Annotated in this window: 46 protein-coding genes and 2 pseudogenes; 14 read left to right on the top strand and 34 right to left on the bottom strand. The window is 66.5% G+C overall.

The genetic code is table 11. The features are described from left to right. The 8 genes from FM051_RS10080 to FM051_RS10045 all read right to left on the bottom strand — a co-directional run. A partial coding sequence (locus FM051_RS10080; RefSeq protein WP_202918767.1) for a hypothetical protein occupies window positions 1–296 on the bottom strand: 296 nt, incomplete at its 3' end. Between the two features lie 56 nt (window positions 297–352). Next, window positions 353–709 carry a hypothetical protein gene (locus FM051_RS10075; RefSeq protein ID WP_158842667.1) on the bottom strand — a complete coding sequence of 119 codons (357 nt, stop codon included), beginning with the start codon at window positions 707–709 and terminating at the stop codon, window positions 353–355. 104 nt (window positions 710–813) lie between these two features. Continuing rightward, window positions 814–1,593 carry a hypothetical protein gene (locus tag FM051_RS10070; RefSeq protein WP_158842666.1) on the bottom strand — a complete coding sequence of 260 codons (780 nt, stop codon included), beginning with the start codon at window positions 1,591–1,593 and terminating at the stop codon, window positions 814–816. Then, the gene (locus FM051_RS10065; protein WP_158842665.1) at window positions 1,593–1,865 is read right to left on the bottom strand and encodes a hypothetical protein; all 273 of its coding nucleotides are present in this window, start codon (window positions 1,863–1,865) and stop codon (window positions 1,593–1,595) included. Before FM051_RS10065 ends, FM051_RS10070 begins: the two co-directional genes overlap by 1 nt. Further along, window positions 1,865–2,230 (bottom strand): hypothetical protein, encoded by a 366-nt coding sequence (locus FM051_RS10060; RefSeq protein WP_158842664.1) that lies wholly within the window; start codon window positions 2,228–2,230, stop codon window positions 1,865–1,867. The genes FM051_RS10065 and FM051_RS10060 overlap by 1 nt, the downstream gene beginning before the upstream one ends. Continuing rightward, window positions 2,230–2,643: an RRQRL motif-containing zinc-binding protein gene (locus tag FM051_RS10055; RefSeq protein ID WP_158842663.1), complete on the bottom strand. Its 414-nt coding sequence runs from the start codon at window positions 2,641–2,643 to the stop codon at window positions 2,230–2,232. The genes FM051_RS10060 and FM051_RS10055 overlap by 1 nt, the downstream gene beginning before the upstream one ends. Beyond that, complete coding sequence (locus FM051_RS10050) at window positions 2,643–3,059, bottom strand: hypothetical protein (RefSeq protein WP_158842662.1); 417 nt, start codon at window positions 3,057–3,059, stop codon at window positions 2,643–2,645. The genes FM051_RS10055 and FM051_RS10050 overlap by 1 nt, the downstream gene beginning before the upstream one ends. Further along, window positions 3,059–3,286, bottom strand: a complete 228-nt coding sequence (locus FM051_RS10045; RefSeq protein WP_238412272.1) for a helix-turn-helix transcriptional regulator — start codon at window positions 3,284–3,286, stop codon at window positions 3,059–3,061. The genes FM051_RS10050 and FM051_RS10045 overlap by 1 nt, the downstream gene beginning before the upstream one ends. 252 nt (window positions 3,287–3,538) lie before the next feature. On the opposite strand from FM051_RS10045, the gene FM051_RS10040 reads away from it, so the two are divergent. The 4 genes from FM051_RS10040 to FM051_RS10025 all read left to right on the top strand — a co-directional run bounded on the left by FM051_RS10040 (window position 3,539) and on the right by FM051_RS10025 (window position 7,740). Beyond that, complete coding sequence (locus FM051_RS10040; protein ID WP_158842661.1) at window positions 3,539–4,291, top strand: GntR family transcriptional regulator; 753 nt, start codon at window positions 3,539–3,541, stop codon at window positions 4,289–4,291. Beyond that, window positions 4,288–5,121, top strand: a complete 834-nt coding sequence (locus FM051_RS10035; RefSeq protein WP_158842660.1) for a phosphoribosylaminoimidazolesuccinocarboxamide synthase — start codon at window positions 4,288–4,290, stop codon at window positions 5,119–5,121. The genes FM051_RS10040 and FM051_RS10035 overlap by 4 nt, the downstream gene beginning before the upstream one ends. A gap of 4 nt (window positions 5,122–5,125) precedes the next feature. Continuing rightward, window positions 5,126–5,362 (top strand): hypothetical protein, encoded by a 237-nt coding sequence (locus FM051_RS10030; protein ID WP_158842659.1) that lies wholly within the window; start codon window positions 5,126–5,128, stop codon window positions 5,360–5,362. A 1,478-nt stretch (window positions 5,363–6,840) separates the two neighbouring features. Further along, on the top strand, window positions 6,841–7,740 hold the full coding sequence (locus FM051_RS10025; protein WP_158842658.1) for a hypothetical protein: 900 nt from the start codon (window positions 6,841–6,843) through the stop codon (window positions 7,738–7,740). Window positions 7,741–7,848: 108 nt separating this feature from the next. Here the strand turns inward: FM051_RS10025 and FM051_RS51615 are convergent, their stop codons facing one another. The 22 genes and pseudogenes from FM051_RS51615 to FM051_RS09920 all read right to left on the bottom strand — a co-directional run bounded on the left by FM051_RS51615 (window position 7,849) and on the right by FM051_RS09920 (window position 28,658). Continuing rightward, window positions 7,849–8,046 carry a hypothetical protein gene (locus FM051_RS51615; RefSeq protein WP_238412271.1) on the bottom strand — a complete coding sequence of 66 codons (198 nt, stop codon included), beginning with the start codon at window positions 8,044–8,046 and terminating at the stop codon, window positions 7,849–7,851. Window positions 8,047–8,196: 150 nt separating this feature from the next. Next, window positions 8,197–8,427 (bottom strand): annotated as a pseudogene (locus FM051_RS53955) (endonuclease domain-containing protein); the annotation flags it as partial. A gap of 1,217 nt (window positions 8,428–9,644) precedes the next feature. Beyond that, on the bottom strand, window positions 9,645–9,800 hold the full coding sequence (locus tag FM051_RS10015; protein ID WP_158842656.1) for a hypothetical protein: 156 nt from the start codon (window positions 9,798–9,800) through the stop codon (window positions 9,645–9,647). Window positions 9,801–12,008: 2,208 nt separating this feature from the next. Beyond that, entirely contained in the window at window positions 12,009–13,166 is a 1,158-nt protein-coding gene (locus FM051_RS10005; protein ID WP_158842654.1) for a site-specific integrase, read from the bottom strand. After that, complete coding sequence (locus tag FM051_RS10000) at window positions 13,150–13,380, bottom strand: helix-turn-helix domain-containing protein (protein ID WP_158842653.1); 231 nt, start codon at window positions 13,378–13,380, stop codon at window positions 13,150–13,152. The genes FM051_RS10005 and FM051_RS10000 overlap by 17 nt, the downstream gene beginning before the upstream one ends. Window positions 13,381–13,661: 281 nt before the next feature. Beyond that, window positions 13,662–15,350, bottom strand: a complete 1,689-nt coding sequence (locus tag FM051_RS09995) for a hypothetical protein (protein WP_202918766.1) — start codon at window positions 15,348–15,350, stop codon at window positions 13,662–13,664. Next, window positions 15,347–16,396, bottom strand: coding sequence for a bifunctional DNA primase/polymerase (locus FM051_RS09990; protein ID WP_158842652.1), 1,050 nt, complete (start codon window positions 16,394–16,396; stop codon window positions 15,347–15,349). The genes FM051_RS09995 and FM051_RS09990 overlap by 4 nt, the downstream gene beginning before the upstream one ends. Window positions 16,397–16,451: 55 nt before the next feature. Continuing rightward, on the bottom strand, window positions 16,452–17,993 hold the full coding sequence (locus tag FM051_RS09985) for a DNA cytosine methyltransferase (protein WP_158842651.1): 1,542 nt from the start codon (window positions 17,991–17,993) through the stop codon (window positions 16,452–16,454). Window positions 17,994–18,031: 38 nt separating this feature from the next. Beyond that, window positions 18,032–18,832, bottom strand: a complete 801-nt coding sequence (locus FM051_RS09980; RefSeq protein ID WP_158842650.1) for a hypothetical protein — start codon at window positions 18,830–18,832, stop codon at window positions 18,032–18,034. A 100-nt stretch (window positions 18,833–18,932) separates the two neighbouring features. Further along, window positions 18,933–19,700: a hypothetical protein gene (locus tag FM051_RS09975; RefSeq protein ID WP_158842649.1), complete on the bottom strand. Its 768-nt coding sequence runs from the start codon at window positions 19,698–19,700 to the stop codon at window positions 18,933–18,935. 68 nt (window positions 19,701–19,768) lie between these two features. Further along, a complete protein-coding gene (locus FM051_RS09970; RefSeq protein WP_158842648.1) occupies window positions 19,769–20,983 on the bottom strand; it encodes a hypothetical protein in 1,215 nt (404 codons plus the stop codon). Between the two features lie 57 nt (window positions 20,984–21,040). Then, complete coding sequence (locus tag FM051_RS50430; RefSeq protein ID WP_202918765.1) at window positions 21,041–21,202, bottom strand: hypothetical protein; 162 nt, start codon at window positions 21,200–21,202, stop codon at window positions 21,041–21,043. Between the two features lie 302 nt (window positions 21,203–21,504). Further along, entirely contained in the window at window positions 21,505–23,793 is a 2,289-nt protein-coding gene (locus FM051_RS09965; protein WP_158842647.1) for a P-loop NTPase family protein, read from the bottom strand. A gap of 4 nt (window positions 23,794–23,797) precedes the next feature. Continuing rightward, entirely contained in the window at window positions 23,798–24,913 is a 1,116-nt protein-coding gene (locus tag FM051_RS09960) for a hypothetical protein (protein ID WP_158842646.1), read from the bottom strand. Continuing rightward, on the bottom strand, window positions 24,910–25,182 hold the full coding sequence (locus FM051_RS09955; protein WP_158842645.1) for a hypothetical protein: 273 nt from the start codon (window positions 25,180–25,182) through the stop codon (window positions 24,910–24,912). Before FM051_RS09955 ends, FM051_RS09960 begins: the two co-directional genes overlap by 4 nt. Further along, entirely contained in the window at window positions 25,179–26,138 is a 960-nt protein-coding gene (locus FM051_RS09950) for a hypothetical protein (RefSeq protein ID WP_158842644.1), read from the bottom strand. The genes FM051_RS09955 and FM051_RS09950 overlap by 4 nt, the downstream gene beginning before the upstream one ends. Before the next feature lie 98 nt (window positions 26,139–26,236). Next, window positions 26,237–26,698 carry an NUDIX domain-containing protein gene (locus tag FM051_RS09945; RefSeq protein ID WP_238412269.1) on the bottom strand — a complete coding sequence of 154 codons (462 nt, stop codon included), beginning with the start codon at window positions 26,696–26,698 and terminating at the stop codon, window positions 26,237–26,239. Window positions 26,699–26,745: 47 nt separating this feature from the next. Then, the gene (locus tag FM051_RS09940; RefSeq protein WP_158842643.1) at window positions 26,746–27,144 is read right to left on the bottom strand and encodes an RRQRL motif-containing zinc-binding protein; all 399 of its coding nucleotides are present in this window, start codon (window positions 27,142–27,144) and stop codon (window positions 26,746–26,748) included. Then, entirely contained in the window at window positions 27,105–27,404 is a 300-nt protein-coding gene (locus tag FM051_RS09935; RefSeq protein ID WP_158842642.1) for a hypothetical protein, read from the bottom strand. The genes FM051_RS09940 and FM051_RS09935 overlap by 40 nt, the downstream gene beginning before the upstream one ends. After that, window positions 27,404–27,838: a hypothetical protein gene (locus tag FM051_RS09930; protein ID WP_158842641.1), complete on the bottom strand. Its 435-nt coding sequence runs from the start codon at window positions 27,836–27,838 to the stop codon at window positions 27,404–27,406. The genes FM051_RS09935 and FM051_RS09930 overlap by 1 nt, the downstream gene beginning before the upstream one ends. Beyond that, window positions 27,838–28,305 (bottom strand): Pycsar system effector family protein, encoded by a 468-nt coding sequence (locus tag FM051_RS09925; RefSeq protein ID WP_158842640.1) that lies wholly within the window; start codon window positions 28,303–28,305, stop codon window positions 27,838–27,840. The genes FM051_RS09930 and FM051_RS09925 overlap by 1 nt, the downstream gene beginning before the upstream one ends. Beyond that, a complete protein-coding gene (locus FM051_RS09920; protein WP_158842639.1) occupies window positions 28,305–28,658 on the bottom strand; it encodes a hypothetical protein in 354 nt (117 codons plus the stop codon). The genes FM051_RS09925 and FM051_RS09920 overlap by 1 nt, the downstream gene beginning before the upstream one ends. A gap of 119 nt (window positions 28,659–28,777) precedes the next feature. On the opposite strand from FM051_RS09920, the gene FM051_RS09915 reads away from it, so the two are divergent. The 4 genes from FM051_RS09915 to FM051_RS09900 all read left to right on the top strand — a co-directional run bounded on the left by FM051_RS09915 (window position 28,778) and on the right by FM051_RS09900 (window position 33,632). Continuing rightward, window positions 28,778–29,134, top strand: coding sequence for a GntR family transcriptional regulator (locus FM051_RS09915; protein ID WP_158842638.1), 357 nt, complete (start codon window positions 28,778–28,780; stop codon window positions 29,132–29,134). A gap of 402 nt (window positions 29,135–29,536) precedes the next feature. Continuing rightward, window positions 29,537–30,766, top strand: a complete 1,230-nt coding sequence (locus FM051_RS09910; RefSeq protein ID WP_158842637.1) for an NsdA family TPR-like regulatory protein — start codon at window positions 29,537–29,539, stop codon at window positions 30,764–30,766. 125 nt (window positions 30,767–30,891) lie between these two features. Beyond that, window positions 30,892–31,095 carry a hypothetical protein gene (locus FM051_RS09905; protein WP_158842636.1) on the top strand — a complete coding sequence of 68 codons (204 nt, stop codon included), beginning with the start codon at window positions 30,892–30,894 and terminating at the stop codon, window positions 31,093–31,095. Between the two features lie 623 nt (window positions 31,096–31,718). After that, on the top strand, window positions 31,719–33,632 hold the full coding sequence (locus FM051_RS09900; RefSeq protein WP_158842635.1) for a hypothetical protein: 1,914 nt from the start codon (window positions 31,719–31,721) through the stop codon (window positions 33,630–33,632). Between the two features lie 604 nt (window positions 33,633–34,236). Here the strand turns inward: FM051_RS09900 and FM051_RS09895 are convergent. Continuing rightward, window positions 34,237–35,019: a glycerophosphodiester phosphodiesterase gene (locus FM051_RS09895; RefSeq protein ID WP_158842634.1), complete on the bottom strand. Its 783-nt coding sequence runs from the start codon at window positions 35,017–35,019 to the stop codon at window positions 34,237–34,239. Window positions 35,020–35,144: 125 nt separating this feature from the next. Between FM051_RS09895 and FM051_RS09890 the strand changes: the two genes are divergently transcribed. Continuing rightward, window positions 35,145–36,746, top strand: coding sequence for a prenyltransferase/squalene oxidase repeat-containing protein (locus FM051_RS09890; RefSeq protein ID WP_158842633.1), 1,602 nt, complete (start codon window positions 35,145–35,147; stop codon window positions 36,744–36,746). 195 nt (window positions 36,747–36,941) lie between these two features. Here the strand turns inward: FM051_RS09890 and FM051_RS09885 are convergent, their stop codons facing one another. Next, entirely contained in the window at window positions 36,942–37,358 is a 417-nt protein-coding gene (locus tag FM051_RS09885) for a winged helix-turn-helix transcriptional regulator (RefSeq protein WP_158842632.1), read from the bottom strand. 130 nt (window positions 37,359–37,488) lie between these two features. Between FM051_RS09885 and FM051_RS09880 the strand changes: the two genes are divergently transcribed. Both FM051_RS09880 and FM051_RS09875 read left to right on the top strand, forming a co-directional pair. Further along, entirely contained in the window at window positions 37,489–38,253 is a 765-nt protein-coding gene (locus tag FM051_RS09880) for an alpha/beta fold hydrolase (RefSeq protein WP_158842631.1), read from the top strand. Between the two features lie 80 nt (window positions 38,254–38,333). Beyond that, on the top strand, window positions 38,334–39,701 hold the full coding sequence (locus tag FM051_RS09875) for an IS701 family transposase (RefSeq protein WP_420803582.1): 1,368 nt from the start codon (window positions 38,334–38,336) through the stop codon (window positions 39,699–39,701). A 1,363-nt stretch (window positions 39,702–41,064) separates the two neighbouring features. Here the strand turns inward: FM051_RS09875 and FM051_RS09870 are convergent. Together FM051_RS09870 and FM051_RS09865 are read right to left on the bottom strand one after the other, a co-directional pair. After that, window positions 41,065–42,234, bottom strand: coding sequence for a tyrosine-type recombinase/integrase (locus FM051_RS09870; RefSeq protein WP_158842630.1), 1,170 nt, complete (start codon window positions 42,232–42,234; stop codon window positions 41,065–41,067). A gap of 19 nt (window positions 42,235–42,253) precedes the next feature. Then, the gene (locus FM051_RS09865; RefSeq protein ID WP_233825253.1) at window positions 42,254–42,844 is read right to left on the bottom strand and encodes a hypothetical protein; all 591 of its coding nucleotides are present in this window, start codon (window positions 42,842–42,844) and stop codon (window positions 42,254–42,256) included. An 80-nt stretch (window positions 42,845–42,924) separates the two neighbouring features. On the opposite strand from FM051_RS09865, the gene FM051_RS53950 reads away from it, so the two are divergent. The 3 genes and pseudogenes from FM051_RS53950 to FM051_RS09850 form a co-directional block, all read left to right on the top strand. Continuing rightward, window positions 42,925–43,215, top strand: coding sequence for a helix-turn-helix domain-containing protein (locus tag FM051_RS53950; RefSeq protein WP_420803581.1), 291 nt, complete (start codon window positions 42,925–42,927; stop codon window positions 43,213–43,215). Between the two features lie 246 nt (window positions 43,216–43,461). Further along, the gene (locus tag FM051_RS09855) at window positions 43,462–44,382 is read left to right on the top strand and encodes an AAA family ATPase (protein ID WP_158842628.1); all 921 of its coding nucleotides are present in this window, start codon (window positions 43,462–43,464) and stop codon (window positions 44,380–44,382) included. A 79-nt stretch (window positions 44,383–44,461) separates the two neighbouring features. Next, a pseudogene (locus FM051_RS09850) lies at window positions 44,462–44,739 on the top strand (IS1634 family transposase); the annotation flags it as partial.

Genomic DNA, 44,739 nt, shown 5'->3' with positions numbered 1-44,739 from the left:
GTGGTGGCGGTGGCGTGCAGGCGGGTCACCATGCCGCGCGCGGCACTCGCCTTCCACGCCACCGCCGACAACCCGGTACCCAGCAACGTCAGTCCGGGGGTGACCCAGGGCAGCACCTCGGAGTCCGCGCACAGCAGGTGCGTACCGGCACCGGCTACCCACATCGCACCGACCGCCGCCCATTCCCCGGCGTAGGGGGCCACGCGGGACGCCCAGTACTTGCGAGGGACGTAGTACCCGAACTGCTTGTCCTGCTCGTGCTCGGTGACCGCGTGGCCCCCGCTGCGCTTGCCCATCTCGAACTCCTCTCGTGTGCGTACTGCTCGCGGTCACCCAGGCCGGTACGGGTGGGTCAGGCGTTGAAGTCGAACGCGCGGCCCTTGTCCTTGTGCCCGGCCGCGTCCAGCTCGACCACGTAGTGCTTGCGGAAGGACAGGTAGGTCTTGACCACCGACGTCTGCGCGACCAGCAGCGCGTCGGCGGCGTTGCGCATGTGCCGGGCCACCAGCACGGCCCGCACGCGGGAGTCCGTGCCGAGGAACTTCGGGTCCACCGACTTGACGTACTTCAGCGTCGCCGCCAGCTCCTCCGCGCTCACCATCAGCTCGTGGTGCATCGGACGGAGCACCTTGCGGACGTTGCCGCAGTAGTCGCGGATCTGGCTGGTGGAGAAGAACTCCGGCTCACCGAACGCCATCATCTCGGCCATTTCGGGTGTCCTTTCGGGACAGAGGGAATGGTGATGGTCTGCGCTTTCGGGCCGACCGGGCGACGACACCCACGGGGGAAGGGCGGGTGTCGCACCCTGGACGGTCAGACCGCGTCGACCAGCGACAGCGCCGGGACCGGCGTGTCCTCGTCGGGGCCGGCGGCCAGCAGCCCGACCTGTCCGAGCAACTTCCGGGCGCGGTCCACGCCGCACCCGAGTTCACGCGCGGCCCGGCGTACCGGCACGGTGCCGTCCTCGTCACGGGCGACGAGTTCGGGGTAGGACAGGATGGCCAGCAGTTCGTCATCCGGTCGCGGAGGCTTCGGCGCGGTACGGGTACCGGCCGCGACCGCCTTACGGGTCTGGGGTGGCGTACCGGTACGGACGGCGGTTGCACGTACCGGCGTCGGCTTGTCCGCCACCGGTTCGCGGTGTACCGGGGCCACGTCGGTACGGGTCGGCTGGACGGGCGCGGCCGGGGGAGCGGGTACCGGTGCCGGGGCGGGTGTGGGGTGCTCGTCCACCGACAGGGTCAGCAGGTGCGACAGCAACCCGGCCAGTACGACCGGCCCGGCACCGACCGCGATAGCCGCGGGGGTCGGCAGGTTGCCCACCGACAGCGCGTGCCAGGTGTTGAGCCCCAACTCCATACCGCCGGCCAACACCAGCACCAGCCACGCCCACACCCGCGCCGACCGGGAGTGCGCCACGGTCACCTCGTGCAGTGCCAGCAGCGTCGACAACGCGAACACCAGGGCCAACACCACGGCCATCGGCGTACCCAGCAGCGGCTGAACGGCTTGGACTTCACCGCCCACGGTCAACCCGAGAGCACCCGACATCACCGTGAACAACCCGGCCTTACGGACACCGATCTTCGCCATCACTTCCCCCTCTTCGAACGACGATCGCCGGGGGAGATGTGCACCGTGCCGCGGTCCAACGACCGCAGCAGGCCGCGCGCACCGGCCATGAACGCGGTGAACGCGCCCAGCAGGTACACACCCACCACGCCGAGCACGACCAGGAACCACCCGGAGCCGTCCGGGACCACGATCCACGCGACCGCCACGACCACCGCCGGCCAGAACAGCAGCCGCAGCAACGACCACGCCAGCACGAACGGCAGCAACGCCACCTTGATCACCCGGCTCATCACGCCACCGCCTGGAACGCGTCGGTACCGGGACGGAACTCGAACGTGGTGCAGCGGTTGCAGGTGACGTAGGAGTTGGTGCACCGGCCGTCCGACGTGCGCGGCACGAGCGGGTGCATCGACTTGCCCGCGATGCACGCACACCACGACACCTGGCCCCACTGGTGGCCTTCGACCTCGCAGACCTTGCGAGCGGTGCAGTACTGGCAGACCAGCCGTCCGCCCGACTGCACCGACCAGCCTTCGTCGGCGGCGTAGGCCAACGCGTCGTTCTCGGTGTCGAAGTGGGGTTCCCCGTATTCGCTCTCGGGGTTCTCGCGGCATTCGTCGCAGACGAGTGCGACGCAGGTCAGGGTCTTGAGCATCAGGCAGCCCTCATCTCGGGGTAGTCCTCGGTGGTGTCCGCCGCGAAGCAGTCACGGCATTGCTTGAGCGGCCCCACGACGCAGTGGTCCACGTAGGCCATGTGTGTGCGGCAGAACCGGCGGGCGCGCATCATCGCCTTGTGCGCTGTCCACCTCGCCGGGGTCATCGGCCGCACCACGGCGGCCAGATCGACCCGGTACAAGGCAGCCCACCGACGCCCGCGCTTCCACTTGATCTGCGCAACCGGCCCGTGTCCACCCGGCCGCAACCCTGCCGCCCGCAGCTGTCGACGCGTCGCCAGACCTCTTGGCGCGGCACCGAACCTGAACGTCGGCAACCCGTCCTCGTGACGGGCCAGCACATGCCGCCCATCCCAGAGCTGCACCACGTCCACGCGCGAACGGCGCGACATCACGCCACCCGCTCTACGGGTTCCACGGCGTCCAACGCGTCGAGCAGCCGTTGCGGGGAGATCTCCACCGGTCCCCCACGGGCGTCCACGACCAGACCGAGCACCTGGGCCAAGGTGATGAGCTGGGCCAAGTCCAAGTGGTCCCACACCTCGACACGGACCGCGTCCATACCGGGCGCCGACACGAGCGCGGTCGCCGTGATCCCGTAGTAGGTGCTGTGCGGGGTGATCACCACAGTGGTGCCCAGCGCCAACGCCCAGCGTGCGACCGCCCCCAACTCCGACCGGGCCGGGAGCTGAAACCGGATCTCGCCTGGCGAGTAGCCGCTGACACTGACGTCGATCACACGGGGCGCGTCGGGGTGCTCACGCAACACCCGGGCAGCCAGCTCCACCAATTCCGCCAGCGCGCTCATCACGCCACCTCCGGCAACGCCGTGGTGGACGCCAGCGCGGCCTGCTGACAGGACTTCTTGTACTCGGTGATCGCGTCGGCCTCAACGCGCAACGCACCCTTGCCGGTCCCGATCTTCAACGCCCGCAACGCACCGGACTCGATCGCCCGGTAGATCGTCGCGACGGAGACGTCGAGCATCTCCGCGACCGCCTTCACCCGGTACATCCGGGTACCGTCAACCTGCATCGTTGGCCTCCTGCGCCTCGATGTGAAGTGCCGCCCCGGTTGGGTGTTGGAGCACCCAACCGGGGCTTCTGGCTGTCTGTCGCGACTCCCGCAACCGCTGCGATCACTGCGACAACAGCAAGCTAGCAGGTGTACTAGCACGCAGTCAACATGGCGTTCTAGTACACCTGCGCTAGCCGTCCGACCTGCTGGTTTCAGGCTTGTTAGAGTGGGCGTACTAGAACGCTGGCGACATGCCGGAGGAGGGTTGAAGTGCCAACGGTCGAACGCCCTGAGCCGCCGTACTTGCAGGTGGCCCGTCACTTCCGTGATCAGATCAAGGCGGGCGAACTCAAAGACGGGGATGCCCTGCCGTCCACCCGTGAGATCGCCCGTACCTGGGGTCTGGCGCTCGCGACAGCCGCGAAGGCGTTGTCCACTCTTCGTTCGGAAGGGCTGACCCGCGCCGTGAGCGGCGTCGGTACGGTCGTGCAGACGAAGGGCGCACTTCACCACTCGGCACGCGATCGCAGCATCGCGATCCATCGGACAGGCAAGATCTACCCGCCTGGCCACTACGCCAAGATCCGCAGTGCGGCGTTGAGCCCCGCGCCCGCCCACGTGGCTGACGCGCTTGGCCTCGATGAGGGAGCGCCGGCCATCCGCCGTCAGCGGACCACCTACACGGCCGACGACACGCCGGTTTCCACCTCAGTGTCGTGGTTCGACGGAGGCATTGCCGCAGCTGCGCCATTGCTGCTCTCTACGGACCGGATCATCGAGGGCACGCCTAAGTACGTCGAAGCCCAAACCGGGCGTTTGGCTGTTGCTACGTATGTTCAGCATGCCGCTGGGTTCGCGACGGCGGATGAGGCTGTCGAACTGCGAGTGCCCGAAGGGTCAGCGATACTGATGAGCCGCAATCGGTTCATTGATAGTGATGGCGCTGTTCTGGAATACGGCGAATCGACAGCCTTGCCGGATCATTGGGTTTTCTACGAGTATACTCACGAGGATGCGGAATGAAGCATATCCACAGTGGTAAGGTTCGCGATCTGTACGAGCTTGACGGGGATATCCTTCTCGTCGCTTCTGACCGGGTTTCGGTCTACGACGTTTCGCTTCCTACGCCTGTACCTGATAAAGGTGCTCTTCTGACTCAACTGTCAGCCTGGTGGTTCGACAAGTTGGGTTCGATCGTTCCGAACCATGTCATCTCGACTGAGGACGTACCTGCCGAGTTCGCGCGGAGGGCGATCCGCTGCAAGCCGCTGAAGATGGTCCAGGTTGAGTGCATCGCACGCGGGTATCTTGCTGGTCTTGGACTACGCGAGTACCAAAGGGATGGGACAGTCTCCGGAGTGTCCCTACCGCCTGGCCTTGTCGAGGGCAGTCGACTCCCTGAGCCCATCTTCACACCGACGACCAAGATTTCTGATACTGGTCACGACGAGTTCATGACCTTTGATGAAGTTGCCAACGATGTCGGTCGTGAAACGGCTGAGCGTTTGCGGGACCTAACCATCGAGATCTATGCGAAGGGCGCAGAGCACGCCGCAACAACCGGCATCATCATTGCAGACACGAAGTTGGAGTTCGGCTTCGATTCTGATGGTGTGCTGACACTTGGCGATGAAGTCTTGACGTCTGACTCTTCACGCTTCTGGCCTGCTGACGATTGGGAGCCGGGGCGTCCGCAACACGCCTTTGACAAGCAGTTCGTGCGCGATTGGTCGCTTACCACCGGATGGGATAAGACGCCTCCGGGGCCGGAGATGCCGGAAAACATCGTGCAATCAACCCGTGAGCGGTACATCGAAGTATATGAGCGCATCACCGGCTTGAAGTGGAGCTGACATCATGGCTGAGAAGTGGGATCACTACAACGCGCGCAACCTCGTTGACGACGTGGTGCAGCTGCTTGAGCAGCGTGGCACTACGCCAGATAGGGAGCGCATGAAGTCCACGAAGCGGGAACAGTTGGAGGCTGCGCAAAAATTGCTCAGCAGTATCGGTATCGTGCCAACTCTAGCACCCGAGGATTCGCTCGATCTGGATGGGCACATGGACTACAACCGCCGAGTTCACGGCGACTGACCCAAGTCCTTTGGTCGTACTCGTCAGCGTGGTACGGCCGTATGGCTGTTTCTCTTCGTCTTCAATGTGGCACCCTGCCGGGGCTGTACGCGCCACGCTCTGTTTGAGGCCGCTCTGTCAGAGGCGTGGACCCGCCTTCCGCACCCACGCCCGCTGGCGTTCGGAAGCCATGCGCAACCCCGGCAGGCGCCGCAAAGAGAATGCACGGTGACCCGTCATTCCCAAATGCGCGGCTCGTGTTCATCCTTGCGAGGGAGGAGCCGGGTAACGCGCTGGGGCGGCTTTCCTGCGGACGGTGTAACTTTCCACCTACGCCCAGCACTGTCTACAAGGCGAATAGATAGAACTCGACACTTGACCCCTCTGGACGCGTCAAGTTGACATGCCTCTTTAGGTGCTGTGTGGCCAAAGTCTAGGGTGTTCGTTAGCTCCACGGTCTGCTCGGGAGGTACTGTTATGTGATCGTCGATTTGCAGGACCGTTCTCATTCCCGGAATCTGTTTCCAAATACCGCCGCCATGTTCGGCGAGTTCGCTATGCCTCGGCTCGTCCGGAGCCATCCAGGTCGTCTCATATTCGAACACAATGCGGACAATTTCAACCGGAAGGTCGGAAGAATTCCGGATGTACTTATGCGCTTTGCCGACTTGTACCCTACCTTGCTGAAATGGAAGTTTTTGCTCGTACTCGACCCGTGCCCATGCGCCAACCCGACTGACTTGTGCAACATCGCGCTCATTTCGATCACGGAGAAAAATGCGGAATGCGAGCAGCAGAGAGCCAGCTCCGAGCCAAGCCGGGACACTTCCCCAATCCACCACAGTCAGGAACATAGCAGGGCGACAGCCGTGAATCCGGCAACTCGCGACCAGGAGCGACAGCGGATCGCAGTGTGTCCGGTCACCCTCCAGCCAAGGCTGGGGTACGTGCCAGCAGCCGAGTCTGTAGGCAACCCAATGCTTGGCCGCGTTGTAGACGTGCGCTTGACGACCGATCAAGTGCGCACACCTACGCCTAGCGCTCACCCGACCCAGGGCCTGACGGATTTCGGCCGTCTTTCTCGCCGTCTACCGACCCCTGTCAGAGCCCGCCGCCATCAGCGCGCTTAGCGTCACGAACGCCCACTGTGGATCCGCTCAGGCTGCAGAGGCTCTAAGGTCAAGGGTGGCCGTAGGCCGTCGCGAAGCGATGTGAAGCACTCCTGGGATTGGAGGGGCGTCCGGACACACCGCGCCTTTGTCGTCTCCGGAGGTGTGCGCGGCCCATTCAGGCAGACATATCGACACATGATGTGCAACGATGCGGTAGTCGAGAGGATGGCAGTTATGCGAGTACGCGCGATTTTCAATCTTTACCTCGATTACGTGCTTCCGAGATTGACGGACAGTGTCGAGCCGCTAGGGGTCAATATCCAACACGAGACTTTTAAGGCGGCAGTCAAGCCAAGAGGAGTTAACGATAGAATATTTCCGGAGGACGTGGACCGCTCCCTGTCCGAGACGAGTGTGACGCTTACCTCTCTAGACGGTTCTGGCGCATCACTCGTTCGACACGTTCGAGACCTGGCTTTGGATCGCATAAATGTCCAACTCGACATAGATGTCGACATAAACCCCGACAATGCAGAAAGCCTTTCGCAGTTCTGGCTTCAGCGCGCGGTCCAAGTGGCAAACTTTTATCTCGAACACTATCGTACTGTTGCGCGTTCACCATTCGTGCGTAAGATTTCTCGACGTTGGCACCCCATCGAGAAGCGATTCGCGGTCAATGTGCCTCACACTGCGACCTGGTTCGATCTAGAGAACGGTTCGCCGCTCAAGGTTTTCAATGGCTTCAACGCGGTACTTTCCTCAGGTGCGATCTCATCACCGGAGACTGGATTCGTAGCAGTAGCTGCACTAAGGGACAGCATGGCTGGTGGGGTTGAACCGCCACTGAGTGTAGCTCTTCTCGTTGACGCGGAGGCCGCTGTACACGTACTCAGCCTTCGGGAGGCCACCCTTTATATGGCCACTGCGGCCGAGGTGGCTGTTAAAAGGTACGTCTCAGACAGAGGTGAGGATTCAAACCCGGACGTAAGGAGTGCGCTCAAGCGCGCTGGCGAAAGCTTCGCAAAGCGGCACCTTGATTTAGTTCCGGAAATTCTCGACGGCAATACATTTTCTGGAGAGAATCCAGCTATGTTCAGCCTGGTTGAGCAGATGTACCGTCAGCGGAATGACCTTATGCATGGCGGCGCGTTCGGTGGTGACATAGAGTCGATGTCTGAAGCGGATCGACAAGAGCTTGTCTGGTCCTGGCTTGTCGCGACGTGGTCAGCCGTTGATTGGATCGCCAGCCTTCTTGATTCTGGCGAAAGTTCCAGCGACGATAACTAGGCCACTGCATGCGTCCAGCCATAACATACGCACCTGTCGTCTATTGCAGCGACTGTGAGCCGCAGGCGAGGCGTCGCTGCGTGTGCGCACCTGGGGTCAACAACCCATCTATTTCGCGAGATAGATGACCGCCTTGCGCAGGATATCCTTCTCAGACTCCAGCTCCACCACCCGCTTGCGCAGTTCCCGCAGCTCTTGGCGCTCATCGGCCGACACACCGTCCGGCACCGGGGCAGCCTGCGCGTGCTCGGCGGTGCGCACGCAGTTGCGTAGGGTCTCGTAGTCGACTCCCAGCTCACGGGCCATCTGTCGCAACAGTAGGTCCGACGGGCGGGCCAACAGTCGGGAAGAAACTATGGGCTGGCTTCGGAAACTAGAAAAATAAGGAGCTTCTACGCCGAGTATCACCGCCGGTGGACGTTTTCGATATCCGACATACCGGCTTGCCTTTGTGTTCGTACGTCCTTCGGACCGGTTGCAGCCTGGACAGAGTAAACCGCGAACCAACCCGGTTGAATGGTCGTGATCGACTTGAAGCTCACCGATAGGCCGCAGCCCGGCTCTTGGTCCTCGCGCAGAGATGCTTCGACCGCAGATTGCACACCTCCTGTCTTGCCAGTACCACAACAGGCTCCTAATGTCCTCGAAGCGTTCTGCTTCCGGGCGGTCGAGACTGAAGTCGCACATGGAGGTCTTAAATCTCTCAACGAGGTAATCTACTTTCCAGGACTAGCAGGCCGGATCGATGAGTTGTCTTTTGGCTGCCACTCTATGCGACATGTCGAAAATTATAGCCAACCCAGAAAGGAGTGCTCACCGAACCCGGCGCTTAGAAGGCAGCATCTCCAAACTGCTTCCGCCACCTTCCGCGGGGTGGCGGCTCAACATCCCCACCGGCCGCGTCTCTTCGGCCCTACTTGCCCGGGTATCAAGTGAGTCCGTCGCGAGCGACCCTCACACTGCCAGCAATCAGTGGGTCAGCCCTCCCTCGCGTTCGGCCAGCATGGCGACCTTGCGCTGCGGTGCTGTCCGGCGGTAGTTGTAGCGGTCACTCGCCAACGACGTACCGATAGGTCTCGCAGAAGTTCCCGCATAGAGAAACCAACACCCTAACTACTGTAGTTGGAGGGGTGGCGGGGGACGGCGACGCCGACGGCTGTGAACGGGGCGGTGAGCAGGGCGTACTGCTCGGCGGAGAGCGTGGCGGGTTTCCGTACAGCCCTGGCTGCGATCACGCAGGCGGACTTGGCGTCCGAGTGGAGCCCCGCGCGGTACGCGTTGAGTTCCTCACTGCGCGGAAGCAGTGCCGACCTCACTGCGTGGTCGAGCTCGGAATTTTCCGATGCGGAGAGCCTGAGGGCACGGCTCGCTTCACGGCCGCCCTGCCGACGCAGGCCGACGGCGTGGGTCGAACGCGGCGGCGAGCGTCTCGGGCGGCAGCGCCGCGATGGTTGCTATGAACCGAGCCGTGGCGGCATCCACAACAAGCTCCTTCTTCAGTATGCAACAAAGGGAGTGCGACATGGATTCCATCACCTGGCACACGCTCTTTGGGGACCTCGGCACTGCTGGAACGCTCACGGTACGGGAGTTGCCCGACGGACTCGGGATCTGTGTGTGGCCGGCCAGCGTCCGGGGTGGAGGAAGCATCTTCGTGGGTGGAGGCGTCCAGCCCGGCCCGCGCTGTCGCCCGCACGTTCACCGCATTCGCCCAGGCGTGGAAGGAGTGCGAGAGCAGGTCAGGAGTGGATTCCCGATTCCTTTGCGGCTCTGCTTGACGGCGGCACTCTCTTCGGATCATGACCACCTGGAAGGGACCAGCCGAGCTCCTCGCTGAGGACGGACTCGAGTTCGACCTGCCAGACTCCTCCCAGACGCCGGCCGACGCCGCGCGTCGAGGCCCGCTACTCGGGCTCGGCCGCGACGATCCGGACGTCCTCAGCGATCGGGTCCTCCATGACCCTGGCCTGGTAGCGTTCGGCGCCGACAAGATCGAAGGTGCCGTACGACGCCATCGAGCTGCCCTCGTAGGTCCACTCCACGCGGTACCGCTCTGCCACCAGCTTCCCTCCCACTTGCTTCAGCCGCCGGAGCGCTGTCCGACCCGAACCGTACTCCGCCCGTCGTTTGCACCACACGACGTACGCTCGGCCGCAAATGCCACAACCGCCCACTTTCTTGCTATGTAGCGGCACCGGAGGAGGCCGCCTCGAAGGCGAGAAGAGTCTCTGAACACGAGACGGCCAACATGCCCTATGCCTGGGCAAGATCCATCACCGTACTTGTCAGGTCATCAAGTAGCGCGGCGCTCGTGGACCACGTGTGGACCAGAAACCCAGCAATGGCAGCAAGACCTGAGACGCTAGCTTGCGTGAGTCGACAGTGGAGACTGCGTTTTCCCAGCTAGAGGGCTACCCGGACGTCCTGGGGGTCAAGGGGTCGCAGGTTCAAATCCTGTCGTCCCGACGGCCGAAAGAGCCCGCTGATTCAGGTAAAACACCTGGTCAGCGGGCTCTTTGCTTTCGCTTGTGGATCTTGTCTTTGATCTTGTCGTCGTCTCACACGGTGGTGAGTGACTAACTGAGTGACTACGGCTTCGCTGCTGAGTTGGTTGCACTCGCTGTCTGTCGGGCTTCAGGTGATGGTTGACGGTTTGGCTTCACCTGATTCTTGACGTCGGACCTAGCCAGGTAAGTGGTGCTGTGCGCGCTTGTGGATGGCCACGAGGCTGGTGGTTCGGGCTGCGATGACCAGCAGGTGATGCTTGACCCAGGTGCACGGACTGCCGCGAGACCCGGTAACAGGCGGCGACCTCGGCGACAGGGACGCCTGCCAAGACCTCCATCACCGCGTGATAGCGCTGGCCGGCGAGCGAGCTCGCCGCATTGTCATCAGAGACCACGGCCACCATGGCAAGGAGCACCCGGCTTGGGACGAGCGCCGAGTGGCCGGTTCAGCGGAGCTGGGCACGGCGCTTGACTGTCGCACCTGTGGACTGATTGACGCCTGACAGCGCCAATCAGTCCACAGGCTTGCTATCGCCGGTTCGGGCGCGTAGCAGCCTACAAAAGCGTGACGGTCGGCCCGAGCCTTGGTCGAGCCGGGCCGCCATCAGGAATGCTAACTAGAACTTATCTGCGAGATGGGGCTAGATAGCGAAACCTGCGGTGTATAGACACTCGTTCACCGGAGGATCGGCCGTATTGAACGGGATTGCAGCCCCGGGCTTACTGGTTGACTCGAGATCTTTCTTGAGTTGGCTCACATCGTAGCCTTCCTGTACAACACCTAGGCTGCCAAGGCAGCGGATGGCAAGTTTATAAGGATTCCTTTCGCCATCTGGGGAGATTATTTGCATCCGGTAGGCCGCTTCTATCCGCATTATTGTGCCATTGGCGCATTTTTTCGATATTCTCGCGGTAACGCTCGGCGTTGCGCCCGAATTTGACGTTCTGCTGGTGACCCTTATGAGTCCGTTGGAGAGTTGTGAGTAATTTTCGTCAAGTCCCTCACTGCTCGCGCATTGCCTGTAGAGCTGAAAGGCGCCCTCGTAGTCTTGCCTTGTCACGCCCCCTCGAATGAGCGCATTTCTGAAGGTTTCCCGCTCAAAATCTGAAGTTGCCTGCTCGAAGTCTAACTCAAACTGCATGCGAAGAGCTGGCGGAAGATTAGGGGAGACTTCGGGCGGAGGTGCGCCCGAGCATCCGCATATAAAAGACAAAACGGCCAGCCAGTAGATAACAAAGCGCCTCGATCTCTGCGCTGCACTCAAAGCGTCACCTAAGTGCTACGTGATAGATTTCAGAACAGTGAACTAGTTTGCATATGCGGCTGCGTATGCGTTAGGAGCCCCGGGGTAGTGGAATGCCCGAGCCCAACGATAACCTTGTGACCAGCCCGTATCTTCGTATAGGTCACCATGGGCGGCAATGCAGCGGTTCTGGTTCTGTGCGCAACCCCAACTCTCCGCATCAGCTTGAGAACCGGTCTCCCGACTCGCACTGGCGTAGTACCAGCAACCGTCAGCCGCTTTTGCGGGCATTGCAAACGTGACGTTTGCCGTTAGAAGGATTAAGGTTGCAGATAACGTGAACAGTGTCCGATTCATCTTTTTCCAAAAGTATGACAATGAGATCATTTTGGCTCCAAGGTGTTACGTTTGCCGTACTTTGATAAAGGTACATCTAGGTCGTGACTTACTCAAGGATTAAAGCCCGCCGACCAATGGTCGTGTCTGGTCGGCGGGCTGTCGTGTCTGTTGTCGTGAGTCAGCTTGCTCTGGGGAAGATGCGGTCCATCGCGGTTGCGCCCTCGACCATCACGGGCACGATCTGGTGTCGGTACACCGCTTCGGTGACCGCAGTGCCGCTGTGGCCTACTAGGCGCGCGATGTCCTCCAGCCGCACACCGGATGCGGACAGCACCGACACGAAGCTGTGCCGCATCTCGCGCGGTGTCCAGTCCTTCGGGTTGAGCCCCGCGGCCTTGACCACGCGCCGGAACGCGCGCCGGACGTTGTGCGAGTCCAGCTCGGTGCCGACCTGCGAGGCGAACACCAGCCCGTGTTCCTGCCACCGCTTGCCCGCCAGCTCGCGCCGCGCGGCCTGGTGGACGCGGTGCGTCTTCAGCGCGTCCACGCACCGGGTCGGCATGGCCAGCGTGCGGCGCGATTTGCCGGTCTTGGTGTCGCCTCCCTGCCGAACCGACCTCCACACCGAGATGGACGGCAACACCACCGGATCACCGTCGGGTTCGCCCACCAGGTCCACGTGATCCCACGTCAGGGCACGCAGTTCCTCGGTGCGCGCGCCGATCAGCAGGGACAGCACCACGTAGGCGTACAGCGGCGAGCTTTCCGCGACGTTGAGCACCGCCTCCACCTGTTCGAGCGTCAGCGCCTTGGACGGGCGGCCCTGCTGTCCGGTGGGCACCTCGCACAGCTGCACCACGTTGCGCTTGACCTTGTCCCGCGCCTGCGCCATGCGCACCGACCGGTTCAGGATCGAGAACGCCAGGCGCACGGTTCGGGTGGACAGGGTCAACGCCAGTTCGGCCAACCACTCGTCCACCTCGTCGGCGGACAGCCTGCGCAGTTTCTGTGCCCCCAGGTTCGGGATGATGTGACCCTCGGCGATGTAGCGGTAGTTCTTGGCGGTTTCCGGATCACGGCCGCGCAACCCGTAGTCCAGCCATGCCGCGACGGCTTCCTTGACGGTGTAGCCGTGTGGCGCGATGGCCAACCCGTCGTCAAGGTCGCGCAGGATCTCCTTGAGCTTGTCCTTGGCTTCGGTCTTGGTCTTGCCGCTGGCCTTACGGACGATGCGCTTGCCCTTGGCGTTGAACCCGATCTGGGCGGTGGCGATCCACCGTTGGCGCTTCTCGTCCCAGTGCAGACCGCCGTCCCCGCGGCTACGCCGTTTCGTCATACCGCACCCCCGCTTCCTGTTCCAACAGCTTCACGTACGCCTTGATCGCCGATGCCGTAATGAAGGTGGCCCGTCCCTGCTTGACGAACTTGATCCGACCGGCGCGCATCTGCTCGTAGAAAACGCTCCGGCTCAGCGACAGAAGCGTCATTGCTTCAGTCACCTTGTACATGTATTTGGTCATTTCGGTGACGGTTCCGTCGGCGCTGCTCATCGAGCCTCCTTGGCTTTGTGGTCGCGTCGTTGTCCGCAGGTAGTGCTCACGGATGGCCGCCTTGGCGTGTGGGTGGGTGGTCTGGGGCGTCGGATGCGTGCGTGCTGGCGGGTGTGGGGTCGGGGTGTCAAACCCGCAAACCCGCCAACCGGCCCCTGTCGGGTCTGTGACCTGCGGTGATGCGTCGCGGGTTTAGGTGTCGGCCAAACCCGCACCAAAGCCGCAGGCGGGCCTGCCAAACCCGCAGGCGGGTCTGTGGGGCCGGTCTGAGGGCTGTGCTGCTACTGCCAGAGGTCGGCTTGGCCAGCCGGGTCCTGGTCGTCGGCCTGGTGGTCGTCGTCGGTGCGGGTTTCGACCCAGAAGACGCGGGCGTTTTTGTGGCTGTCCATCGCGGAGCGGATGACGTAGTCGCCGTGCCAGCGGCCGACGTGGCTGATGAGGTGGCGGCCGATGGATTTGGTGGAGGGAGTGCGACCCAGGTCGTCGGTGAGGAACGTTCCTTCCCACCGGTCCACGGGCTGGTTGTCGATGATCTCGATCTCGGCTTGTTGGCGTAGCTGTCGGCTGGTCATCGGGCGGTCGTGGTTGAGTTCGTGCCAGCGGGCAAGAAAGGCGACCCATTCGGCGTCCTCGTCGTCGGCTTCGCGCATCTCGGTGAGGTTGTCGAGAAAGCCGTCGATGCCGTGGTGGGCGAGCAGCCCGCCGGAGGCTCCGGCCCAGGCGGTGAACTGGCGCATGGTGTGCCCGGAACGGGGTGCCCCGGCATTGATCCAGTCCATGACCAGGACCAGCAGGTGCCGCAGCACGGTGACACGGTTGGCCGGGTTCTTGAGCCAGATATCCAGATGGGGGATGCCGAACGCGGTCTGGTCGCGCTGGTCGGGGTGCGGGTCGTTCGGGTCGAGACGGACCAGGACGGTGCGGGTGGCCATGTCCCCGCCCAACCGGATGTTGTTGCCGGTGGCCAACCACAGCCGGTTGTTGGTGGCGGTGAACCCGGCACCGGAGGAACCGAGCATCCGGGCGGACCACTGCGACCCGGTGAGCAATTGGGCGAGCACGGCGGAGGAGACGACGGTTCCTTCCGCGATGTTGTCCCACAGCATGATCGGCGAGGCGCTGTGCAGGGCGCTGGTGATGGATTTCTCCAGTTCGCTGTCGTCGCCCTTGCGCCACACGAGGTTCTTGCAGCCGTAGATGTAGCCGGGGATTTCGGCGAGCAGGGTTTTACCGCTGGACTGGGTGGTGGCGGAGATCAGCCCGAACGGGGTCAGGCACCCGAGGTAGGGACGCAGGATCGGGGCCAGCAGCAGGGCCAGGTGGTTGGCGCGGTCGGCGGGCGCGACGAACGGGAAGTCACACAGCAGCCGGTGGAGCAGGAAGTGTTTGGCGTCGGCGACTTCGGCGGCGGTGGGGTGGGTGGGGACGGGTGGCATGGGGGCGGTGGGGGCGTAGTAGAGACCGGTGGCGGGGTCGTAGCCGGTGGTCTGGATCAGGGTTCCGTCCGGGCGCAGCACGGGTGAGCCGACGACGCCGTTGAGCGGCCGGACGCCGGGCCAGTAGCGGGAGGACAGCACCGCGGACAGCGCGGTCTTGGTGGGGCTGGCCTCTACTTCCACCGTCTCTTCGGTTTGCTTGTCCTTCTTGAGCCGGTGGACGTAGGTGTGGTGGGCGAGCAGGAAGGCCAGTCCGGAGGCGGTGAGCGGGTCGGCCTGTACGGGCAGTGCCGTGGGCTGCTCGGCGGCCTGGTCGGCGGTGAGGGCGGGGCCGGAGACGCGGGAGAGGTGTACCAGTTGGCCGCCGGAGACGAACACGTCCGGCAACACGCCTTCCGCGACGGTCGTGGTGAGCACGCGGATCGTCTCGGCTTCGCCGCCGATCCGGATCGGCGGCCGGTCGGCGGGCGGGGTGTCCCCGGCGTCGGCGGGCGCGTCGATGGGCGTGTCGGTGGTCGCGGCGGCGGTGGTCATGTGGTGCTCCTGTGCTCTGGTGCGGGTCGGGGGTGGCGGAACCCGGACGCGATCGCGTAGCGGATCTCCCCGGCCGGGAGTGCGGCGTGTCCGGCGGCCTCGGTCAACGCGGTCTCGACCTGTGCGCGGTCGATCCACCCGGCCGCGACCATGCCCGCCAGCCGTGAGGTGGAGCGGAACAGCTTGCGGTTGCGGCCGGAGTCCGCGGGCATCTCGGCGAGTTCGGCGCACGCCGACCGCAACGCTCCCGCCGCGTAGCGGGCCTCCCGCTGGTCGTCGTGGGCGGTGATCGTGACCGGCGGTGCCGCCGATGCGGTGGGGGTGGCGTGTTTGTCGTGGCCGGTGCGGATCAGCTCCGCCGCGAGCCAGCCCGGTAACGGTGCGGGCGTGACGGTGGTCGAGGCGCGTTGGTAGGTGCCGGCGGCCGTGGTCGAGCCGGGCAGGATGACGTACCCGCCGTAGGCCTTGATGTCGATCTGCCACCCGAGTCCGGTGCGTACGGTGTCGTCGCCGTCACGGACGCGGCCGGTGCTGGACTTCCACCGCCCCGGCTGGGCCGCGTACAGCAGGTGCAGCCCGCCCGAGGGGGTGTCGGTGGCCAGGGTTGTGGCCACGGCGGCACCCCGCAGGCCAGCCAGCGTCGCGTAGGTGTCGATCCCGTCCACCGGCAGCGGGTCGCCCGCAGGCCACGGCACGCCGTTGAGCGGTTGGGCGGGCGGGGTGCCGCCGTGGGCGTCCAGGTCGACGCACAGCAGTCCGGAGACGCCCAGGTGCACCGCCCACACGCTCGTCCGCCACCGGCCGGCCCAGCGGGCCACCACGGCGGGGTCGCTGCTGGCCGCCCACACCCCGTGGCACAACGCACCCGCACCGCGGGCCAGGCAGGCGCACTGTGCCGCGGTGTGCCCGCCGCCGCCCCGGCAGTCCGGGCACCCGGCCAGGGGCCGTTTGGTGTCCGGGTGCAACGGCAGCACGTGCCACCCCAGGTGGGCCGCCACCCACCGGGCCACCCCGGCCGCGCGGTCGGCGGACGACTTCGTGGTCATGGTCGATCCCTCCAATCTGGACAGTGATCGGCAACGTGTGACAAACCTGCTGGTGTCAGGCGGCGTGTCCGAGGGACCGGGCTACGGCGTTGACCAGGAACTCGGCGGCGGGCGGGGTGACGCCGTTGCCGAGCTGCTTGACCCGCTCACGCTTGGTGCCGGTGACGATGTAGCCGGGGGTGAACGCCATCGCGGCCTGGATCTCCCGGACGGTGAGCATCCGGAACGTGCAGTCCTCCACCTGCGGCGGCGTGTCCGACCAGCCCACGAGGGACTGATGACCGGCCGTGGTCAGCGTCCGCATCGGCTCGGCGACCGGCGTGGACAGGTAGCCCTCGTCACCGCGGACGGTGTTGTGCCGCACCAACATGTGATGGTTGCCGCTGGCGGTGACGGTGGCCAGCGGCTCACGGACGTCACGGGCCGTGCTGCCGCCGCCGCGCAGTTCCGCGATGAACGCCAGCCCGTACCGGTCCAGCGTGGTCAGCGTCCCGATCGGCCGGTCGGCGGGGTGCGCCGTCCCGGCGGTGGAGTAGTACGGCACCACCAGCGCGGACTCGTGCCGCGTGGTCTGCGTCCGCAGCGGCACCGACACGGGCGCGGCGGCGTTGCCCGGCCGGCCCTCGACCGGCACGATCAACCCCTCGTTCTCCCGGGTCGTGCGAGCCCGGAACGGCATCGAGACCGGGTGGGCGTCCTCGTTCCACGTCCCGCCCGACGGGACCAGTTGCGGCACGCCGTACCGCGTCAAACCGGCCTTGATGCGCGCGAGCGTCTTGGCCGACAGCGGCTTGTCGCGGTCGCCGATGCGTTCACCCGGTGTGGCCCAGTCGATCGCGGACGCGGCGGGCAGCGCGTACGGCTCGACCGGCCGGCCGCAACCGGGCGTGGTGCACACGTAGACGTACTGCGCCCGGTAGCGGCCCCACCGCGCCAGCGGCCACGACTTCGACCGCGCCTTGAACGCCTGCCGGGTCTCCACCTGGCGGTCGCACGCCGTGCACCAGCCCGACGGGCGCACCGCGAGGTCCGGCGCGCGGTTGCCCTTGCGCCAGAACACCACGTACATCCTGTCCCTCGATTGCGGCGCCCGTGGCGCGGCGATCGCCGGCGCATGCATGCTGTTGAGGAACACGATGTCGTGGTCGTAGCCGTAGGAGTCCATCGCCATCAGCCACGCGCCGAACGGCTCCCAGTTCGCGGCGTCGACGACGTTCTCCACGATGATCGCGTCGTAGCGGTGCGCCTCGGCGAACCGAGGCACGTCCCACATCGTCGCCCGCGACCGCTCCGCGACGTGGTCCGGCACGGTCTCGCCGAACAGGTCCGGGCCGGACTGGCGACGCTTGCGGCCCTTGGCGACGCTGTGGTTGGTGCACTCCGGCGACGCCCACAGGATGTTCGTCCGCCGGTACCGGCGCGGCTCCACCTGGGAGATGTCGGCGCAGTCGTGCGCGCAGTCGGGGAAGTTCGCGGCGTGGGTCTCGATGGCGCGCGGCGAGTGGTTCGCCGCCATGACCAGTTCCACACCGGGGACGGCGGTGGCACCGAGACCGGAGCCACCGGCTCCGCAAAACAGGTCCGTGACGGTCAGCATGCTGCAACTCCTCTGTGGACGGGTGACGGGCGGGCGGGTCAGTCGTGGTCGCGGGGGTGGTCGTCGGCGCACGGCGGGCACAGCCAGTGCTGTCCTTCGTGGGGGTTGGTGTGTTCGCGCCACTGCTCCGTGCGGGCGTGGGTGACGAGTTCGGCGCGGGTGGTGTGGTGCAGGGGCCGGTCGTCGCCGATCTCGTCGTCCCAGTCGGTCAGCACCGCGGGTGGTCGGTCGGGGTTGCCGGGGGTGGTGCCGCGACCGCGTCCGCAGCCGGGTGCGGCGCACACCAGTTCCCACTCCGGGTGTTCGGCGCGGCGGACCACGGCGTCGTCGGGTACGGGTGTCCAGCCGTCGCGGGCGGCCTGGTCGGCGAACCGCACAACGTGGGTCCAGGTGTCGGCGATCCACGGCCCGTCCCCGGTGCTGGGGGTGGGGCTGTCGATCAGCCAGGGTGGCGCGACGCGTCGCCAGCTCGGCCGCGCCCACCACAGGGGCAGTCCGAGGTCCCGCGCCTCCCCGAGGTCGCACAGGGTCTCCACGGCGTGGCGGCGCAGAGTGGCATCGGCGCGGACCCGGTCGGCCGGCTGGGTCCAGTCCCCGCCGCTCCCGAGCAGGTGGGCCAGTTCGCGGGCGTAGGCCAGGGGCAGGCTGTAGGGGCCGATGTGTTTGCCGCTCGTGGTGTGCACCACGGTGTAGCCGCCGGACCAGCCGGTGTCGGTCACGCTCGGCACCAGGGCAAGGCCGGGGGCGGCGGGTTCGGCGGGCAGGGTCAGGGGGCGGTCGTGGACGGTGAGGGTGACGGTGTCCCACCCGGTGGGGGTGGTCGGTGTTGCGGTGGGCATGGCGTGGCTCCCGTGTGGACGGTGACGGGTGTGGGTGGTGGGCCGCGCCGGGAACGGAGGGTTGGTCACGTCCCCGGCGCGACCAGCCCTTAAGCGGGTGCTAGTCGAGTCGGATCACGGCGGCGGTGGCGTTGTCGCGGACTTCGTCGAGGTCGGCCAGGGGCACGGCCAGGGCGTTGTTGACCAGGGCTTCCGCCAGGGCCTGGGGGTCGTCGGTGTGGCGGCCGATCACGTCGGCGATGTCGAGGTTGTGCAGGGGCTTGTGGACGCCGTCGCTGGTGAGCAGTACGAGGGGTACGGCGGCGTCGCTGCTGCGTAGCGGGGTCCAGGCGATGGTGGAGACGGTGGCGTAGGCCAGTCCGTTCAGGACGTAGTCGTCCATGACGTCCATGGCGTCGGCGAACTGGGCCAGGTGCTTGCGGGCGGCGGTGGTAAGGCCGGGATTGGTGCGCATGTGGACGATGTGCGAGCGGACGGTTTGGGCCGCGGTCCAGCGGAACAGGCCCACGGTGGGCGACCAGGTCCAGACGGCGGCGTCGCCGACGTGGGCGACCTCGATGCGCCCGTCGGGTTCGACGCTGACGACGGCGGCGACGGCGTTGGGTGCGCCGGGGTAATCGGGCATGGTGTCGGCGGCGGCCATGATCCCGGCCTGTGCGCCGCGGTGGGCGGCGACGACGGCGGCGGTGTCGGCGGCCAGGCGCGCGGCGCGGCACACCTCCACGCTGCTGCCGATGCCGTCCACGACCGCCGCCCCGGTGCCGAGTGGGATGGCGGAGACGGCGACGGCGTCGGCGTTGCGGGTGCGTTCGCCGATGTCGGTGGCGGTGCCGACGGTGATCGTGCGCGGGGTGTTGTTGCTACTCAAGGGTTTCTCTCCTGAATGGTCGGCACGGCGGGTCACGTCCCCGCCGTGAGCAGCGAATGAGGGGCTGGTCAGACGCGGTAGCCGTTGATCCGGGCGATGCGGCCGTTGACCATGTCGATCTGCAACCCTCCGCCGGGTGCGGCGGGGATGTTGTGCTGCCGCATCAGGTCCCGTGCCTGTGCGGTGACGGCGTCGGCTTCGGCGGCGGCGCGTTGTGCCTGCGACATGGCGTGCCGGTGGGCCGATGCGGCCGTGTCGTCGTGCTGGTGGTGCGAGTGGTCGCGGTTGTCCTGCGTGTCGCTGCCGGTGTTGATGTTGGCCGTGCCCCGGACGTTGTAGGTCACGTCCCCGTCGTCACCAGCGCCGGAACCGCCGTGGTGTCGCCGGTCGCCGCCGAAGCTGAACCCGACCTGGGAGTCCACCCGGTCGTTCCCGCCGGCCACGTTGTAGGTGCTGCGGCCGGTCCCGTCGGTGCTGTTACGGGTGGTGTGCCGGTCGGGCGTGTCCTGGTGGGTGTTGCGTGCCTGGTCGGCGGCACGGTGTGCCCTGGCGACGGCGTCCCGGACGTGCTCGGGCAGGTCCGCCGGTTCGGTCACGTCCCTGTCGTCACCTGCGGTGAATCGGAAACTGGTTGATCCATGGGTGACGTCGTGTTGGCTGCCGACGTGTGCGCCGGTGTGGGCGATGTTGGTGTTGTGCAAGGTGAATCCCTCGTGCTGGCGGGCGTTCTTGTCCTTTGTGGATGACGCGGTCGTGGTGTCGTCGGTGGTCGGCGGAGGGGTCACGTCCCCGTCGTGACCTGCGGTGGTGGATCGGTCGGCGGCGTGGTCCTGACCCTCGTGGTGGTGGCCGGTGACGATGGTGCGGGAGCCGACGACCACGCCCGCCTGAATGTCCACGTATGCTCCGGGCCCGGCGATGTTGGTGCTGTGCAAGGTGAATCCACTTCCCCGGTTGCCGCTCGTGTCCGGTGTGGATGGTGCGGTCGTGGTGTCGTCCGGCGTGGTCTGCGGGGTCACGTCCCCGTCGTGACCTGCGGTGGTGGACGGGTCGGCGGCGTGGTCCTGGTCCTCGTGGTGGTGCTGGTTCACGGCGTTGTCCTTGGCTTGCCGGTGGGCGGTGCGGGCGGTGTCCAGGCGGTCGCGTGCGGCGTCGATCTCGGTCGGGTTGCCGATCTGCTTGGCTTCCCGCAGGGCGCGGCGGGCGCGGGAGACGGCTTGGCGGGTGTTCTGTGTGGACCGTCCGCCGGCGTTGGGGCAGCGGCGGCCCCCTGCTCTGCACATGTCACGTCCCCTTGCTGTGCTGGGGTTTCCGGCCGGTGGTGTGTCGCATGTGGCCGGTCACCGGCCGCGCCGGGCGGCGGCGCAGGCGGGGCAGATGGTGTAGCCGGACAGCGTCGGGAACCAGACGCGGTCGCTGTCGGGGATGGTCCGGCCGCACCGGGTCTTGACGCGGCCGTCCCACCACGAGCGGGTGCCGATGTGCGCGACGGGCTTGGCCATGACGAACCTCTTTCGTGACTGTGTGTGACGATGTGTGGGTGTGCGGGGGTGGCGCGCGGGCGGTGATGCGGGGTGCCGGCGCGGCGGTGTCGAACGTGGTGTGGGACCCGGTGCGGGGTGCCCGTCGGGGCTGTGGAGGCGGTTTCCGCTGGTGCCCGGGGCAGGGGTCCCAGGGTCCCGTAACGGCGGTTTGTGCTGGTGATCGTGCGGGACCCCCTCACGGGACCCCCGGCGGGACAAGTCCCGTGGATCGGGTGGGGTCCCGTGAGGGGTCCCGCGCGTGTCCGCGGGGCGCGAAGGGCCTACTCCGCGGTGTCGTCGTGGTCGTCGGGCAGCTCGCCGTTGTCACGGCGAGTGATGGCGGTCCGGACGTCGTCGGCCTTGATGACCTTGTTGCTGCTCTTGACGACGGGGATGTGCCAGCGGCGCAGTTCCTCCGCCAGGCGTTCGGCGTTCCAGGTCTCGTAGACGGCGGGGTTGTCCTCGATCAGGCGGGCCAGGACCACGGTGGTGCGGGTGCGGGCCTCGTCGCGCATGGCGTGTTCGATGTCGGCCAGGTGGTCGACGGGGGCGGCGGGTTCGGTGGTGTCGGTGGCGGGGTCGACGGTGCGGCCGTAGCGGGCCATGATCTTCATGGCGCGGTCGATGACGCCGTATGCCTCCTTGGTGGACACGTAGTGGGTGCGGGTGATGACGAACGCCTGACCTGCGGGGATGTCCTCGACTTCGCCGGTGGCCACGACGGTTCCGGCGTCGGCTCCGGCGCGCAGGTCCTGCGGGCGTGCCCCGCGGTCCACGGCGTCGGCCAGGATCATGCGGGCGGTGTTCTCGTTGGGCACGTGCAGCGCGCACCGCACGTGCGCGCCCTCACGGACACGGCCGGGAAGGGTGCGGTCGTCGGGTCGCTGGGTGGCCTGGTGCAGGTGGATGTTCACCGCGCGGGCCTGGTCGTGCAGGCGCTTGGCGGCCTTGACCGCGCGGGCGTCGGCCTTGGTGCCGCCGACGGGGTGCTCCGCGCCGTAGAGCACCTGGCACTCGTCGACGTAGCCGTAGATCGGGTGGAAGCCGGAGCCCTTGCGGCGGGAGATCTCGCGGGTGATCGGCCCGACGATGCCCTGGTCGGATTTGGCCTGGTAGCGGCGTTCCATCTCCTCCACCAGGGCTTCGAGCATCTCGCAGGTGGCTTCGGCGTCCTCCGGGGTGGAGCCTTCGATGTAGGTGGCGGCGCGGGGGATGAACATCTTCCAGTCCCCGTCGCCCTTGAGGTCGGCCACGTGCAACTCGACGGTCGGGTCCAGCGCCACGCCCAGCGCGGTCAACCGCATCACGGTGGACTTGCCCTGCTTGGACGTCGCGCCGGTCAGCCAGTGCTTCTGCAGCATGCCCACGCCGATCTGCTCCTGGCGCATGGTCACGCCGAACGGGAGCCGGTCGCGGAAGACGTCGAACTCGCCGTCGTCCAGCAGCGGCCACGGCGGGGCGGGCTTGTCCATCGTGCCCTTGTCCGCGATCCACAGGTCCAGCACGCGGGCGTCGGCGGCGGGGTCGCGCTGGGGCCACACCTCGTGCTTGTGCCGCCCGAGGTTGCCGGCCAGCAGCTCGGCCTTCCTGCTGTCGAGCAGTTCGGCCGCGATCACGCCCAGCGGGAGTTTGATCTGGGTGTAGGTGCCGCCGCCCTGCTCGCGCGGCTGGGTCAGGTACTCCAGCTGCCCGCCCTGCTTGAGGAACGCCGTCAGGGCGGTGACCTTGACGTGCGCGAGTGCCCTGGTGATCAGGTCCGGGGTGATCTCGGAGTCCATCTCCGCCCGCTCCTGCTCGCTGATCAGCCAGCGCGGCACCATCGCCGACCGGCGCCCTTCCCGCCACGCCGCGACCAACAGGGCCGGGGCCGCACCCCACACCAGCAGCTGCACCACGACGGTGGCCAGCACGCCGACCACGCCCGCGATGTCGCCCAACATGGCCCACCAGGTGCCCCAGTCCCACCCGCCGGGGGTGAGCTGGATGACCACGCCGCAGATCAGCAGCACACCGGCCAGCACCGTCACCGCGAACATCAACGCCTTCAGACCGGCCCACAGGGTGCCGGGCAGGGCACGCATCCGCTCCGCGCGCCCGTTCTTGAGCATGTTCAACCGCTCGGTCCACTCCGCCAGCGCGACGGAGTCCCCGGCGAGCTGGGCAAGCCGGACCTGCTCGCGCACGTGCCCGTAGGTCATGGCCTGCGCCGCGCGGCGGGTCCACGAGACGTGGCCCTGCGCCACCGTCCACCCCGCCCGTGCCGCGACCCGCGCGCCCTTGGCGGCCCTGCCCGCCGTCGGGTTGGCGCGCACCACGCGCACCAACTCCCCCGCCCGCTCCCGCACCGACTGTGCGGCAAGGCGGCGGTCCAGCTCCGCGGACTCCTCGTCGGTCAGCAGCTCCCCGACGACGGCGGCGTCCGGCTCCAGCCCGGTACCCGACGCCGCCGGGGCGGCCTCGGCTGGCCCGGCGGCGGCGCGCACGGCGTCGGCGTGGCGCACCGGCAGCGCGAACACCTTGGCGTCCTCCCGGTCGTCGTGCTCGTCGTGGTCGTGGGCGGTGGTGCTCATCGGGTCACCTCGTCTCGGGTCGGGTCTGTCGGGTGGGGTCGGTCAGGGCGTTGCGCAGTTCGCGGGCGTACTCGCTGCCGCAGCGCAGGTGCGCGCGGATGGCGCTGGCCGACGCGGTGGGCGGCAGGTCACCGGCCGCGATGGCGGCACGCAGTCGGGGCAGCAGCGCGGCGGCCCGCGCGGACAGTTCTGCCTGAACGATCGGGGTGTCAGGGGTGCCGGTGGCGATCACCGGGACCGGACCGGTCGGGCTGTCGGTGCCGCCGTCGGCGGGGTGCACCGACGGCGGACGGGCCGGGGTGGACCGGCCGGCGGGCGTGGTGTCGGCGCGGGTGCCGGCGGTGTGGTCCAGGCGCGCGAAGCCGTCCCAGATGATCGGCAGGACGGTGACCGCGCCGACCGCCACCAGAGGGCCGATGGCGTGAGCCAGCAGGGTCATCGGCGCGAAGTCCACGGCGACGACCGGCAGGTAGGGCCAGACGTTCAGCGTCAGCGTCACGCCGAGTGCGCCGAACTCCACGCGGGTCAGGTGCGGGTGGCGCAGGGCGCGGCCCCTGGTGGTCAGGAACGCCTTCGCCCCGACCACCACCAGCAGGACGGCGGAGATGACCGGCTCCACCGCCCACGCGCCCCACCACGCCGCGCCACGCCCGGTCATGCCCATGGTCAGGGTGTGGTGCACCCCGGTGGTGGACCACCCCAGCGCGCCGACCAACGCCACCAGGGCGACGACGGTGAGCACCAGGCGCACGCGCGCGGCCTGCCACGCCCGCGCCATCGGGTTCTGCCCCAGGGTGTGCAGACGCGCGGCCTCGTGCGAGCGCTTGAGCGCCTTGCGCACCCGCTTGGTGTCCACCAGCAGCGGCGCGGTGTCACCCTGCAACGCCAACAGCCTGTGTGCCTCGGCCACCTCGGCGGACAGCCGCTGCACCCGCCGGGTCTCCCCGGCCGCCGGGCCCTCGTCGTCGGCCGGGTCCTCGTCGTGGTCGACGGACGCGGGCACGGTCTGGTCGGGGATGGCGGGCGCGGCGGCGGCGACGTAACGCTCCAGCTCCGCCACGGCGGCGGCGAACGGGTCGGACTCGTCGGGACCGGGCAGGGGCAGGGTGGTCGTGCTCATCGGGTCACCTCCAGTCGGCGGGCGGAACGGGGGAACAGCAGTCCGGCGCGGTGGCCGGTGCGGGTTGCGGCGCGGCGGATCAGCACCGCCAGCACCAGGGCGGGCACACCGACCACCACCAGCACGGCGGTCGGGTCCTCGGTCTGGGTGATCACGACCCACTGCGCAAGGCCGATCAGCCCGGCGGTGGCCAGCAGCTTCCACAGCACGACCACCGCGACCAGGGCCAGCACGCCGACCAGCAGCAGCAAGGGAGTGGGGATGGTCATCGGGCACCCCCGCACAGCAACGGCGTGGCGGTGACCGTGGCCTGCCCCAGCACCATGCACCGCAGGTCGATGTCCTGCGGCACCACGGGCGGCTGCCCCAACAGGGCGGCACCGACCGCGACGAGGAACACCCGGTTGACCGCGTCGGAACCCTTCTTGAATCGGGGTGCCTGGTAGAGCAGGTAGGCGGCGTTCCACCACGCCGTCCAGTCCCCGTAGTCGGCGGTGGCCAACACGGTCATCGCCTCGGTGAAGAGCATCCGGCGCGCCCAGGCGTCGGCCGTGACCGCGTACAGCAGCTCACCACCGGTCTCCACCCGTGCGGTGCCCTGCCGCGCCGTGACCCGCTCCGCCAACTCCACGGCGACACGTCGGGCGGCAGCGCGGCGCACGAGCGCGTTGCCCCGCACGATGCCGCCACGGACCGGCAGCGCGACCCGGTTGAGCAACGTGTCGACGAAGGGCACTTCGACGTCGAACCGCCGCAGCGCGGCCTCCCCGTAGGCAGCCAGAATCCGGCTGGCCGGGGTCTCCTCACCGCCGACGAACGTCCGGGTGGTCGCGTCCCACCGCGACCCGCGTCGGAACCGGCCCACCACGCCCAACCGGTCGTAGTTCGGGCCGCCCTGCTCCAACGTCACCGCAAACCGCTCCGCCGACGGACGCCCGGCGGCGTCGTAACGGGCGTCCTCGGCAACGGCGGCCACCGCGCGCCGCCACCGCACCACGGCGTCGTAGGCGGTGGTCAACGTCGCCACGCGCCCGGCGATGGTCAGCCCTGCCAGGCCGGGGGCCACGTGGGCGTGGATCTGCCGCGCGGCGCGGGCCTGTTCGTCGGCAAACGCGCGCACCTGCGGTTCGTCGGCGGTGCCGCGCAACGCCAGGTGCGGCGTGGGGAAGTTCGCGGCGGTGAAGTCCGGGGTGGTCGTCTGGTGTTGCGGTGTCCTCTCGGACATGCTTGATCTCTCCTGACCCGCACCCACGGGTGCGGCGTTGGGGTGGACCGGACCGGCGGCGTTCTCTTGCCGGAGTGGGGCCGCCGGTCCGGGCGAAATCAGTGCACGAGGGTGATGCCGTTCTGCATGAGCAGGTCCACGGCGTCGGTGACGATCTGGTCGTGGTCGAACGCCAACGGCCCGAAGTCCTCGGCCAGCACGTCGGCAACCGGCCACCAGCGGGCCTGTCGGGCGTCGTCACCACCGACGGCGTCCGGCAGGTGGTCCAGCACCGCCGCGAACGCCACCGACACGACACGGCCGCGCGGGTCGCGGTTCGGGGCGTCGTAGATGCCCACCTGCTCGAACTGCTCCGGTTCACCGACGCCGGTCTCCTCGGCCAGCTCCCGCACGGCGGCGGTGGCGAAGGTCTCGTGCGGGTCGACGTAGCCACCGGGCAGCGCCCATCGACCCGCGAACGGGGCGTGACCGCGCTCGATCAGCAGCACCCGCCACGTCCCGGCGGTGTCCGGGGCGAACAGGACCATGTCGGTGGTGATGGAGGCGTTGTTGTCCTTCACAGCAGTGATCTCCTCAGAAGTGTTGGTGCGCAAGGGAAACAGAGTGGTCAGGCGGCGTGGCGGTACTGCGTGTACCGGCGCGAGCGGCGGGCGCGGTTGGCCTTGTCCAGCGCGGCCCACCGGGCTGGGGTCATCGGCCGCACGGGCTTGGCGGCGCTGACCAGGTAGAGGCTCGCGAAGTTGCGCCGACCGGACGCGCGGTGCTTCACGTAGAGCACCGCGACCGGATCGGCCCCACCGGGCCGCAACCCCCGTGCCCGCAACTGCCGGCGGGTGGCCAACTTCTCGCGCGGGGCGCGGCCCCAGGTCAGCAGCGGCAACCCGTCCACCGTGCCGCGGGTGAGCACCGTGCCGGTGGCCCAGGGCACCGACTCCACCCACACCCACGGGAACCGCTTGCCCGCCATCACGACGTCCCGGCGCAGTCCGGACACGGACCCGCCCACGGCAGCCCGTCCCCGACTCGCCCGTCTGTTTCGAGCACGAAGCCGCACCGCGCCCGCAACCGGGCACCCAACGCCGCACGCAGCAACCCGAACCGGGTGACGGTGTGCTCGTAGGACTTCACCGGCACCGACGGGTCACGCCGACCGATCGTGTCCGCGACCCCGCCGAACCCCGCCTCACGCAGCAGATCCCGAACCCGCTCCCGCTCCGCCGCACCGGACGCCGCGTGGAACATCTCCCGCAACCGGTAGAGGTTCATCACGCCACCGCCGGTGACTCGACCAGGCGCAGCACATCGGCCACGGCCACGTGCACAGGGCCGGTGTCGCAGTCCAGGGCGACGCCCAGCATCGCGGCGGCCTGCCCGATGTGGTCGCCTGTCAGGTGGTCCCAGGCCTCCACCCGCGCCGACCCCGCCGGAGTGGCGACCTCACCCACCGCCACCACCTGCACATACTCGCCGTACGGCTTGAGCGCGATGTGGTCGAAACCCAGCGCCACGGCGGCCCGAGCCACCGCACCCAGGGGCGCGGCACACGACCCCGAGGGGCGGGGATTCATCTGCAACGACACCACCGCGCCCGTGTCGAACTTCGGCAGCTCACGCAGGTCCACGGCGTACACGTCCAGCACGTCGGCGTGCTCCACCAGCACCACGGCGGCCACCGCCGCCGCACCCGCCAGGACACCCATCACGCCACCGCCACCAGGGTCAACGCGACCGCGACCAGCAGCAGCGACACCACCAGGGCATCCACCGCCGACCGCACCCGCCGGTACTTCGTGCGCGCCAGTACCGCCAGCCGCACCGCGTCCACCGCCCGCGCCACCTCCCCCGGCTGGTCGGCCAACGCGGCCAACACCTCCGACGGACGCTCAGCGAACCGGGCCAGGAACGGAAACCCGTAGTCGTCACGCCGGCCGAACCGCGGACGCACCACCGACAACAGCAACAGCACCGCGACCAGCGCCGGAGCCGCCGCCAACCACAGGAACACCTCCGCGACCAGCGGCAACGACCGCGTCGTCAACGCGACCAGACCGGCCAGGACACCACCGAACAGCGGCAGCAACATCCCCGCCTTCGCATCGGCCCGCGCGATCTGCGCCGCCACATCGGCGTGCGCCCACTCCACCCGCACCGCAACCTCGTCGCCCATCACGCGACCTGCTTCACAACCGCGGCGGCGCGGCGGCCGGCGGCGCGGCGCGCCTTGCGGCCCTTGGTCTTGCGCTTGCCGAACACCGGCGCGGGCAACGCCGTCGCCACGACCACCGGCAGCGGCTCCTCCTCCAACTCGGCCACCGCCTGGGCGACCGTGACGCCGTACTCCGGCGTGATGCCCTTCAACGCACGGGCCAGGATTCGCCGGTTCCGACGCTCCCGCGCCGAACCGTCCAACAGACCCGACGTCGGCTCAGCCGACGCCGCGATCTCCACCGACACCTGCGCGTCCAGCAGCGCAAGCGCCGTCGGGGTCAAGCTGTCCGGGTAGTGCTTCGTGGTGCTCATCAGATCCCCTATCGGTCAATCACCTTATGGCACCCTAAGGTGCCACATGTGCATGTAGGCGTCAAGCTTGCGTTTGTGGTGCCATAGAGCGCTAGGGCGTTTGGGCGTAGCCTGGAGAGGTGCCGATCAATCGACAGGACGCGCGGCCGCTAGGTGCGCAGATCGCAGATGACCTACGACGGCGGATCATGACCGAAGCACAGGGCTTCGGAGTGGGAAAGAAGATCCCGTCGCTTCGTGCGCTAGCTGACGAGTACGGCGTTGCTGAGCTGACAGTGCATGCTGCGGTGAAGCAGCTCCAACATGAGGGTGTGCTTGAGTCCACCAGTGGGCGCGGCACCTTCGTCAGAGCGAAGCCGGCGGATGGAGAGCTAACGGCGGATGCGTCTGCCGTGCTTGCTGAACTGCGTGAGCTTCGCGACGAAGTCGCGGCCTTGCGGTCGCGCGTTGAAGCCGTCGAGCAAGCCACGCGTTGAGGTGTCCACCGTGCCGCCTACTTCGACAAGGCGGACCCGAATGCGCCTAGCGCGTCGATCACCGACCCGCACCACGACCACACCTGCTGTACGGCGTGTGCGGCACCGATCGGGTCACGAAGCATCAACACTACGAACGCGAGTCCGGTCAGGGTGGCGACTATCCGTCGGCCAGACCCGCCGTTCCCACCCATCATCGGCATCATCGTCTGCGTCTTGCGGCCCATGGTTTTCTCCTCGACTCGAATCGCTTGCTGTGGTCGTGTCTCAACCATCGGGCACCGTGCAGACGGTGAACAGGTGACGACATGGTGTCGCCGTCGCATCACCACCCGCATCACCAGAGGGCAGTGCCAGACTGGGACGGGAGTGTTCCCAGCAACCGGGCGATGGGAGTAGGGCGTGACTGACAGCCTTCCAGACTGGTCGCGACGGGTCCGCGCCGAGCGTGAAGCGCGAGGCTGGTCGCAGGCACAAGCGGTTCGCGCTCTTCGCGCCCACTCCAAGGAGTCACTCCCAAGCGACTCCAGCATGATCCGACGATGGAAGGCTTGGGAAGCGGGAGAGGTCAAGGAGCCGGACGAGTTCTACAAGCCCTTGATCGCCAAGACATTCGGCACCGTCACGCACGCGTTCTTCCCCAAGTCCGGTCGACGGCATGGTGGTGCCGAGATTCTTGCGGTTACCGGCATGGATACGCTGGACATTCTTAGTCGCCTACAGCGATCTGACGTCGATTCCGCGACGATGGACGCGTTGCGTATCACTGTCGACCGACTTTGCTCAGAATATGCATATATGCCGTCGGAGCAACTTGTACAGGAAGGGCGAACCTGGTTGCGGCGGGTTGCCGAACTGCAATCGGGACGGCTCACCTTTAGTCAGCATCGAGAAGTGCTCAGCCTTGCCGGGACACTTGCACTGCTGGTCGGATGTGTCGAATACGACATGGGAGACCGGCGCGCAGCTGAGGCAACTCGAAAAGCCGCACTGAATCTGGGGACAGAAGCCGACAATGCGGATGTAATGGGCTGGGCGCACGAGATGCGAGCGTGGTTCGGCCTGACGAGTGGCGACTTGAAAGGCGTCATCGCCGCAGCGGAAGCCGGAACGAGTGTTGCCGGACATCACAGCGTCGCCGTACAGCTTGCTGCACAGGAAGCTAAGGCATGGGCGCGCATCGGAGACAGACGACAAACCGAACTCGCTCTTGACCGAGGGCGACAGCTGCTCGAATCACTGCCGTACCCAGAGAACCTAGAAAATCACTTCATCGTTGATCCGTCAAAGTACGACTTCTATGTGATGGACTGCTATCGCAAACTTGGCGAACAGCGCATGGCAGAGACTCTTGCCAATGAGGTCATCCGGGCAAGTACAGACTTTGACGGAACGGAGCGCGCGCCTATGCGTATTGCGGAAGCACGGGTTACGCTCGGCGTAGTCGCCGCACGGAATGGAGACCTTGAAGGGGCGATCGGACAAGGGACGCTAGCGCTGGCGGGTGAACGTAAGTCCTTGCCGTCGTTGCGGATGGTCTCGCAGGATCTCGGCGCCGTGCTTGCGAGTGACTACGCGAACGAGGCGGCAGCGCGGGACTACCTCGACATGCTCAGGCGACTCACGGCTTGAGCGCTGTCCCACCCTGTCTCGCTCCTCGGTGAGGGCGCAGCGGCTGTACGCGTCTGGCAGGCCAGGCAGGTGCCCGCGGCTTCGATCGGCTCGTCGGGTGGCGGCGCGGGCTAGGCTGCTCGGTCATGGCGAGTCCGGCAGAGGTTGAGCGCAAGGTGCGGCAGCTCGACAACGACGTCCAGTCGGTCTACGAGATGTTGGCAACGATCGAGGCGACGCAGAAGCGCCAGGCCAACCGCTTGGCAGAGATCGCAACGACGCAGGCTGAGCACGGGACCAAGCTGGACGAGATTCTTCGGCTCCTGCGTGGCGGCCCAGCGGGCGAGTGAGGGAAGGTGTCGAGCCTGCCGGGGCTGGTCGCCGTCGTAGAACGCCGCACAGGGCGGCCTGAGAGCCACGCAGAGGCGACGAACCTACTTCGTCCATGTTGATGCCCGGCGGAAGCAGGTGTCGCCAGTCCCAGGACTGCCCTACTACCCCGCGCGGGGGTAGTAGGGCAGTCCTGTGGAGTGTGCGGGTTTGGCGGGTTTGAGTGCGGGTTTCAAACCCGCCGCCTCTGCCAAACCCGCACCCAAACCCGCAACCCATCAGCGCAGGTCAGAGCCCGCCTCGTCCGCCTCTTGCGGGTTTGCGGGTTTGTTTTCTGATCCTGAGAAGGGGAAGCAGTAGTAGTACATGGCCACGCCAGAGCAGGGATGTGCTTGCCAGGACTGGTCGCTGCCGCAGAACGGCTCTCAACGCGCCCTCAGCGTCCCGCAGACGGCCCGAACGCGGTCAGTCAAGTGGAGGGACACTGGCGAACCGGCAGGGGTGTGGGCTGGGTTCACTTGATGCCCGGACAAGCAGGGCCGTAGGGACGCGGTCGGAGGGATGTTGAGCCGTCACCCCGCGGAAGGGGGACGGGAGCAGTTCGGAGCGGTGGTGGTCCGCAGGGTGTAGCGGTTGTGGCGGTGTGATCGACATACGCGGTATGACCGAATCGGCACCCAAACCTGCTTCACCGCCCGTGATCGAGGATCTCAGTGACCGTGAGCGTGAGGTGGTCGAGGCGGCGCGGCGTGGTGTGTGGTTGACCTGTGCTCCTGGGGTGCAGGTCGAGGAGTTGGCCGGTAGCGACGACTCTTCACATGTGGTACGGGCGGAGTTGATCCGGGAGTTGCTGCTGGGGCGTCATGGTGAACTTGACCCTCGCGGCATTCGTCTGACTCGCGCTCGGATCGCGGGTGTTCTCGATCTGGATCACCTGCACACCAGCACGCCGTTGGCCCTAGTCGATTGCGTACTTGCCGCGCCGTTTACCGCGCGCCAGGCAAAGGTCGGGCCACTGAACTTCTCGGGCAGTCACCTCCCGACCTTGCACGCCGCCGGGCTCCGTGTCGACGGTGACTTGCTTTTGCGTGGCGTCACGGTGCGCGGCGGCGCGATACACCTACTCCGTGCCTGCATCAGCGGCGCACTCGCCTGCGAGAAGGCCGAGATCGTCAACGACACCGGCCCCGCCCTGACCGCCGACGGGCTCCGTGTCGACGGTGACGTGTTTCTGCGTGGCGTCACGGTGCGCGGCAGCGGCAAGGACGGCGCGGTACGCCTCCCCGGCGCCCGCAGCGGCCAACTCGCCTGCGAGAAGGCCGAGATCGTCAACGACACCGGCCCCGCCCTGGAAGCCGAAGGGCTCCGTGTCGACGGTGGTCTGTTTCTGCGTGGCGTCACGGTGCGCGGCAGCGGCGAGAACGGCGCGGTACGCCTACTCGATGCCCATATCAGCGGCACACTCGAGTACGGGAAGGCCGAGATCGTCAACGACACCGGCCCCGCCCTATACGCCGATAGGCTCCGTGTCGACGGTGACGTGTTTCTGAGTGGTGCCACGGTGCGCGGCAGCGGCGAGAACGGCGCGGTACGCCTCCCCGGTGCCCACATCAGCGGCGCACTCGCCTGCGGGAAGGCCGAGATCGTCAACGACACCGGCCCCGCCCTGACCGCCGACGGGCTCCGTGTCGACCGGACTCTATTTCTGAGTGGTGCCACGGTGTGCGGCAGCGGCGAGGACGGCGCGGTACGCCTCCCCGGTGCCCACATCAGCGGCCAACTCGCCTGTGTCGGCTTGCGGGTGAGCAACCCATCCGGGCTGTTATTGAACCTGTTGAAGGCGCGAGTGGACGACGGGATGATCCTGCCCGCGTCGGTGGTGTGCCCCGACGCGGGCCGCGGTGGTCGGTGTACGCATCCGGGCCGGGTCGATCTGGACGACTTCGCCTTCACCGCGTTGAGGCGGGTGGACTGGCGGCAGTGGCTACACCTCGTCGCGCACCACACCACCAGTTACCGTCCCCAGCCGTATCAGCAGTTGGCCGCGATCGAACGCGCCGCTGGTCACGACGGCAACGCCCGCCAGGTACTCATCGCCCAACAGGACGACCTGCGCCGCCGTACCCCCGCCGCCCTCGGCGGCCGGTGGGCCAGAGCGGTACACGGCCTGTGGGGACGGCTGGCCGGCTACGGCTACCGCACCCGCACCCTCGCGCTGGCCCTGCTGCTTGCCCTTGCCGCCGCCGGAGCCGCCGGATACATCGCAGGACAGGTACCCACCCGGCCCGGACACCACGCCGCCGAACGCGTCACTCCACCAGGCAGCCCCACCACCACAGCCACGACACAGTGCTCCACCATCGAACTGATCGGGCTCGGCCTCGACCGCGGCCTACCCCTGGGAGCCACCGGACTACGCGCCAAGTGCGACCTGGACACCGCCACCCGACGCGGCCAGACCATCACCTTCGCCATCTGGATCATCCAAGCCATGCTCTGGGGACTCATCACCCTTGCCGTAGCCGGATACACCAACCTCATCCGCAAAACCCCTTGATTACGCTGCGGCTCGGCCACAGGGCTGGTTACTTGATGACCTGACAAGTGCGCCGGCGAGCTTGCCCCGATGCATTGGGCACCGCCAGCCGCCTCGCGTTCAGAAATTTTTCTCGTCATCAAGGCGGCCCCTCCGGGGCCGCTGGCCGTTGATGCCAGGCCGACATCGAAGGACCGACGCCCCTGTGGTGCGGCGCGCCCAAAGCGGGCCTGGCGGCCCGCAGGCGCGCCACGCGAGGGAAGGACACCAAGAGCGCGGGCGATCGCGGCAACTCGGGTCGATGACGCGACCAGCACAGTCGCAGCCAGCACCCAGATCGCTGCGGTCGACAGGGGCAGCAGAACCAGTCTCAGCCGGCCGCCTGGCTCTCGCGGAGCGTCGCTTTTTCCTGCCCACAAACCCGAACGGCGCCCTTGGCCCCGGACGGTTGAACATCGAACTCAGATCATCCGTCAGGGCCTACGGGTCGGTGTCCCAGCCGGCGATGTCCTGAGCGGCCGCGGGTGTCACCATGCCAGGATAAACGTCCGATCAACCAGCCCGGTTCAAGATCTCGAAATGTAGTAACTGCAACGCCTAGCGGCGGCTCGACCCTAGCGTTAAGTCATTTCGTCTGGTCCTGGTGCAACCGTTCTGCGGTAGACGACAACAACGCTGGAGTGTCTGTACAAATCCCGTCTACACCCAGTGCGTATAGTCCTTCCACGACATCCGGCCGCTCCTCATGCCACGTTATGACTCCGAAACCTCGGGAGCGGACGCGTTTGAGCCAGCCGTCGGCGAGAAGCAGGTCCGGCCGAGGCTGGGCTTCCCAGCACGGGTGCACGAACGTTGCCGAAACTGCTTCCGCCAACTGCACCGGCTCTTCAAGAGTCGATCCGAACAGCACGGCGCGAGGGATATCAGGTGCCACGTCCGCGCACAACGCGATCAGATCCGATCGCGGTGACGCGAGAACTGCACTATGCGCCATTTCTTCGGATTCGAGGAGTTCGACGAGACGCTCGGCGGACCTCGTGGTCAGCGACTTGACGTCAATGTACAAGCCGAGACCAGCCTTTTTCGCGGAACTTACCACGCCCTCTACGGTCGGAATTCCCAGTTTGTCGAGAGCATGTCGATGATGGGATTCCGGAGCGTCGAACAGCCAGCTGCGGTGGCCATTGGTGCGTATTACCGGATCGTGGCAGGCCACTAAACGGTCATCGCCCGTCACGTGCACGTCGAATTCGACGAGATGCGCTCCTTGCGCGGCGACGGCGGCCAGGTCGGCGTCACCATACTTTTCAGAAGCATCCGCCCCACGATGCGCAATGCGGAGAACCTCATCGGGTCGCCGTTGCGCTGAACGGTGTAACGATGGCAGCCGGTCGGAGGTAGGGGTCATGTGCGCAGAACTCCAAGTCTTCCGCGAAGATCACAATACTTCTATCTTGTGTACCCGCTGTACCCGCCCTGTCACACCTGGCCGCTGCAGCGGTACGGGGTGCTCCACGATGGGATGACCAGGACATGCCGCCCGTTGTCGCGACCGGACTGATCTCAGTCCCCGTGCCTGGCGCTTGGCGCCGTCTGACGCTGATCGCTAACACCAACTCGCTCGCCGAGTTGGCGGAAGAGCAAGTGGTCGGCAGGCTGGAGGAGTTGGGCATACCAAGACATCATTACGGCCTCGCCCGTGCCGTGCAGAGCTGGAAACGCGCTCTGGTGCCTCCAGACGTAGCCTTGGCGCTGTGGCTATTGCGCGAGTGCCTCCCAGCGGCGGACGCATGGTCACGCCGCTTTGGCATGCGGGCGGAGGACACTGGTGCCGCGATCCGGTACATCCAACTCAGCCTTGCAGCTGGCGAGTCCAGCGACACGGATCCGATACTGCTTGACGCGGCGAAATGGCTGGTCTCCACCCAACTGGCGGACGGCAGCATCCCGGCGAACCTCGGCTTCGGCTTTGGAGAGGCGGGTACGACCGCGCGTGTCTTGCGGCTGCTCAATCGCCTCGATGAGCCGTCGCTCGACCCTGCCCTCCAAGGTATGTACCGGTACTTGACGGAGCACGCGCTGCGATTACCGAACGGCGTGGGCTGGGCCTACTCGAAAGTTGAACGGACTGTGGTCACCGGTGCGACCAGCCACGTCGTGCTGGCGTTGCTCGAAAACCACTCCAGTGATCCGCTTATAGTCGAAGCCGTCCGCTTCCTGCTGGCGGTGCAAGATCCTTCGGGTGGCTGGTCGGAAGTTCCAGGTTTCCCTCCGACGATTCACAATACCTTCAACGTCGTCCGGGTGATCAAGGCGGCCAAGCGCAGCGGTCTGGTGGAAGCCGCGGTCGCCGACGATGCGCTGGCGGCCGCTGTGAAGTGGTTCTCAGGTCGAATGCGGAACCAGCACAGGATCCGTGATATCGCCGAAACAGCATTTGCTCTCCGCCTGGCAGCGGAGCTGGATCTGCTGCATGTCAAGAAGGTGGAACTTGCCGCCCTTCGGCTGCTTCAGCGACGTCGCCACTGGCTCAACCAGAGCGCCGACCTCTATGCCGAAACGGAGATCGTCGCGCTGGCACTGTTAGAGTGTTCGAGGGCACTCGACGGGAGCGACCAGTTGTGCGCTTCTTGGACATGGCGATGGGCGCTACCGGCGTTACCGCCTCCGTTTCTCTCCAATGGCAACTATCTGCACGATCTACTCTACAGCGTGATGCGTACCCGCTGGTGGGTCAGAGCGGTGGACCGATTTGTGTCCACATCATTGGTTGAGCGATTCCTGGGACTTCTGCTCGGTACCATAGCTGCGCTGGGTATCGTGGACGACTATGTAACCAGTGTGTTCGTCGGCCTTCAAAAAGACGCGCGTGGCATCGTTACGATTTCGGTCATTACCTTACTATTGCTCACGTGGATTACCGTCAAAGTAAGTTGGAGTTCCTCCGTGCTGCGGGCACTGCGCAACAGTGTGGGGCCGCTAGGGGTCGCCGGATTGCTTACATGGATCTTCTATGCGCCTGCGCCATTTTTTCCACCCCTATTGGCTTTTATTGGCCTACGCTGGCTAATTATCGATATCGTGGCGTTCACGACAAACTCTAGTGGCTTGTTCGATCGTATGCTCTCGCGGTAATGGGACGGATTCCGCATCGTCGCGAACCGGCTGAGCGCCCGCTTTCGAACTGGGGCATACAGAAGGGGTTTGGTGTGGAAACGGGAACTCCTGGTAGATCGGACGGTGTCTATGCGCCGTTCCGCCAGGAGTTCCGTTGTGCTAGTACGGCAGCCCGGGATCGTTATGTAGGGGATCGGCGTCGATGTGGCGCTGTCAACATGGGTTCTTTCCTCGGTGGCTGTTGTCGTAGGCGTGGCGGGCCGTGGCGATGGAGGGGCCGGCGCGGCGGGCCCAGTCGGCCAGTGCTTCCAGGGGCTCGCGGATGTCTTCGATCAGTGCGGTGGTGGCGTACTCCACTCGGGGTGGTGCGTCGGGGTACACGGTGCGGGTGACCAGGCCGTTGCGTTCCAGGTTGCGCAGGCTCAGGGTCAGCATGCGGCGGCTGATGCCCTCGACCGCCCGTTCCAGTTGGGTGAATCGGCGAGGGCCATCGCCCAGTTCGACCAGGATCTGGGCGCTCCACTTGTCACCGATGAGGGCCAGCACCTCGCGGAGCGGGCATTCGGCGGCCGCGGGGGCGTCGGGGGATGCGGTGGCCTGGCCTGTTACCGCGGTGTTCCGTTGCGACAAGAAAGTGCCTCCTTCCCGGCTGTTCGATCTTGCTCCAGGATGGGTCCCGTTACAAGTCGTAACGTTCCTGGACAGGGGCCTGTGTGGTTCTGTCCAGGCGCACGGATTCCCCAATGGCAAGGAGCAGCGGGTGCCGATCGCACGCAGCAACGGTTTCAAGATCGCCTATGAGGTGTCCGGGGACGGGCCCCCGCTGGTCCTGCACCCGGGCATGTTCCAGATCGGCGCGCATTGGACCCGATCCGGCTACACACCGGTTCTGACGGCCACTCACACAGTGATCACTATCGATCCGCTGGGCCTGGGAGCCAGTGACACCCCACGGGATCCGGCGGCGTACGCGCTGGCGCGACGCGCCGACTGCGTCACCGCCGTGCTGGATGACATCGGCGCCGATCGGGTCGCGTTCTGGGGCTATTCGCTGGGAGCCCTGACCGGCTACGCGGTCGTCGTGCACGCGCCCCAGCGGCTCACTCGTTTGATCGCCGGCGCCTTCGATCCGATCGGCGGCTTCCGCTCTGCGATCGGGCCTACGCTCCGCAGCCTCAGCCTGCCCGCCGACACCGACCCCTACCAGCTGATCAAACAGGGAGCCGCCGCCGACTCCGCCCAGGCCGCTGTGATCGACGCCGGGGACCCCGGCGCCTTCCGTGCAAACTACGAGGCGTTCTCCCACGAGCCTGGCCCGCACGCCGGACTGGCCGCCTCTGGCGTCGCGATGCTGATGTATGCGGGCACGGCCGACCCTTGGCATGAGCCAATGCGAACCTTCGCCGAGCGAACCGGCGTGGGCTTCTTCTCCCTGCCTGACGCCGACCACCAGGGCGGCTGGGACAGGTCCGCTGATGTGCTACACCACGTCCTGCCGTTCCTGGCCGACGACCTCAACGGCTGAGATGAGCCCGGCACGGGACGCGGGGCTGGTCGGCGTGGCTACGAGCGTGGCGACGGCCACCGCGTGATCATGCACTGTTTGTGAGGACAGGTGAAGATCACGCGACGGCCGCTGAGGTCAGCGTAGGCGCCGATGGCTGGGAGGAGGAGTTCAACGCGGCATTCGCCCGGATCGCGGGCCGATTCTCACGGGTGGAGCCGCGCAAGCAGGCGCGGGCGTTCCTGCTCGGCCTGCTGTCGAATGTGGAGACCCGGTCGTGTTGGCAGCTGGCTGAGCAGGCCGGAGACCGCAGCCCGCACCGGATGCAGCGGTTGCTGGGCGAGGCACGCTGGGACGCCGATGCGATGCGTGATGACCTGCGCGGCTATGTCGCCGACGAGCTGGGCGACCAAAACGCGGTGCTGATCATCGACGACACCGGCGACCTGAAGAAGGGCACTCGCACCGTCGGGGTTCAACGCCAATACACCGGAACTGCGGGGCGAATCGAAAACAGCCAGGTGGCCGTGTTCCTGGCGTATGCCTCCCCTCGCGGGTATGCGCTGGTCGACCGGGAGGTCTACCTACCACGGTGTTGGGCCGAGGATACTGACCGGCGTGCCGCCGCCGGGGTGCCGCCCGAGATCCGGTTTGCCACCAAGACCACCCTCTCCCGGCGGATGCTCACCCGTGCCCTGGACGCCGGGCTACCGGCCCGATGGGCCACGGCGGATGAGTTCTACGGCGGCGAGGCCAGGCTGCGCCGCGATCTGCAGGCCCGGGACGTCGGGTACGTGCTCGCGGTCGCCAAAAGCCACCGGGCCACGCTCCCCAATAGCACCACCCAGCGCGCCGAGCAGGTCGCCGCCGGGCTGCCAAAACGAGCGTGGAACCGTTACAGCGCCGGCGACGGTTCAAAAGGACGCCGCGAATACGATTGGGCCTGGGTGCCCATCACCCCGCCAAACGAAGAGGGCGGTGGGCATCACTGGCTGCTGATCCGCCGTCGGATCGGTGACGGCGAACTGGCCTTCTACCGCTGCTGGTCACCACGGCCGGTTGGGCTTCCCACCCTGGTCCGCGTGGCCGGCAGCCGCTGGTCAATCGAGACCTGCTTCCAGACCGGCAAGGGCGCCGTCGGACTCGACCAGCACCAAGTGCGCCGCTGGAACTCCTGGTACCGCTACACCACACTGGCCATGTTCGCCCACACCATCCTGACCGTGATCACCGCCCGAGAACACACGCACCACCAGCCCGAGGACGGGTTGATCCCGCTGACCCTCCCCGAAACCCACCGCCTCTTCGCCAAACTGATCGCGACCACCGCCCACACCATCAGCCACTGGCTGGCCTGGTCACGATGGCGACGCCGACACCAAGCCCGCGCTCGACGAAGCCACTACCAGCGACGAGGCCACACGACCACCGGCCGACGCCTACATAACGATTCCAGGCTGCCGTACTAGGTGTTGAGGTGCGCACACTTGATCCCGTGTCAGGTGCGTCTGCGTGCCCGACTGGTTCACGAGCACGTAAGGATGGCTGCAGTAACGCCAAGAACTCCGCAGCGGTGCGGCCTGCCTGGCGCGTGACCTTCTGTCACGCGCCAGGCGACGTTCTACCGCTGAGGCGCAAGCCGCAGCGGGCCCACCTCGATGTCCATCGGAACGAACCAGAGCAACCCTGCCAACAGGGCGAACAGCACCACCAGGATGATGACCAGGCGCCACGTGCTAGGCCAGCTCGTCACAGCCCGGGTGACTAGTCCGGCTAGTCCCCCCTGTTGCTGCTCATCGCGGTTAGGTGACCTGTCGGCGCTCATGTCTTGTTCACCAGGACCGGTCGAACTGTGACCGGCGTCACCCACCATTTTGCCCCTTGTCGCTCGCTGCGCACTGGTGGGCGCTGCCTCCCCCTCCTGGGGATGGCGAACTGTCAAGGTCAGTACCTATGTTCATTGCTGCGGACAGTTCCTCTCGATGTCGAACGGAGGCGGTACGGCTACCAAGCTGGCAAGCATGACCAGCCATACCGCTTCCATGGGCGTTCATGAGCAGTGCGAACCGCGCGGTCCGGTCCTGGTGGCAGCCAGGGTCGGATCAACGAACGGGCGGCCCTTAGTGGGCCGCCCGTTCTGTTCGTACCGCTCGAAGCCTATGGGGCCGATCGTGCGCCTAACGACCCTCAGTCGACGACTGGTTTCTTTGGCGCGGTCGTGGGCGGAAAAGCGACCTGTCCAGGCGAAGATCACACCTACCGCGCATCGCAGCAGTAACCGCATTTATGCGGTTGCCAGCCTCCGCTCATCGTTCGCCGTATGCCGTTCGCCGCGACTGCAACCACGGGTCGCTCAAGTCATACGACGTTTGGGCCATCGTCCGCAGCTGCGCGACAGCGGCGCTCGGGTGTCCTCGGTTCACTTGATTCGCCGTCAGGTAGCACGCAAGGGTGGGCGTCGGTGGGGTGTTGTCGCGGCCGCGTACGCGGTAGAGTGGTCGCCGTTGTGCCTGCTAGGAGCCTGTCCACTGTGGATGATTCATGTGGTGGACTGAGTGACTAACTGGGTGACAAACGGTGCGCACCCGTGCGGACGTCGGTGGACGTCGGGGGATTGTTCGCGCTGGTCAAAGCCCTGTTCGACCGTGGTGGAAACCCGCTGGAAAGTGCCTGGGGGTCAAGGGGTCGCAGGTTCAAATCCTGTCGTCCCGACGGTCGAAGTACGGCGAAAGCCCAGGTCAGGGCCTTGGATCACTACGGTGAGACAAGGCCCTGATTCTGTTTGGGGGCGCGTCGTCTCACAATTTCTCACGAACGCTCGTACTGCTTGTTTCAGCCCAGGAGTTCACCGAGCTGGTCGGCCGCCTGGCGCAGGTGCTCGACGTTCGGGTGGATGTAGACCCGCTTGGTGAAGCTGAGGTCCGCGTGGCCCGCCCAGGCGCTCACGATCACGTCAGGCACACCCGAGGTCGCCAGGTAGGTCAGGCAGGCGTGCCGGGCGTCGTACGGCCGGACCTTCCGCACCTTGGCCTGGTCCATCAGCTTGTGGATCGCCCGCCGGAACCGGTCGGTCTTCCAGGCCGTGCCTAGCTCATCCACCAGCACGAACCCGGACCGCTCGTACAGCTCACCAGCCCTCATCGCCTCCGCGGCCTGCCTGGCCTTGAACGCCTTGAGCGCTGCGTGCAGGGGCGTGGGTAGAGGCAGCTTGCGCTTGCCCTTCTCCGACTTCGGTTCCTTCTCCTCCACCTCACCCTCGACCAGCGTGCGCGTCAGCTCGACCGACAACGTCCCGGCTTCGAGGTCAACAGCCGACCATCGCAGTCCGCAGACCTCGGCGGGCCGCATCCCGATCAGCGCCAAGAGCACAGGCGCGTGGAGGCGGTGGTCGCGGACCGCGGCGAGGAACTGTTTCACCTCCGTCTCACTCCAGGGCACTCTCTGGGTCGCCGCAGCCGCCGCCTTACGCCGCGCTTCGCGCGGGATCTGCGTGTACTGGGCGACGTTGCGGACCACCAGCTTGCGCCGCATCGCCACGTTCAACGCCGACCTGAACCGGCCGAGGGTGAGCTGTACGGACCTGACGCCGAGACCGCTGCCGACCTTGCCGCCGCGCTTCCGGCCGGAGGTGAGCATCCAGCTCACCAGGTCGTCCACGTCCTCCTCGGTGACGTCCTGAAGTCGCTTGCCGCCCAGTCGCTCCCGCACTGACAGCAGCGCGTCGGCGTAGTTGGCGGCGGTGGCCTTCTCGACGTCGACCGTCGTGGACTTCAACCAGGTGTCCAACCACTCGGACACGGTGGTCTTGTCCGGACCGACGAACGTCCCCTCGTCGGTCTGGTGCTTGACCTTGGCGTACTCGGCGCGGGCTTCCTTCTTGGTGCCGTAGGTCTTCGTCAATTGCCTACGCTTGCCGGTCGTCGGGTCCCGCCCGATGTCGATCACGAACCGGTACCTCGTCGTACCGTCCTTCAACTCGATCTTCTTGATCGGGTCCCCCACGAGCTTGCAGCTCCTTCGATCAGGCCCCCTCGGATGGGCCCAAGGGGGGCAGTAGTCCCATGTCGCGCGCCCTGCGGATGTACCTGGACACCTGGGTGCGGGAACGGTTCATGGCGGCAGCCACGGCGAGGCCGGGTGCCCTGTCTCCCGAGGCCACGGCCTCGTTGTAGATTTGCGCCGCCAGTCGTGCGTCGTGATCGGCTTGACCGCGGGTGCGTTGCTCGGCACTCGGAACCGGCTCAGCCTGACCGCGATCCACTGGCTGAACGCCAGGTGGAAGTGAAGCCAGCCAGCGCTCACGTACAGACGCTGGCACCGTTGCCTCGACCATCGCGGCACGCACTAGTTGGTCGATGAGGACCTGCCTCATCACCGACGTGGTGATCGGTGCCTTGACCTTCCCCCGCACGGTCGCCTCGATGACCACTGGGCGGCGGTCCGCGCCCACCATCACCTCGATCTGCATCGCCACTTCGGGCTCGCTGAGCACGAAGTTCGCCTGGAAGTGCGTCGGCACGGCGGTGTCGCGACCTGTTGACACGTACCCACCAGGCGTCAGTTCGTCGACCGACACCCATGCGATCTTGAAGTTCTTCGGTAGGCGAGGCACGGCAGAACGATACGCACCCCCTTCATGCTCCGTAGTCGGATGGTCACGACACACCGCCTTTCCGTGGCAGTGGTGAGTCAATGCCCTTGAAGCGTACCCTATTAGGTATGACAACCGGGGGGAAGACTCTGGCGGACTGTTCCGCCGAGCTTCGTACATGGATCCGGACCGGGAGGGCACGGCAGCTCCGTGTCGACGCCGGTCTCAGCCAGGCACTGGCCGCGCAGGACTGCGAGGTCACTGCGTCCACTGTGCACCGATGGGAGATGGGTGACCGACTGCCTCGCGGTCGCAACATTGCCGTGTACCACGGCTTCCTGGCTCGCCTCGTCGAGCGAGAGCAGCGGGGAGGCGAGCACGATGGCGAGTAGGCCGGAGCCGCAGAGGCCACCGACTCTGGCGGAGATCAAGGCGACGTGGCCACCGACGGTGGATGTGTCGACCGCGGCAACAGCGTTCGGGATCAGCCGCAGCAACGCTTACGAGCTGATCGCGCGCAGCGAGTTCCCTGCCAAGGTCGCCAGGTACGGCGGTCGGATGAAGGTGATCACAGAGTCGATCATTCGTGCACTGTCTGCGACGGACTGAAGCGATGACCACGTTCGGGGGGACAGGTCATGACTAGTGCCGACAATGAGTCACCAACGCGGCGCCTGCGGCTGAGAACGGCCCACGAGGTCGACATCACGCGGACGCGGTTCGTGTGGAACGGCTACCTACCTGTCGGCGAGGTCTCGCTACTGGTGGGCAAGCCAGGGCTGGGCAAGAGCACGGTCGTCGTGGACCTCGCCGCCAAGGTGACCACAGGGCAGCTCGACGGTGACCTCGACGGCGAGCCGCAGCGTGTCTTGTACTCCATCACCGAGGACTCGGAGTCCATGTTCAAGGCCCGGTTCATCGCTGCTGGTGGAGACTTGGACCGATTGCACCTGGTCGATGTCGTCTACGGCGATTCGACCGACGGCACGCCGCTGATCGTCAACCTCGACTTGGACGGGGTGCGCGAGGCGTTGGAGACCTGGAAGCCGGCACTGTTCGTGATGGACGCGCTCAACTCATCCTTGTCCGGACAGCTCAACGACAACTCCGTCGTCCGTCCACAGTTGGAGAGGTTGAGGTCGCTGGCCCAGTACACGGGCACGGCGGTCCTGTGTGTCGGTCACTTCCGGAAGTCGACCGCAGGTGTCGACCCGGTCGACGCCATCGGTGGTGCGGGTGCCTACAGCCAGGTCGTTCGGCACGCGCTGGCCTGCGCTGCGGAGGACGAGACGGTCCGCGTCCTGTCGGTCATCAAATCGAACGTCGTGTCGCTGACCGACGTCCGGTCGCTGGAGTACAGAACTGAGTCGGTGACGGTCTCCGCTGACGATGGAGGCGAGGCCGATGTAGGTCGGATTGTCTGGCTGGGAGAGTCGACCACCTCGGTTGTCGATCTCCTTCACCCGCGTTCCGCAGATGATGGCCTGAATCGGGTCGCCGGGCCGGAAGAGGTGCTGGTCAGGAAGCTGGTCCATAGCGGGAAACGCGAGATTGCCTAGTGGCACGCATTGCGCGTCAGCCGTGGGATGAACAGGGATTCATCGTGGGTGACTAGTCGGTGATGCTAGGTTGCTCGGCGTGTATGTGAAGGTGTCCTCTCGCAGGACCCGCGACGGGCGGCGGGTCCGTTACCTGCAACTGGCCCACAACGAGTGGGATCCCGAGCGCGGCATGTCCCGTACCAAGGTGCTGCACAACTTCGGTCGCGAAGACGAACTCGACCGCGACGCGGTCCGCCGCCTGGTCTCCTCCCTGGCCCGGCTGTTGCCGGCCGGGGACACCCTGGCTGCGACCGCACCGGCAGACTTGGCGTTCACAGGCTCGGTTCCGCTGGGTGGCGCATTCGCGCTGGACGG

Source organism: Saccharothrix deserti (genome assembly GCF_009769385.1).
GTDB lineage: Bacteria > Actinomycetota > Actinomycetes > Mycobacteriales > Pseudonocardiaceae > Actinosynnema > Actinosynnema deserti.
The sequence above is the reverse complement of the archived record's forward strand: the minus strand, read 5'-3'. Positions and strand labels throughout refer to the sequence as shown.

Bases quoted from the DNA above. Each gene is read 5' to 3' on its own strand.
- FM051_RS10075 (WP_158842667.1), bottom strand. From the start codon at position 709: ATGGCCGAGATGATGGCGTTCGGTGAGCCGGAGTTCTTCTCCACCAGC.
- FM051_RS10070 (WP_158842666.1), bottom strand. From the start codon at position 1,593: ATGGCGAAGATCGGTGTCCGTAAGGCCGGGTTGTTCACGGTGATGTCG.
- FM051_RS10005 (WP_158842654.1), bottom strand. From the start codon at position 13,166: ATGACGAAACGGCGTAGCCGCGGGGACGGCGGTCTGCACTGGGACGAG.
- FM051_RS10065 (WP_158842665.1), bottom strand. From the start codon at position 1,865: ATGAGCCGGGTGATCAAGGTGGCGTTGCTGCCGTTCGTGCTGGCGTGG.
- FM051_RS09920 (WP_158842639.1), bottom strand. From the start codon at position 28,658: ATGAGCACCACGAAGCACTACCCGGACAGCTTGACCCCGACGGCGCTT.
- FM051_RS09905 (WP_158842636.1), top strand. From the start codon at position 30,892: ATGGCGAGTCCGGCAGAGGTTGAGCGCAAGGTGCGGCAGCTCGACAAC.
- FM051_RS09995 (WP_202918766.1), bottom strand. From the start codon at position 15,350: ATGACCACCGCCGCCGCGACCACCGACACGCCCATCGACGCGCCCGCC.
- FM051_RS10000 (WP_158842653.1), bottom strand. From the start codon at position 13,380: ATGAGCAGCGCCGACGGAACCGTCACCGAAATGACCAAATACATGTAC.
- FM051_RS10060 (WP_158842664.1), bottom strand. From the start codon at position 2,230: ATGCTCAAGACCCTGACCTGCGTCGCACTCGTCTGCGACGAATGCCGC.
- FM051_RS09965 (WP_158842647.1), bottom strand. From the start codon at position 23,793: ATGAGCACCACCGCCCACGACCACGACGAGCACGACGACCGGGAGGAC.
- FM051_RS10035 (WP_158842660.1), top strand. From the start codon at position 4,288: ATGAAGCATATCCACAGTGGTAAGGTTCGCGATCTGTACGAGCTTGAC.
- FM051_RS09985 (WP_158842651.1), bottom strand. From the start codon at position 17,993: ATGCTGACCGTCACGGACCTGTTTTGCGGAGCCGGTGGCTCCGGTCTC.
- FM051_RS50430 (WP_202918765.1), bottom strand. From the start codon at position 21,202: ATGGCCAAGCCCGTCGCGCACATCGGCACCCGCTCGTGGTGGGACGGC.
- FM051_RS09950 (WP_158842644.1), bottom strand. From the start codon at position 26,138: ATGTCCGAGAGGACACCGCAACACCAGACGACCACCCCGGACTTCACC.
- FM051_RS09925 (WP_158842640.1), bottom strand. From the start codon at position 28,305: ATGGGCGACGAGGTTGCGGTGCGGGTGGAGTGGGCGCACGCCGATGTG.
- FM051_RS10050 (WP_158842662.1), bottom strand. From the start codon at position 3,059: ATGAGCGCGCTGGCGGAATTGGTGGAGCTGGCTGCCCGGGTGTTGCGT.
- FM051_RS10030 (WP_158842659.1), top strand. From the start codon at position 5,126: ATGGCTGAGAAGTGGGATCACTACAACGCGCGCAACCTCGTTGACGAC.
- FM051_RS51615 (WP_238412271.1), bottom strand. From the start codon at position 8,046: ATGGCCCGTGAGCTGGGAGTCGACTACGAGACCCTACGCAACTGCGTG.
- FM051_RS09895 (WP_158842634.1), bottom strand. From the start codon at position 35,019: ATGACCCCTACCTCCGACCGGCTGCCATCGTTACACCGTTCAGCGCAA.
- FM051_RS09935 (WP_158842642.1), bottom strand. From the start codon at position 27,404: ATGAACCTCTACCGGTTGCGGGAGATGTTCCACGCGGCGTCCGGTGCG.
- FM051_RS09890 (WP_158842633.1), top strand. From the start codon at position 35,145: ATGCCGCCCGTTGTCGCGACCGGACTGATCTCAGTCCCCGTGCCTGGC.
- FM051_RS10055 (WP_158842663.1), bottom strand. From the start codon at position 2,643: ATGTCGCGCCGTTCGCGCGTGGACGTGGTGCAGCTCTGGGATGGGCGG.
- FM051_RS53950 (WP_420803581.1), top strand. From the start codon at position 42,925: ATGCCCTTGAAGCGTACCCTATTAGGTATGACAACCGGGGGGAAGACT.
- FM051_RS09970 (WP_158842648.1), bottom strand. From the start codon at position 20,983: ATGTGCAGAGCAGGGGGCCGCCGCTGCCCCAACGCCGGCGGACGGTCC.
- FM051_RS09855 (WP_158842628.1), top strand. From the start codon at position 43,462: ATGACTAGTGCCGACAATGAGTCACCAACGCGGCGCCTGCGGCTGAGA.
- FM051_RS09980 (WP_158842650.1), bottom strand. From the start codon at position 18,832: ATGCCCACCGCAACACCGACCACCCCCACCGGGTGGGACACCGTCACC.
- FM051_RS10045 (WP_238412272.1), bottom strand. From the start codon at position 3,286: ATGCAGGTTGACGGTACCCGGATGTACCGGGTGAAGGCGGTCGCGGAG.
- FM051_RS09930 (WP_158842641.1), bottom strand. From the start codon at position 27,838: ATGGGTGTCCTGGCGGGTGCGGCGGCGGTGGCCGCCGTGGTGCTGGTG.
- FM051_RS09990 (WP_158842652.1), bottom strand. From the start codon at position 16,396: ATGACCACGAAGTCGTCCGCCGACCGCGCGGCCGGGGTGGCCCGGTGG.
- FM051_RS09955 (WP_158842645.1), bottom strand. From the start codon at position 25,182: ATGACCATCCCCACTCCCTTGCTGCTGCTGGTCGGCGTGCTGGCCCTG.
- FM051_RS09960 (WP_158842646.1), bottom strand. From the start codon at position 24,913: ATGAGCACGACCACCCTGCCCCTGCCCGGTCCCGACGAGTCCGACCCG.